This is a genomic window from Streptomyces sp. NPDC020958, from assembly GCF_055562175.1.
Genome location: NZ_JBVHFU010000007.1, coordinates 282556 through 339321, shown reverse-complemented (window position 1 = coordinate 339321; position 56766 = coordinate 282556). Strand labels below are relative to the sequence as shown.

The window sequence follows — 56766 nt, the reverse complement described above, 5'->3', positions numbered from 1 at the left end:
GTCGGCGCCCCGGTAGATCTCGCAGGTGTTGCGGACCCCGGCGGCGTCGAGCGCCTCCTGGAAGGTGCGGATCTGCTCCTCGGTCATCGAGTGGTCCTGGTCCGCGAAACCGAAGTACAGCTCGGCGGTGACCCGGTCGGCCAGCAGGTGCGGGCTGTCCGCGTCGTCGGTGACCATCCGGCCGCCGTGGAAGCCGCCCGCGGCCGCGACCCGGTCCGGGAACGCGGCGGCGGTCCGCATGGCGAGCCGGGCGCCCATGCAGTAACCCGTGATCGCCACCGGCCCGTCGGCCACCAGCGGGCTCTGCGCCAGCCAGTCCAGGTAGGCGGCCGAGTCCCGGTCGGTGAGCTCCGGCGTCAGCGACATCATGACCGGCATGATCCGCTGCCAGATCGTGGGGTCCGCGGAGGGGTCGATGAACTCGGGCAGGTCGAACACCGGGGTCCGGCCGTGACGGTAGAAGACGTTCGGGACCAGGACGGTGTAGCCCTCGCCGGCGAGCCGGTCCGCCATCGCCTTCAGGTGCGGGCGGATCCCGTAGGCGTCCTGGTAGAAGAGCACACCGGGGTGCGGGAGTCCGTCGGCCGGGTGGGCCAGGTAGGCGTCGGCGACCCCGTCCGCGGTGGTGATGTCCACGTCGGTTCCCTGTACGGCGGTCATGGCGCAAGTGCCTCTCTGTGGAGTCGGCGTCGGGGTGCGGGACACCCGGCGCGGCATGTCCTGATCATCGTGGCACGCGCGGCCGGGCGAACCGGCCCGGGGGAGCCGGAACCGGTCACTCGAAGCGCGAGGTGTCGCCCGCGCCGCGGCGTACGATCTCCGCCTCCCCGCCCGAGAAGTCGATGACCGTGGTCGGCTCGGTGCCGCACTCCCCGGAGTCGACCACCGCGTCCACCGAGTGGTCGAGCCGGTCCTTGATCTCCCAGCCCTGGGTCAGCGGCTCCTCCTCGTCCGGCAGCAGCAGGGTGCTGGACAGCAGCGGCTCGCCCAGCTCCGCCAGCAGGGCCTGGGTGACCACGTGGTCGGGGATGCGGACGCCGACGGTCTTCTTCTTCGGGTGCAGCAGCTTGCGCGGGACCTCACGGGTCGCCGGGAGGATGAAGGTGTAGCTGCCGGGGGTGGACGCCTTCACGGCCCGGAACACGTCGTTGTCCACCCGCACGAACTGGCCGAGCTGGGCGAAGTCGCGGCACATCAGTGTGAAGTGGTGCCGGTCGTCCAGACGCCTGATGGTGCGGATCCGGTCGATGCCGTCCCGGCTGCCGAGCTGGCAGCCCAGTGCGTAGCAGGAGTCGGTCGGGTATGCGATGAGCGAGCCCGACCGCACCGCGTCGGCGATCTGGGAGATGCTCCGCGGTTGCGGGTTGTCGGGGTGCACGTCGAAGTACTTCGCCATCCGCCGAGCTTATGCCGAGCGACGCGAACCGGCCGAATTTCCGGATCGGCGCGCATGGCCGCCGGAATCCGGGGCACCCGACCATTCAGCCGCCCGGGGCCCTCCCCCCCGGTCCCGGGTGAGGCGTCCTTCGCCGGCGGCCCTTTCCCCCGAGGGCCGCCGGCGAAGTCGTGTCCGGCGGCCGGTGGCCGGGACCGGCCCGGATCCATCGGGTAACGTCCAGGGACCGAGGCCGACGCGAGGGACGAGGAGCAGGGCGACATGGCAGGCCGAGCGGACCGGGGCCCCCACGACCCGACACCCGACGGCGACCGCTGGGCCGCGCAACTCCTCGACCACCTGCGCCCCGGCGCCCGGGACCCCCGCCGGGTCGTCACCTGGCTGGCCCACGCCGTCCAGGCGAGTGTCTGCCTCCGGGCCGCCGACGGCACCCTGCTGGCCGGCACCCGGATCCCCCTCGACGCCGGTCTGGTGGCCGACGTGACCACCGGCCGGATCTCGGCCGCCGCCGTCCAGGACGGCGACCGCCACCTGCGCCTGGTCGCCGTCCGCGCCCCGGACCCGCGCCCGGCGGCGGCCGGACTGCTCGCCGTGGCCCGCGCCACCCCCTTCGACCGGCGCGCCGCCGAGACGGTCACCCACACCGCCGGGGTCGTCGAACTGCTGCTGCGCGAACGCGAACTGACCACCGCGGGCCGCAGGCTGCGGCGGGCCGCCGCCGACCTGCGGCTGGCGATCCTGCAACTCCTGATGGTGGAGGACACCGTCTCCGCCCGCCGCGTCGCCGCCGGCCTGTGGCCCGGCCTCCTCGACACCGACAGCGCCCGCGTGTACATCGTAGAAGGGCACCCGGCGGAACGTGACGGCCTCGCCGACGACTGCGTCGACGTGACCCACGGCCAGGCCCTCGTCGTACGCTGCCCCGCCATGGACGGCCACGTCATCGTCCTCAGCCCCTCCCCGGCCACCGGGGAAGCGCTGCGCACGCTCGTCCACGGCCGCCCCGGCACCTTCCTCGGCGGCAGCGTCCGCCAGAGCCTCGCGCAGACGGCCACCGCCTACGGCCAGGCGGTCAGCGCCCTCGCCGTCGCCCACTTCCGCCCCGACCAGGCCGCCGTCTACGCCGAACGCACCCACCCCGCCCGGCTGATGGACCCCACCGCACTGCGCGCCTGGTCCTCCGCCGTGCTCCGGCCCCTCGACGACCTGCCCCACCACACCCGGGCGGAACTGCTCGCCACCACCCGCCTCGGCCTGGAGTTCACCGCCGTCAGCGCCGCCAAGGTCCTCGGCGTCAGCCGCAACACGGTCCGCGCCCGCATGGACCGCGTCGAGACGCTGCTCGGCGCCGACTTCTCCGACCTCACCGTACGGGCCGCCACCCATCTGGCCCTCAACACCGAGGCGGCCCGCACGGAAGAACCCGCCGGGGCGGCACGGCAGTCCGCCCCGGTCCGGCTCGGCGACCTGCTGGCGGGGCCCGCGCTGCGGGCCTGGGCCCAGGACCTGCTGGACCGGCTGGCCCGGGACGGCCGGGACCTGCGCGGCACCTTGCGCGCCTGGATCGCCGCCGGGGGGAACGCCGAACGCGCCGCCCAGGCCCTGGGCGTGCACGCCCAGACGGTCCGCGAACACGTCCGGGGCGCCGAACCCGTCCTGGAACGCCAGCTGCTGGCCTCCGGCACCGACCTCTACGAGGTCGTCCTCGCCCACTTGGCCCTCGGCGAGCTCACAGCACCCGTCCTGCTCCGGGCGAACCAGGGCCAACCGGACTCACCTGTGCACAGGTGAGTCCTCCGTCCGCCCGAACAGGCATCGGCGCGGTACCCAACGGCCGGATCCGCACGTAGGTTCACCTTGCGCGGGGGCCCGACCGGCACGGGGGTCCGGTCGCCGCCCCCGCCACCTGCGGCTTCACACCCCCAGCCGGACCGGGACCTCCTGCCAGCCGAAGGCGATGAACGACGGCACCTGCCGCAGTTCCTGCTCGCCCACCGCCAGCCGCAGCCCGGGAAAACGGTCGAACAGGGCGGGCAGCGCGGCCAGCGCCTCCGCCCTGGCCAGCGGCGCGCCGATGCAGCGGTGCACGCCGATCCCGAAGGACAGATGGTCGTCGGCGCCCCGCGCGGCGTCGAACACAGCGGCGTCCGGCCCGTAGTGCGCCGGGTCGAGACCCGCCGCCGCGTACGTCGTGATGATCGCGTCCCCGGCCTCGATGGTGACGTCGCCGACCTTCAGGTCGCTGACCGCGAACCGCAGCGGCAACGAGGCGATCGAGGGATGCACCCGCAGCGTCTCGTCGATCACCGCGTCCCAGCCGATCGTCCCGGAGCGTACCGCGGCCAGTTGCACGGGCCGTGTCAGCAGCGCCACGACCGCGTTCCCGATCAGGTTGACCGTGGTCTCGAACCCGGCGCCGATCACCAGCAGCAGGGTGTGGAGCAGCTCTTCGTCGCCGAGCCGGTCGCCGTCCTCGTCGCGGACCCGGATCAGCTCCGTGGTCATGTCGTCGCCCGGGTGCTCCACCTTGTACGCGATCAATCCCCCGAGGACCGTACCGATCCTCTCCTGCACGGAGGCGGCGTGCTCCGGGCTCGGGTCGGAGGTGTCCATGATGGCCGCGATCAGCTCGGCGGTGTCGTCCCGCATCTCGTCCGGGACGCCGAAGAGTTCGCAGATCATCCGCATGGGCAGCGGATGGGCCAGAGCGGCGCGCAGGTCCACCACCGAGCCGTCGGCACCGGCCTTTGCCATGGCGTCCAGCAGCTCTTCGGTGATCGCCGTGACCCGTGGCAGCATCGCCTCGGTGCGGCGGTGCGTGAAGCTCGGTGCCACCAGCTTGCGCAGCCGCGTGTGGTCCGGGCCGTAGGCGGACAGCATGTTGATCACACCGACCCAGCCCAGGATCCAGCCCCAGGAGGGGTGTTCGGAGATCTCGGGCCACAGGCGCCAGTGCTTGCGGGGGTCTTTGCTGACCCGAGGGTCGAGGACGAGCTCCTTGAGCACGTCGTAGCCGGTGGGAGCCCAGGCGGGTATGCCGCCGGGCAGTTCGACCGGCACGACGCGGCCGAGGGCACGTAACCGCGCGCTCTCCGCCGGGATGTCGGAGCCGAACGGGTCGAGGGCGATGCGGTCGGTGACGGTCACGGCGTCTCTCCAGGCTGGTCGGGGGAGCGGGGGCTGAACCGGACGGGCAGGGACGTCAGCGAGCGGTGGAACGGGCCGGGCCGCCAGCTGAGCCGTTCGCGGGGCAGGACGGGTTCGAGGTCGGGCAGCCACAGCATCAGCCGCTCGATCGCCTCGGTCGCGATGAGCAGCGCGTGGTGCCGGACCGGGCAGGCGTGTGGGCCCGCGCCCCACGACAGGTGCGAGGCGTCCCCGGCCCGCGGCCCGCCGGTGGTCTCCCGCTCGGCGAACAGCCCCACGGCACCGAAGGAGACCACCACCGGGACCGCCGGCCTGATCCAGGCCCCGTGGAAGGAGACCGCCCGACGGGCGTAGTAGATGCCGTAGTTGGCCAGCGGGGTCTCGTGGTGCAGCACCTCGACCACCGCGTCCATGACCGGGCGGGCGCCGCTGGTCAGCGTGGAGTAGTAGAGCGGGTTGCCGAGGATCCGGGAGAGCGCGTTGGAGACCAGGTTCGTGGTCGGCTCGTACCCGGCGCCCAGGGTCAGGAACACCTGCCAGGAGACCTCCTCCGGGGTCAGTCCGGCGGGATGGTCGAGGAGCATGCTCGGCAGGTCCTCGCCGCGCTCCGCGACCTTGGCGGCGACCAGCCGCAGCACGTACTCGGCGTAGTCCGCCTCGCCCTCGGCCGCCCGCGCACCGCCCTCCATCATCTTCAGGACGCCCTCGTTGAGCCGGTCGCCCTGGCTGTCCGGCAGTCCGAACAGGTTGTTGAACACCAGCGCCATCAGCGGGCGGGTGAAGTCGGCGACGAGGTCCGCCTCGCCGCGGGGCGCGAACCGGTCCACCAGCAGCCGTACCGCGCGGTGCACCAGCGACCGCAGGTCGTGCGGTTCGATCAGGTCGAACACGTCGATGAGGGTGGTCCGGTAGCGGATGTGCGCGTCGGCGTCCGAGAACAGCGCGTTGGGCCGCCAGCGCATCATGCCGAGCAGCGGGGATTCCTCGGGGACGGTCCCCTCCCAGGCCCGCGGGTCGTGCGAGAAGGTCTCGACGTCCCGCAGCACGTCCAGGGCGGCGCGCCGCTCCGTGACGACGTACGCCGGGGTACCCGGCGCGAGTTCCCCCCAGCCGACCGGGCCCTGGGCGCGCAGGGCGGCGTAGTAGCCGTGCGGGTTGCGTGCGAAGCCGTCCTCCCACAGGCACACCGGGGCGGACACGGTGAAGGACTGCTGCGCGGTCATCGGACCTCCGCCGGCCGGTCGTCGATCAGATGCTGTACGAGGGCGAGCAGCGCGTCGACCGAGGAGTGCGCGTCCCGGGCGTCGCAGGTCACCAGCGGGGTGCCGGGCTCCAGGTCCAGCGCGGCGCGCAGTTGCTCGCCCGTGTGGTGGTCCGGGGCGTCGGGGAACGTGTTGAAGGCGACCGCGTAGGGCAGCCCCGCCTCCTCGATCAGGCCCAGCACGCCGAACGAGGCGTCGATCCGGCGGCCGTCCACCAGGACAAGCGCGCCCAGCGCCCCGTAGGAGACGTCCTGCCACAGCGTCCGGAACCGGTCCTGCCCCGGAGTCCCGAACAGGTACAGCACGACCCCGCCGGGCAGGCTGATCCGTCCGAAGTCGATGGCGACGGTGGTGGTCTCCTTCTCCCGCACCCCGTCGAGGTCGTCGACGTACGCCGAGGCCTCGGTGAGGTGCTCCTCGGTGTGCAGCGGGCGGATCTCCGACACCGAGTCGATGAGGGTCGTCTTGCCCACCCCGAACGGCCCGGTGACCAGGATCTTCACCAGATCGCGGGCGGAGTCGGGGAGATGCGGGCCGCCCGTGCGGGGCAGCTCACCGGTGCTTGAGGTCGCGCAGGCCATCGGCCACTCTCTTCAGCAGGTCGGGGTCGAACCGTTCGGCGGGCGGGATCGGCGCGCGGGCCCGCACCAGGTCGCGGTCGACGAGGTCGGCGGCCAGCACCCGGACGGCGGAGAACGGCAGCCGCAGCAGCGCCGCCGCCTCCACCACCGTCAGCGCACCGCCGGACAGCAGTTCCAGCAGCGCCTGTTCGGCGGCGGGCAGCCCCGCGGGCAGGGGCGAACCGTCGCGGGTGAGCACCGTCAGCCGTTCCAGATGCGGACGGCTGGGCCGGGCCACCCCGCCGGTGGACAGATACGCGGGGACCAGGGGGCGGCCGCCGCGACGGCCGGTCATGCCGGCGCGCCGCCGTCGGAGCCTCTGGGCGCGGCCGCCATCGCCTTCTCACCCAGCCGGGCCACCTGCGAGTGCACGCGGTGCGCCAGCAGGTCCAGGCGCACCTCCGGGTCGCCGTAGGCGGCCACACAGGTGCCGTGGTCGGTCGGCACGATCAGCACGTAGCCGTGGTCCGACTCGATGACCACCTGGCGTACCTCGGCCCGGTCCCGGTCCGCGAACGCGGCGGCCGCGGCCCGGCAGGCGCCCTGCACGGTACTGGTGATCGCGGCGACCCGCTCGGCGCTCGCCCGGGACAGACCGTCGGTGTGACCGGTCGCGAGACCGTCCCGGGTGAGCAGGACGGCGGCCAGTACGTGCGGTACCTGCAGGACGGGGTCGAGCACCCATGCCGTGTCGCCCGTGTCGCGGCTGGTCATCTGTCCGCTCCTCCTTCGTCGTCGGTCGGGTGGGAATCGGGCGGGGTGGCCCGCTTGGGTCCGCGTGCCGCCGCGGTGCCGTACTGGAGGGCCGCGAGCGCGGCGGCGGCCTCCTCGGGGCGGTGCGCGGCCGGCTGCGACGCGGGTGCGCCGGGCGCGGCGGCAGGGGTACGACGGCGCCGCCGCGGCAGCCCGCCCAGGTCCCCCGGGTCCTGGTGGCCGGGGGCGGGAGCGGGAGCGGCGGCGCGACCGTGTTCGGGCCCGGCCCCGGGCGCTCCACGCCCAGCCGACTCGCCTACGGCCGTCTCGTGCCCGGCCGTCGTACGGGCGGCCGTCTCGTGCCCGGCCGTCGTACGGGCGGCCGTCTCGTGCCCGGCCGTCGTACGGGCGGCCGTCTCGTGCCCGGACGTCTCGTGACCGGTCGTCTCGTGTGCCGGTGCTTCGTGCCCGGGATTCTCGGGTCCGGGCGCCTCCGGCACGGACTTCCCGGGCACACGTGTTTCGCGTGCGCCGGTTTCGCGGGACGGACGGTCGCGGTGGGGCGGCCGTTCGCGGGTCGAGCGTGGCGCGCTGGCCGCCGGCGGGCGTTCGACGGGGTCGATCCGGCAGAGCAGATGACTGTCCACCCGCAGCACCGCGCGCACCCCGCCGTACGGGGAGGGGGAGGTGAGGTCGACGTGCAGGTCGAACTGGCGCGTGAGCTGGCCCACCGCGGCCAGGCCCATGCGCGGCGGGTCCCCGAGGTCGGTCAGCAGAACCGGGTCGCTGCCCGCCACCAGCCGCTGCACGCGGGCCCGTTCGTCCTGCGTCATGCCGAGGCCCGCGTCGTCGACGGTGACGCACACTCCGTGGTGGACGTGTTCCAGGTTGACCAGGACCTCGGTGTCCGGCGCCGAGTGGCGCAGCGCGTTGTCGAGGAGCTCGGCGACGATGATGGCGACCGGCTCCACCGCGTGCGACACCAGGGCGGTGCCGGGTTCCAGATGGTTGTGCACCCTGACCCGCTGGTACCCCGCGAGCCGGGCCTGGCCGCCGGTCACGGCGTCCACCACGTGGGACTCCTCGCGGGCCAGGCCCACCCAGCCCCCGCACACCACGGCGGCCACCTGTGCCCGCCGCAGCGACTGTTCGTTCTCATGGTCGAGCGCGAACAGCGTCTGCGCCAACTCGGGGTCGTCGTAGCGCTGTTGCAGGCCCCGCAGGGCGTCCTGCAGGCGGTACAGGGCGGCCTGGATCTCCCGGGTCGCACCACGCAGTCCGGCCTGGGCGGCGGCGTCGATCCGGACCCGCTGCGCGGTCAGCTCCTCGCGCAGCGCGGTGAGCACGTACTCCAGCGCGATCCCCGTGGGCGTCCCCGGCGTGTGCTGCCGGGCGGGTCCCGGCACCTTGAGGTGCGGATGGGCCAGCTGGGCCGCGGCGGCGGGCATCCGGCGGGCGGCGAGATGCTCGATCTCGGTGATGAGCGCGCCCTCGGCGCCTGCCAGCCGGGCGTGCGACTCCGCGACCTCGGCCCGCAGCGCGGCGTTCTGGCGGCGGGAGTGCCACAGACCGCCGCCGAGGACGAGCGCGCAAAGCGTTCCGGCGGCGAGACCACCGGCCACCAGTTCCGGTAATTGGATCATGGAGTCGGATTCCAGGGGGTAGGGCAGCAGTGGGGGCAGGGGGGAGCCCTGGGGCCCCTCCCATGGAGCGCTCGCAGCACAGTACACACCGTCATTGACCGGCCTCGCACGGTGAATCGACACATCACTTCGAATCCGGCCGCCGACTGTTCGCTTCTGTGTCAAGTGTCGGAAATGCCGTGCTCGGAGCAGGAGTTGGCCTTCGGAGTGGCTTAAGTCGTCACCGGGTGGCCGAGGCCGGCGCCGGCAGGTCGTAGACGTGGGCCGGGGAGATGACCCGGGTGATCGCCTGGCCGAACAGGGTGCTGGGCTCGATGTCGCCGTGGTAGCCGATGTCGGTGTTCAGCAGTACGGCCACCGTGGTGCGCGCCGACGGCAGGTACACCGTCAGCGCCTCGTAGCCCGGCAGTGAGCCGTTGTGCCCGATCCAGCCCTGTACGTCGAAGATGCCGAGGCCGTACCCGGCGCCCTTGATCCCGGTCGGGGGAGTGGTGAGCCGCTGCTTCTGGGTGGCTGGGCTGAGCATGGTGCTGCCGTCGGGGAAGACCCCGGTGGCCGCCGTACGGGCCCAGAGGTGCAGATCGGCCAGGTCCGAGATCATCGCGCCGGCCGCCCAGCCCCAGGACGGGTTCCAGTCGGCGGTCTCCGCCACCTGCCCGTTCGCTGTCTGGTCGGTGTAGCCCTGCGCGTGCGGGGTGGGGAACGCGTTCCCGGTCGGGAACACCGTCCGGTTCATGCCGGCGGGGGCGAGGACGCGCTGCCCGATGTACGCGCCGAGCCGCTGTCCGCTCTCCTTCTCGACGAGCAGGCCGAGCAGGATCAGGTTGGTGTTCGAGTAGGAGAACTTCGCCCCCGGCTGGAACAGCACCGGATGCCTGAAGGAGTAGGCGAGCAACTGCCGCGGGGTGAAGGCGCGTTGCGGATCCGAGGTGAGCGCCTTGAAGAAGTCGTCGTCCTCGGAGTAGTTGAACAGTCCGCTGCGCATCCCCGCCAGGTCCCGCACGGTGATCCGGTCGCCGTTCGGTACGCCGCCGAGGTACTTTCCGATGGGGTCGTCCAGCCCTACCCTGCCCTGGTCGACCAGTTGCAGCACCGCCGTGACCGTGAACATCTTGGTCTCGCTGCCGATCCTCATGTAGAGGCCGGGCGACATCCGCTGCCCGGTCGCCTTGTTCGCGACCCCGAAGGAGCGAACGTAGTCGGGCTGCCCGGGAGCCCAGACCCCGACGATCACGCCGGGCACGTGCGCCTCGCGCATGACCTGCTGGACGGCGGCGTCGAGCCGGCGGGCCACGGCCGGAGTCATGGCCCGCACGTCAGGGCGCGCGGAGGGTGACGGCGTGGGCGAGGGCGAACGCGCGGCGGACAGGGCAGCCGCGGCGGGGGGCGCGGTGGCGAGCGGCATCGTCAGTGTCCCCAGCACGACGGTGATCGCGGCGCAGGCGCGCAGCCCGGTGGGTGAGCAGGACATGGGCTGACTCCCAGCACATGGGTGACCGTGCGGTGGGATCGGACGTCGGAACCCTGGGTTCACAGGATACGAGCGTCTGCCCGAGGCCGCCCGCCGGCCGGCCCGTTACTCGTGGCTCGCAGGCCGCAGCACCGCGAGCGTGGCGTTGGCCTCGCGCAACGCCAGTTCGAGCGTGCCCGGCGAGTGCAGCGTGCCGGCCCCGTCGGGCGGCACCAGCCACTCCAGGCTGCGTCCGGCCCGGTACGGCGGCGGGGCGGCCACCCACGACCCCTTGGTCGCGTACCGCAGACCGGCGCCGATCCATCCACCGGACGGATCGGGCGGCAGGAAGAAGCCGACCCGGTGCGCCGCGCTGTCCACCAGGGTCGGCCCCGGCACCGGCAGCGACGGTTGCCACAGCAGGTCCAGTGCGAGCAGGCCGAGCTGGTCCGGCACGCTGAGCACGTCCCAGAAGCGGCCCGCCTCCAGCAGCGAGACGCCCTCCCCGTGGTCCCACTCCCACTTGCACGTCCGGGGGTCCGCCGCGGCCGCCGCGAGCCATTCCACGCCCTGCGTCCACATCGTGTTCGTCATCCACTGCTCCGGCACTCGGTACATCGGTCCGCCAACCCGGCATATGCATGCTGGTAGATATTTCTACGTGGCGGAAGGGGTGGCGAACCCTGGCGTTTTGGGGTGTTTGTTCGAACACCGAGCACCCGTGCCATGCCCGCGCGTCGCCGGGGATCCGGCGTCGACGGGCGCGGCGTCCCTCAGCCGATGAAGGGCGTCAGGACGAGCATGGTGGCGTCGTCACGGACCTCGCAGCCCCGGGTCAGATCGGCCCACACCGCCTCGGTGAGCTCGGTGTCCGTGCCGGTGAACCCGGCCAGCCGTGCCGGGAGCGGATAGAACCGCCCTGCCCGGTCGCGGGCCTCCCAGACCCCGTCCGAGGCGATGAACAGCCGGTCGCCGCGGCCCAGCTCGACCGTGATCTCCTTCGGCGGTTCCACCCCCGCCAGGCCCAGCCCCAGCGGAGCCGCCGACGAGACGGTGAGTTCCTGGGCCCGGCCGTCCCGCAGCAGCACCGGCGCCGGGTGACCGCAGGCGACGATCCGAACGGACCGGGGCTCGGCCGAGAACTCCAGCAGCAGGGCGGTGGCGAACAGCTCGGCGTTCGGCACGCCGTCCGAGTCCACCAGCAGCCGGCGGTTCATCCGCGCGGCGACCGCCTGCAGGTCGGGCTGGTCGAGCACCGCCTCCCGGAACGCGCCGAGCAGCCCCACCACGGTGGCGACGGCGGCCAGCCCGTGCCCCCGTACGTCCCCCATCACCGCCCGCACCCCGTACGGCCCGTCGCGCACGTCGAAGAAGTCCCCGCCGACCAGCGTGCCGTGCTGCGCGGCCCGGTACAGCCCCGCGCACCCCACCGCCCCGACCCGCTCCGGCAACGGCGGCAGCACGGCCCGCTGCACCGCCTCCCCCACCGCCCGCTCGGTGAGCAGCTGGGCGTCGCGGTGACTGCGCACATAGGACACGAACACGCTCAGTACCGCCACGAACGTGATCGTGAGCAGGTCGGTGTCGCCGGGCAGGTTGAGGTGGGTGGCGGGCACGTTGAGCAGCAGCACCACCAGGACGCTGAGCACGGCCGTCGCCAGCGGCCCGTAGGAGAGGACGGCCAGCGGCGGGATGGCTCCCAGCAGGAAACCGAAGTCGTGGCCGTCCGGGCTGATCAGCGTCGCCATGGTCACCGTCGCGAGCAGGGCGACGGGCAGCACCCGCACCCAGCGCGGCGGCGGCGCTCCCTGCAGCCAGCCACGACCGTCCCGGTAGCCGCGCGGCGACCAGCCGCGCACCGATGTCACATCCCCAAGTTACGCCCGTGCCCCTGCCCGGTCCCACCGGCGCCTGGCAGCACACGCGGACCGTCAGTCGACGTCCCTGCTCAGCACGGTCTCCGCCTCCGCGAGGATCTCGGTGACCCGCAGGGCGAACACGGCGTCGCACGGGTGCGCGCGTCCGGTGCGGGCGGCGCCGAGCAGGGCGTCCGCGGCCCTGGTCAGGGCGGGCACCGCGCCTTCCGCACTCCTCGGCAGCAGCGTCACCCCCGTCTCGCCCCGCAGCTCCACGTCCGCACCGGCCGCCGCCGGGGGCGCGGTGAGGCTCAGCGTCACCGTGCTGGAGGCCCCGGTGGCGTGGTCGAGGACGAGGTGGACGGTGTCCGCGGGGCCGTGCACGGCGGCCGCCACCCGCCGTACGTCGCCCAGCACCGGCAGCAGCACGGACAGGGCGTGCGGGCCCACGTCCCACAGCGCTCCCTTCTCCTTGCGCCACGGAGAGTCGGCGAACGGGCTCTCGCCGGTGAACAGTGAGCCCAGCCACTGCGCCCGAGCCGTGAACCAGCCGGTCGCGGCGGCCTGTTCGCCGATCCACCGCTCCGGCTCCTGCTGGAACCGGGTGGTGAAGAAGACCACCGAGGCGACCCGGGCCCGCTCGGCCGCCTCCACCACCGCCCGCGCCTCGGCGACCCCGATCGCGAGGGGCTTGTCCAGCAGCAGATGGCGGCCGGCCCGCGCGGCCCGCACCGCCAGCTCCGCCTGCACGGCCGGCGGCAGCGCCACCGCCACCGCGTCGACGTCGGCGAACAGCGCGTCCACGTCGTCGTACGCCCGGACGCCGTACTCCCGCGCCAGCTCCGCCGCGGCCTGCGGGCGGCGGCCCCACACCCCGGCGAAGTCCAGCGAGCCGTGTCCCGCCAGCGCGGGGGCGTAGGCCGCCCGCGCCCAGGGCCCGGTCCCCAGCAGTCCGATGCGCATCTTCCGTTCCTTTCTCCGTGCTCAGCTCCACACCTCGCCCGGCCCGTCAGGGGGCCGTGCTCCGCCCGCCGCCGGCATAGGTCCGGCACCGCCCGGCGCCGTCCGCCAGCCACCCGGCGATGCTCTCGGCGATGGGCTGCCCGGTGTCCATCTCGACGAACCCGAACTGGCCCGACTGGTTGCACTCCAGGAACCACCAGATGCCGTCGGCGTCCTCCGCGAAGTCGAAGGCACCGTAGGCCAGCCCGGCGTCCTTCATATACGTGTGAACGGCCTCGGCGACTCGCAGGGGCACCTCCGCTTCCTGCCAGGGCGAGACGGACGGGGCGAACCGGACGTCCACGTCGTCGGGGTGGGCGTCCGGGTGCACCGGCTTGCGGGCGGCCAGCAGCCGCTCGCCGACCACCGTCAGCCGGATGTCGGCCCGCTTGGCGACCCGCCGTTGGAGCAGCGTCGGCCCGAACGCCACGGCCGCGAAGTCGGTGTCCGGCGCCACCCTGCTGGTCGGCACCGCCCGCGGTGGCTCCTGCGGGTGCGCTCCCGACACCGGCTTCACCACGAGGTCCGGGAACCGCGCCGCGAACTCCCGGGCCGCCTGCGGGAACGTCGTGATCAGCGTGGCGGGCACGGCGAGTCCGCTGCGCTGGGCCAGTCGCAGCTGCCAGGGCTTGTGGCGGGCCTGGCGGGCCGCGTCCGGATGGTTCATCCAGCGCGCCCCGGTTCCGCGCAGCATGCCGTACAGCGCCTGCGCGGACTCCTCGGACAGCCAGGCCGACGGCTGGGCGGCCCGGGAAGCCGCCACCCCCGGCCTGCGCACCCAGATGGAGCGCAGGCCGTCCACACTCACCAGGCGCCCGTTCACGGAGAGGTGTCCGCGGCTGGCGCCCTGCACATACTCGCCCGACAGGGCCACCCCGCTGGTGAGGTCGGCGGGGTCGAGGCGGACGACGGGCACGGATGCCTCGTGCAGCCGGAGGACCACCATGTCCGCCGTCACGTCCTCGTCGCTGGTCAGGATGAGCACGGTCATCGTCGGGTGCCGCGCTCAGTCGTCGAAGTGCGTCTTGGAACCCGCCGTGGACGTCGTGGTCCCCAGGGCTCTGAGCGTTGCGTGATCGGTGGCTGCGATCCGGCCATCGTGGAGAACGTTCAACTGCAGTCCGGAGTCATACGCGTACGGAGTGGTGACGTCCAACTGCACAGCGGGGCGTGCGTAGTTGAGCGCGAACGGTTGCATGGTCTCTCCCTGTTTCGTTCTTCCATGCACTTATACGATTCGAACGCGTGGTTGGTTTCCTTACTCTGCGTAATCTCAGCCCCAATTAAGAGGTTGTTAAGGAAACAGCGCCTGATCGTCGCCACAAGTGGCCGATTTCACATACCGAATGGCCGTCTGGCGGGGTCAAATGCCCGCGATTCTCCGGGATGTCGCGAGAGCCTGTTCGGCGTAGCTCCGCCCGAAGAGGGCGGCATGCACCAACAGCGGGAACAACTGGTGCAGGCCGATGCGCTCCGTCCAGCCGTCGGCCGGCGGCGCGGTCTCCCGGTAGGCGTCCAGGATCCGGTCCAGATGCGGGCAGCCGAAGAGCCGGAGCATCGCCAGATCGGTCTCGCGGTGACCGCCGTGCGCGGCCGGATCGATCACCCGGACCGTGCCGTCGACGCCCCACAGCACGTTGCCGTTCCACAGGTCGCCGTGCAGCCGGGCGGGCGGCTCGGCCGGCCCGGCGAGTTCCGGCAGCCGCTCGCAGACCCGTTCGACCACCGCGGCCTCCCGGGGGCGCAGGGTCCCGCGGTCGACCGCCTCGCGGAGGTAGGGCAGCAGCCGGTGCTCGGCGTACCACTGCGGCCAGTCGGCGCCGGGTTCGTTGCGCATCGGGGCGAGGCCGATCCAGGCCTCGCGCGGGCCGTGCGGCGGCGCCGCCCCGAAGGCCGGGGCTCCGCAGGCGTGCAGGGCGGCCAGCGCGCGGCCGAATCGTGTGGCCGCCTCGGCGCTCGGGGGGCCGGTGCTGACCAGTTCGGTCACCAGCCACCGCTCGTCGTGCCCGAGCACCTCCGGCACCGGGACCGCCCGGGCCGCGGCCAGCCAGCGCAGCCCGGCCGCCTCGGCCCGTACCGCACCGGGTCGTTCGTCGTGTTTGACCATGGCGGCCGGGCCGTCCGCCAGTTCCACCTCTGTCAGGCTGCCGGACCGTGCCCGCCGGGCCGAGACCGCCCGCCCGGTGAGCCGGGCGGCCGCCGCGTCCGGACCTTCGTCGCCGTCGACCACGGCCACCAGGGTACGGGCCGCCCCCGGCCGGGAGGCTGAGGCGCCCCGGTCGGGGCGCTGTGGGTGTCAGGATCCCCAGGTGCCCTGGTCGACGGCGCAGTTCCAACCTGTGCCGTGCAGCGCGAACTTCACCTCGTAGGCGTGGGTGTCCAGCAGGTGGGACCGCACCCGTACCCCGAGGCTGGTCTTCTTCTTCAGGGTCGCCGTGGACACCGACACCGTCGTCGACGTCCGACGGGTGACCTTGCCGCCCGTGGGTTCGGCGGTGCCGAAGCGGATGTTCCTGACGACCGTCACGGTGAACGTCACCTTCGTGAAGTTCTTCGCGGCGCTCTTGTTCTTGACGGCGAAGGAGAGGCCGCCGTTGGTCACCCAGTTGCCCGAGTTCGCGTAGAAGCGGCTCGGATAGACGATGTCGACCGGGCAGCCGGTGCTCTGCGGTGCCTCGGTCCGCGCGGACGCCCCCGCGGCGAGGCCGAGTTGGGCGGCGGTGACGACGCCGACGGCGGTCAGGGCTCCCAAGGATGTGCGCATGCGGTTCATTACGGCGATAACCCCCCTGTGGTACTCATCGGAACTTAGCGAAGAGTCCCATGCTTCTCACCCCAAAGCAGTCGCTTATCCCTCGTCAGGGTGTAATACACCCGTTCTGGCCGTCCCCTTCGGACACCGGCCCCACGCCGACGGCTCACCCATGTCCGCCCGAACGGCGGTGTGCCCCGCCGCGGGATTGACCCAGCCGGGCGGTGTTGGGCGTGTCGGCGCCACGGATGGGCGGCCCGGATGGTGCGCGGCACGGAGCTGGCTGACGGTGGTTCATGTCGGAGCCGGGTCGTTTCAGCTGATGGAGTATCGGCGCCCGGCCACGGCGGAAGGACATAGAGATGCGTTCTGCCCGCATGATCCTCGCGACGACGGCCGCCACCGCGGCCCTGGCGTTCGCCGCTCCCACCGCGCAGGCCGCGGGTTCGGGGGACCGCGACGACGGGGGCCGTGACGACAGCTCCTACAGCAGCAGCGACAGCAAGTTCGACCCCGAGACCTACAAGGGCAAGGGCGACGACGAGCAGGGCGGCAAGGGAGACAAGGGAGACAAGGGAGACAAGGGAGACACGGGGGGCAAGGGGGACCGGGGGAAGAACGAGGGCTCCTCGTGGGGTGACGACGAGGAGAGCGACCGTCCGCACGGCGGCATGCACACCGGTGGCGGCGCCCTCGCCACGCCCGGTGTCACGGCCGGCGGGCTGGCCGTCCTCGGCGTAGCGGCCTCGGGTGCCTACGCGCTGCGGCGCAGGAGAGTCACCGGGCCCGTGTCCTGATGGGCATAGGAATACGGGGCCGCGGCCGCCGCCGGCGCTCGACACGCCGACGGCACCGCGGGTCCCGTCTCCCGCCCCTCCCGCTGCCGTGCCCCAGAAAGGTGACCTCGATGGCAGCCGGCCCTTCCTCTCCGAACGCCGACGCCCCTGACCCCGGCGCCCCTGACGCCGGCGACCCGGCCGACACCCGGCGCGGCGGGCTGCTGCCCGTGTGGGGTGTCGCCCTGGTGCTGCTGGCCGTGGCACTGATCGGCGGACACGACAAGGCCTCCGACGACGCCGGCGGCGGGGTCCCGGCCAGACGCACCGGCGCCGCCCCCTCGGCCGATCCGCAGCGGACCCGTGAGGCGCTGCCCCGGTCCGTACCCACCCGCCTGCTCATTCCGAAGATCTCCGTCGACGCCCCCTTCACCGCCCTCACCATCAGCCCCTCGGGTCAGCTCGAACCGCCGCCCGCCGACAACACCAACCTCGTCGGTTGGTACTCCAAGGGCGCCGCGCCCGGTGAGGCGGGCACCGCGATCATCGCGGGCCATGTCGACACCAAGGTGTCGGCGGCCGTCTTCGTCAGACTGGACGAACTGGAGCGCGGCGACCGCTTCACGGTGGACCGGGCCGACGGCACGACGGCTGAGTTCGTGGTCGACGACGCCGAGACCTTCCCGAAGGACGACTTCCCCAGTGACCGCGTCTACGCGGACACCAGCCGCCCCGAGGCCCGGCTGATCACCTGCGCCGGCGACTACGACCACGACGTCAAGGACTACACGGAGAACCTGGTCGTCTTCGCCCACCTCGTCTGACCTCGAACGCGTGACGAAGGCGCGGTTCAGCCGCCCGTCGACTCCCGCACCACCAGGCGGAAGGGGCTGACGAACTCCTCCCGGTCCGGGCCGGGTCCGGAACGGTCGATCCGCGCGGCCAGCAGGGCGACCGCGCGTTCGGCCATCAGGTCGTGGTCGGGGTCGACGGTCGACAGCGAGGGGACGAGGTACGCGCTCTCGTCGACGTTGTCGAAGCCGACCACCCTGACCTGCTCCGGCACCCGCACCCCGGTGTCGGCGAGAGCGCGCAGCACGCCCATGGCCACGGTGTCCGTCACACAGAACACCCCGTCGAAGTCGAGGCCGCCCGTCACCTTCTCGCGCATCCGGCGGGCCGCCTCCTGCATGGTGAGCGACTCCACCGTCACGACGAGGTCCGGGTCCGCCGGCAGCCCCGCGGCGGCCAGCGCCCGCCGGTACCCCGCGTGGCGCAGGATGGACACGCCGACCTCGCCGCCCAGCCGTCCGCACACCAGGGCGATCCGCCGGCACCCCCGTTCCAGCAGGTGCCGTGTCGCCGCTTCCGAGGCCGCCTCGTTCGGCATGGCGACGTGGTCGGCGGGACCGCCGAAGATCCGCTCGCCGAGGATCACCACCGGATGGTCGACCTCCAGCGCCTCGAGATCGGCCCGGTCCATCCCGACCGTACTGAGGATGAGCCCGTCGTAGAGCCGGTTGCGGGAGAGGGACACGGCCGCCAGTTCGCTCTCCCGGCGGGCCCCGGTCTGTTCGATGCTCACCCGCAGACCATGCCGGCCGGCCGCCGTGATGAGGGAGGCGGCCAGCCGGCCGTAGTACGGGCGGTTGATCTCGGGGACGGCCAGACCGATGGTCCCGGTGCGTCCCTTGCGCAGGTTGCGGGCAGCGACGTTGACCCGGTAGTCGAGCCGGGTCATCGCCTCCAGGACGCGCTCCCGGGTGGCCGGGCGGACGTTGGGGTGGCCGTTGATCACGTTGGAGACGGTCATCGCCGAGACTCCGGCCGCCTTCGCCACGTCCTGGATCGTCGCCACGCTCACTCCCGCCTGCCGTCCTCGGCAAGACGATAGAGGGCGGCTCCGTGGGCGGGCAGCTCGGCGACCAGGAACCGGCCGTCGTGCGGGGTGTCGGTACGGGTCCACAGCTCGCGGACCCGGTCACGGGGCCCGGCTCCGACCGATCCCAGCGGCACCTCGAAGCGGCGTGCCTCGTCGGCCAGCGAGAACACCGCCGCGTACCGGGTGTGCCCGTCGGTGTCCCGGGCGGTCCAGAGCACCAGATCCCCCTCCCGGAGCACCTCCCGGTTGCCGGTGCTGTGCCACAGGACGTCGAGCGCCTCGTCGTTGGTGAGCAGCTCGATCGTCTCGGGCGGGCTGGTGGGCAGGTCGCCGCCCATCATCAGCGGGGAGCGCGAGACCAGCCAGAGGGTGAGCAGGCTGACCTGCTCGGGGCGGGTGAGGCGGGACAGGCGGTCCGCGCCCCGCTCGGCGCGGATGCCGATGTGCCCGAGCGGCAGCATGTCCGCGTCCGCCCAGCCGCCCTCCCGCTGCCAGGGGGCCCAGCGCGCCATGCGCGCGAACTGCGCCTCGACGTCCTCCCAGCGGTCCCACAGGTCGTCGCACACCCGCCACATCGTGGCGTGCTCCCGCAGGTGGTCCAGCCGGGCCACGGACAGGTCCGTGCCGGGGGAGAGGCTCAGCTCGACGGGCCGTCCGCTGCGTTCGACGGCCCGTGCGTAAGCGGCGATCTCCCGTTCGTGGTACGGGAAGAGCATGTCGTCGGCCTTGACGAAGTCGACGCCCCACTCGGCGAACTGGGCGACCTGGGAGTCGTAGTAGGCCTGGGCGCCGGGGTGGTCGTGGTTCAGGCCGTGGTTGTCGGAGTTCCAGGGGCACACCGAGTCGGTGTCGGCCACGTCGGCTGCGGTGAACCCGGTTCCCAGCACCGGGAGTTTCGCCTCGACCGCCCGACGGGGGATGCCCCGCATGATGTGCAGTCCGAAGCGCAGCCCCATGGCGTGCACCCGTGCGGCCAGCGGCCCGAACCCGGCGCCGCCCACCGCGGAGGGGAACCTGTTCGGCGCGGGCAGCTGGCGGCCGTACTCGTCCAGCACGAGCGGCGCGTCCGGGTTGTAGCCGTGGGCGCGGGCGGTGGGCTCGTACCACTGGATGTCCACGACCACGGTGTCCCAGCCGTGCGGGAGCAGATGGTCACGCATGAACTCGGCGTTGGCGAGGACCTCTTCCTCGGTGACGGTGGTGCCGTAGCAGTCCCAGCTGTTCCAGCCCATGGGCGGCCGCAGCCGGCGGTCGGGCAGCGGACGTGCGGGTCGGGTCATGTGCGCGCTCCTGGTGTCAGTGCCGGCTCAGGCGGCCCTGGACGGTGACGAACGAGTGGGGCGGGAGAGTGAGCCGGAGACCGCCGGTGGTGCCGGAGAGGCCGTCGAACTCCCTGGGCGCCACGGTCGTCGCCGCCTCGGGTGTGTTGTGGGCCTGGAGCCTGTCCGCGGTGAGGATGCGGGCGGTCGGCTCGGCGAGGGTGCCGCCGCGCAGGTCGAGGAGGAGCTCGGCGGGCTCGTCGGCGTCGAGGTTGCTCACCGAGATCAGGACCCTGCCGTCCTTGACGCTGGCGGAGGCGGAGAGGGTGTCCAGTTCCGCGTCCCCGACCCGGCGCCGGGCACCCTCGGCGCGGACGTGCACCGGCAGGGATGTGGCGTTCTGGTGGGCCTTGTTCATCTCGAAGACGTGGTAGGTCGGGGTCCGGACCAGGCGGTCGCCTTCGGTGAGGAGCATGGCCTGCAGGACGTTGACGGTCTGGGCGATGTTGGCCATGTGCAGGCGGGCGGCGTGCTTGTGGAAGATGTCGAAGTGGGTGCTCGCCACCAGCGCGTCCCGCAGGGTGTTCTGCTGGAACAGGAACCCGGGGTCGGTGCCCGGCTCGACGTCCCACCAGGTGCCCCACTCGTCCAGGACCAGGCCGACCGTGCGGTGCGGGTCGTAGACGTCCATGACCGTGGAGTGGCCGGTGAGGATGCGGTCGATCCGGCGGGCCGACACCATGGTGCGGTAGTAGTCGTCGGTGTCGAAACCGGTCGCGCTGCCCTTGGCCTCCCAGGGGCCCGCGAGGGTGTAGTAGTGCACGGACAGGCCCTGGAAGAAGGTCTTCGGGGTGGCCTCGCAGCCGAAGCAGCTGATCTGCTGCATCAGGGTCTCGGTCCACTTGTAGTCGGCGTCGGAGGCGCCCGAGGCGATGCGGTAGAGCTTGTTGTCGCCGTGGTCGCGGCAGTACGTGGCGTACTGGCGGGCCAGGTCGGCGGAGTACTCGGCGCGCATGTTGCCGCCGCAGCCCCAGGTCTCGTTTCCGATGCCCCAGTACCTCACCCGCCAGGGCTCCTCGCGCCCGTTCTCCTTGCGCAGCCGCACCATCGGGCTGTCGCCGTCCCGGGTCAGGTACTCCACCCACTCGCTCATCTCGCGGACCGTGCCGGAGCCCACGTTGCCGCTGATGTACGGCTCGGCGCCGAGGAGTTCGCACAGGGCCATGAACTCGTGGGTGCCGAAGTGGTTGTTCTCCTCGACGTTGCCCCAGTGCGTGTTGACCATCCGGGGCCGCCGCTCGCGCGGGCCGATGCCGTCCTGCCAGTGGTACTCGTCGGCGAAACAGCCCCCGGGCCAGCGCAGGTTGGGGATGTCCAGGGCGCGCAGGGCCTCGACGACGTCGAGCCGGATGCCTCCTTCGTTGGGGACGGGGGAGTCCTCGCCGACCCAGAAACCGCCGTAGACGCAGTGGCCGAGGTGCTCGGCGAAGTGGCCGTAGAGATGGCGGCTGATCGTCGGGCCCTCGATGTCGAGGTTGATGATCGCGGTGGCTGTGGACACGGGCACTCCTGACCGACTGGAATGTTCGATATACAGAACGACGTCCGCTGGACCGGTTGTATCGATAAAAAACTGCCATCGGGCAGGGGACGCGTCAAGAGTGCGGACGGCCCGGCCCCTCTCGTGGAAGGGCCGGGCCGGAAAAGGGAGAGGCGTCAGACCGCCGTCGCCACCGGGTACGTCGGGTACTCGACACCGGACACGTACTGGACGACCCGGACCACCTGGCAGGAGTAGCCGAACTCGTTGTCGTACCAGAGGTAGAGGATCGCGTTGTCGCCCTCCACCTTCAGCGCGCCGGCGTCGACGATCGAGGCGTGGCGCGAGCCGATGAAGTCGCTGGAGACCGCGTCCGGGGCGGTGGTGAAGTCGATCTGGCGCTTGAGCGGCGAGGTGAGCGACACCTCGCGGAGGTGGTCGAGGACCTCCGCGCGGGTCGCCTCGCGGCCCAGCTGGAGGTTGAGGATGGCGATCGACACGTCCGGCACCGGCACCCGGATCGAGCTGCCGGTGATCCGCGCCTTGAGGTCGGGCAGCGCCTTGGCGACGGCGGAGGCGGCACCCGTCTCGGTGATGACCATGTTGAGCGGCGCGGACCGGCCGCGGCGCTCCGACTTGTGGTAGTTGTCCAGCAGGTTCTGGTCGTTGGTGAACGAGTGGACCGTCTCCACGTGTCCGCGCAGCACCCCGTACTCGTCGGCCATCGCCTTCAGCGGCGGCACGATCGCGTTGGTGGTGCAGGACGCGCAGGACAGGATCTGCTCGTCCGGCTTGATGGTGTCGTGGTTGACGCCGTGCACGATGTTCGGGACGTCGCCCTTGCCCGGCGCGGTCAGCACGACCTTCTCGATGCCCGGACGCAGGTGCTTCGACAGGCCCTCGCGGTCCCGCCACCTGCCGGTGTTGTCGATGAGGATGGCGTCCCGGATGCCGTACTCCGTGTAGTCCACGGCGGACGGGTCGTCGGCGTAGATCACCTTGATCTCGTTGCCGTTGGCGAGGATCGTGCTGCTCTCCTCGTCCACGGTGATCGTGCCCTGGAACTGCCCGTGGATCGAGTCGCGGCGCAGCAGCGAGGCGCGCTTGACGATGTCCTCGGCGCCGCCGCCGCGCACCACGACGGCCCGCAGCCTGAGGCCGTTGCCGGAGCCGGACTTCTCGATGAGGAGCCGGGCGACCAGGCGGCCGATGCGGCCGAAGCCGTACAGGACGACGTCGCGGGGTTCACGCCGGTCGATCTTGTCGGCGCCGGTGGCGCCGGCGACCTCCTGCGCGGTGAACGCCGCCACCGTCAGACCGCGGTCGTCGGCCTTGTACATGGCCGCGAGCATGCCGAGGTCGATCTGGGAGGGCCCGAGGTCGAGCGTGGTGAGCGCCTGGAGGAAGGGCATCGTCTCGGTGACCGAGAGCTCGGCGCCGTCGATCTGGCGGGCGAAGCGGTGGGTCTTGAGGATGCTGACCACCGACTTGTTCACCAGGGAGCGGCTGTGGAGCAGGACCGTCACGTCCCGCTCCCGGTGCAGCTTCCCGATGAGCGGGATCATCGACTCCGCGATCTCCTCACGGTTCTTCCAGTTGGTGAACGAGTCCTCGTTGACAGTCACAGACCTGAATCTCTCGATCGAGCTGGGTGGCGCTCATATGGTAAACAGACCGACAGATGATCGATCAAGGGGGTGCGCATGTGATGCGGGTCGCGTGGGTCTGAACGGGTGCGGAAGAGCGTAAGAAACCCCCGTGTCGCGTTGCGAGGTCGCGCTCCGCTGCCGATGGTCGGACCGTGAGCACGTCATCCGTATCGCGGTCGGGCCCTGTCGCCCTGACGCGCCCCGCCCGTCTGCCGTCCCTCGGCCGCACCCCGTCCGGCCTGCGGGCCGCCCTGACGTTCTTCGTGGCCGTCCGGCTCGCCGGGGCCGGCGTCGTCGTCCTGGCGAACCACGCCACGGGGCGCCCGCTCCTGCGCAACCTCGCGCACGCCTGGGACGCCCGCTGGTACCAGCACATCGCCGCGCACGGCTACGGCGACCTGATCGACATCACGCGCCACGGAGCCGTGCAGACCGACTGGGCGTTCTTCCCGCTGTACCCCGGGCTCATCCGCACCCTGACGACGGTCCTGCCGCTCTCGCCCGGCAAGGCCGCGCTGCTGCTCGCCGGCCTCGCCGCCGTGGTGGCCGCGTGGGGCGTCTACCGCGTCGGCGACCTCGTGTACGGCCGGGGCGTCGCCACGGCGCTCGTCGTCCTGTGGGCCGTACTCCCCCAGTCGGTCGAACTGACCATTGCCTATACCGAGTCCCTCTTCTCGGCGCTCGCGGCCTGGTCCCTGTACAGCGTCCTCAGGGGCCGCTGGCTGTGGGCCGGCGGTCTCGCCGCACTCGCCGGTCTCTCCCGGCCCAGCGGCTTCGCGGTCGCCGCCGCGGTCGTCGTCGCGGGCGCCCACGAGGCGGTACGGCACCGGGGCCGGGTCTCGCCCCGGCTCTGGGTGGGATGCCTGGCGGCCCCGGTCGGCTGGCTCGGCTACGTCCTGTGGGTGGGACACCGGACCGGCGACCTGCTGGGGGGCTACTTCGGGGTGCAGCAGGCCTGGAACTCGCGCTTCGACTTCGGCCGGGGGTCCCTGCTGTTCGTGAAGGGCCTGCTGGTGCACGGCGGCGGCTTCGTCTACGCCGCCGCCCTGGTGATCGTCGTGGCCGGCGTCCTGCTGTTCTGCCTGCTCTGCCTGGACCGTGCCCCGCTGGTCCTGGTGGTCTTCGCCGGGGTGCTGGTCCTGCTGGTGGTCGGCGGCTCGGGCTCCTTCGCCTCCAAGCCCCGCTTCCTGCTCCCCGCGTTCCCCCTGCTGATCCCGCTGGCCCGCGCGCTGGTCAGAAGCTGGCGGCTGCGACCCGCCCAGGCCGTCCTCGTCGTGGCCGCGCTCGCCACGGTCTCCCTGCTGTTCGGCGCCTACGTCATGACGGTGGCCCGCGCACCCCTGTGACCGCCCCTGCCCCGCCGGCGCGGCCCTGGCACGGAGCGGTCACGGGATCATCGGGGCAAGCTCTAGCGGGGATTGAAGACCACGCTGGCGAAGTGGACGCTGCCGGGTGCCGAGTGGCCGGGGGCGATGCGGCGTGCGGTGCCCTTGCACTTCGCCTTGCTGTAGACGACGAGCGCCTTCTTCGTGGAGTTCTGCGGGCCGCGCGCCTCCTGCGCCATGTCGAGGCACTTGCGGTCCGGCGGGTTCTGGACGGCGTACGCCTTGCCCTTCGGTCCGACCCAGACGAAGGTGCCCTGGGCGGCGGCCGCCGGACCCATGGTGAGGACGGTGAGGGCGAGCCCGCCGAGAGCGACGGCGAGCGGACGACAGAGGCGCATCGTGATGTCCTTCGTGAACGGTGACAACGGTGAAGAAGGGGCGGCGCAAAGACCGGAGCCCGGGGCCATCACACACCGTCACCCCACCCGGAAGTCCCGCCGACACGGAAACTTCCCACGTGCGGGCGACGCGGGTCGGCGTGTTGTGGCGCCCGGTCCCGGCGGGAGGCTCAACCTCTGTGACGCGTAAGGCCGTCGGCGATTCGGCACCGCGAACGACGGGACATAGGGGTAGATTCCCGACCACTGTTGCGAAGGGGTGTCACCGTCGGACGGGGCAGGACATGAGCGCGCACGACCGCTGTGCGGTGACGACCGGTATCGCCCGGCTGTACGCGGAGCCCGCGCCGGTCGCGGCGGGCCGCGTCGGGCTGGTCACCAACCACACCGGCGTCCTGCCCGACCTGCGTCCCGCCGCGCCCGCGCTGCTCGACGCCGGGGTGCCGCTGGTCGCTCTGTTCGGTCCGGAACACGGACTGTACGGGACCGGTCAGGCCGGTGAGAGCGACGCCGTCCGGCGGGACCCCGACACCGGGCTCCCGGTGTACGACACGTACGGCCGCGCCGGCGAGCGGCTCGACAAGCTGCTGATCGACAGCGGTGTGGACACCCTCCTTTTCGACCTCCAGGACATCGGGGCCAGGTACTACACCTACGTGTGGACCATGTTCGACCTGATGGCGTCGGCGGCCCGTACGGGCGTGCGGTTCGTCGTCGCCGACCGGCCGAATCCGCTCGGCGGACTCGTCAGTGAGGGCCCGCTGCTGGAACCGGACTGGTCCAGCTTCGTCGGACGCGCCGCCGTCCCCGTCCGGCACGGTCTCACCTGCGGCGAACTCGCCAGACATCTCAACACCTCGGCCGTGCCGCTCGTCGCGGACGGGCCGGTCGACCTGACGGTGATCGAGGCCCTGGGCTGGCAGCGTGCCATGACCGCGGAGGACACCGGTCTGCCCTGGGTGGCGCCGTCGCCGAACATCCCGACGCCCGCCACCGCCTTCGTGTATCCCGGCACCTGCCTGTTCGAGGGGACGAACCTCTCGGAGGGCCGCGGCACCACACAGCCCTTCGAGATCGTCGGCGCCCCGTACCTCGACCGGCGGTTCGCGCCCGCGATCACCGAACTCTCCCTGCCCGGCGTGCACTTCCGGGAACTGCGGTTCGTACCGGCCTGCCACCGGTATGCCGGAAGGCCACTGCGCGGAGTGCAGCTGCACATCACCGACCGGGCGACGTTCACACCCGTACGCACCGCCGTCGCGATGCTCGCCACGCTCCGGCGGCTGTACCCGGACGACTTCGCCTGGGAGCCGGGGGAGTGCGGAGCGGCGCGGAGCGGTGCCGAGGACACCGGTGCGGAGGACACCGGTGCCGAGGAGCCCGGTGCGGAGGAGACCGGCCACCGTCCCTTCATCGATCTGCTGTGGGGGTCCGACCGGTTGCGGCGCGCCGTCGACGCGGGTGACGACCCGCTCCCGCTGTGCGCACCACCGGTCCCGCCCGGCCGATGGGCCGGCGACGACGTACTGCTGTACCGCTGAGCCCGGCCCGTCGTCCCCCTGAGATCACGCAGCTCCCCGCCCCCTCGGAAGGACCACCCGTCGATGACCCACCCCACGACGACATCCCGAGTCGGGATCCGCGGCTTCCGGTCGGGCGACGGCCCCCGCCTGGTGGAGGCGTGGGCCCGGAGCGCGCCCGCCGACCCGATCACCGCGGACCGCTTCCGCACCCTGGTGCTGCTCGACCCCAACTTCGACCCGGCCGGACTGCGGATCGCCGCCGACGGCGACCGTGTCCTGGGCGCCGCCTACGCGGTGCGCCGGCTGACCCCGATGGCCGGCACCGACCTGGAGCCCGAACAGGGCTGGATCCCGTTCTTCTTCGTCGCCCCGGACGCCCGTCGCCGCGGCCTCGGCCGCCACCTGCTGACCGAGGCCCTCGACTGGCTCGCCGGCCAGGGCCGGACCCGGGTGGACTTCTCCTCGTACACCCCGAACTACGTCTTCCCCGGCCTGGACGCCGAGGCCTACCCGGAGGCGGCCGGGCTCCTCGACTCCCTGGGCTTCCGCACGCTGTACGAGGCGGCCGCGATGCACCGTGCCCTGGTCGGCTACCGCGTTCCGGCCGACGTCCTGCGCCGAGTGGGCGAACTGACCGCCCGAGGCCACCGGTTCGGCACCCCGGCCGACGACGACCTGGTGGATCTCCTCGCCCTCGCCGGCAGCCACTTCGGGCCGGACTGGGCCTGCACCGTCAGGGCGTGTCTGACCGCGGGCACCCCGCTCGACCGGATCGTCACCGCACGCGACCCGGCGGGCCGCATGGTCGGCTGGGCGATGCACGGCGCGTTCGACTCGGTGGACGAGCGGTTCGGGCCCATCGGGGTGCTGGAGGAGATGCGCGGCACCGGAATCGGCGAAGTCCTCCTGCACCTGGTCCTGGAACGGATGCGGGCGCGCCGGGCGCACTCCGCGTGGTTCCTGTGGACCGGCGCGCAGTCCCCGGCCGGACACCTGTACCGCAAGACCGGCTTCACCACGACCCGGGTGTTCCGGGTGATGCGCCGGGAAGCCGCCCGGTGACCCGGGCACTGAGCCGCCGCCACTTCGCGCTCACCCTGCCCTCGGCGCTGCTCGCCGCCGGCTGCGCCGCACCGTCCCGGGGCACCGGACGACCCGGCGACCCGATCGTCCTCACCCTGCTCTCCCACTACGCGAGCGGGGCGCTCAAGGAGGCCCTGCGGGGCCCGGTCGACGAGTGGAACGCCACCCACGACCGGGTCAAGGTGGTGACCGAGGCGGTGGAGTTCACGGACCTGCTGACCACCGTCATGGTCCGGCAGGCCGCCGGGCAGGGCGCCGACCTCCTGCACCCGTACTGCCTGTGGAACGGCCAGCTCGTCCGGGCCGGGGTGCTGCGGCCCGCGCCGCCCGGGCACGCCGAGGAGATCCGCCGCGGTTACGGATCCGCCGCGGTCGGCTCCGCGTCGGTGGCCGGCACGGTCTACGGCTATCCCACCGAGATGCAGACCTACGCCCTGTACTACAACAGGCGGCTGCTGCGCGGGGCCGGCGTCGCGGGGCCGCCGCGCACCTGGCGGGAGCTGGAGGACGCGGCCTGCCGCACCGCCCGGCGGGACCGGTACGGCAACACGCTGGTCCAGGGTTTCGGGCTGTCGACCTTCGACGACTCCACCACCGTCGGCCAGACCCTCGCGCTGCTCAACGCCGCCGGCGGGCGGTTCGTCTCGGCGGACGGCAGACGCACCGAGCTCGACTCGGCGGCCGGGCGGGCCGTGTTCGACCTGGAGCACCGCCTCGTCGCCAGGGGCGCGAGCGACCCCGGTGTCAACGTCTACCAGGCGTTCGCGTCCGGGCAGGTGGCCATGGTGATCAGCGCCGGCTGGTGGACGGCGAACCTGAAGTCGCTGATGGGCACGGCCTACCGCGATGTCGGAGTCGTACCCGTGCCCCTCCCGGCGACCGGTGGCAGCCGCGCCACCCTCGCCACCGGGTTCATGCTGGGCGTGAACACGGCCGCCCGGCACCCGCGCGAGGCCTGGGAGTTCCTGCGCTGGCTCAACACCGAAAAGGTGCGCGGTGCCACCCGGATGAGTGCCCTTCAGGTGTCGGTCGGCTCGCTGACCGGCCGCGCCGACGACATGCGGACCCTGCTCGGAGCGGCCACCGATCCCAACCTGCGGCCCTTCCGGGACGCGCTCGCCTACGCGGTGCCGGAGCCGAACGTACCGGGCGCGCAGCAGGCCAAGTCGCTGCTGCGCAAGAACATCGAGGCGCTGTGGACCGGCCGGCAGTCGGTCGAGGAGGCCCTGCGCACCACCCGCCGCCAGGTCGACCAGGAGGTGTCCCGGTCATGGTGAACGCCACCCTGGCACCGCGCCCGGCCGAACCCGCCGCACCCGGCGCCCCCGCCACCCGCACCCGTGGCCGCGACCGCAGGCAGCGCCGCCAGACCGCCGTCGCCTACCTCTTCCTGACCCCGGCGCTGCTGTTCTTCGCCGTCTTCCTGGTCCTCCCGCTCGGCTTCGCGCTGCTGCTGTCGACGTCCCGGTGGGCCGGGTTCGACCTCGGTGACATCGAACCGGTGGGGCCGGACAACTTCGCCGCTCTGTTCGCGGCCGGCTCGACGTTCCTGACGCCGGTGCTCACCAACACGCTGCTGTTCGCCCTCGGCACCGTGGTGCTCTCGCTCGCCGGCTCCGTGCTCGTCGCCACCTGCATCGACAAGCTGCGGTTCCAAGGGCTGTGGCGCACCCTGTACTTCCTGCCGATCGTCACGACCGTCGTCGCCGTCGGCAACGTCTGGAAGTACATGTACGAGCCCGGTGGCCTCGTCAACGGCGTCCTCAACGCGCTCGGACTCGGCTCGGTGGCGTTCCTCCAGGACCCGGACACCGCGCTGCCCTCGGTCGTCGTCGTACAGTCCTGGGCCTCCGTCGGCTCGGCGGTGCTCGTCCTGACGGCGGGGCTGAAGTCCGTCCCCGAGACCTACTACGAGGCCGCCGCCCTCGACGGCGCGGGCCCCGGCACCGTCTTCTGGAAGATCACGCTGCCGCTGCTGCGGCCGTCCCTGATGTTCGTGTGCGTCACCCAGTTCCTCACCGGCCTCCAGTCGTTCGCGCTGATCACCGTGATGACCAGGGGCGGACCGGGCGACGCGACCGACGTGGCCGCGCTCGAGATGTACCGGCAGGCCTTCTCCTACGGCGACTGGGGCACCGCGAGCGCCGCCGCCTTCGTGCTGTTCGCGGTGGTCCTCGCCGTCACGCTGGTGCAGTTGTGGCTCTTCCGGCGCACGGGGGAGGAGGCGTGAACCGCCGGCCCTTCCCCTGGCTGTCGTATCTGCTGGTGGTCACCGGCGCCGTCCTCACGGTGGTGCCGTTCGCCGACATGGTGATGACCTCCTTCAAGGGGCCGGACGAGGCCGGCACGCTGCCGTACCGGTTTCTGCCCAGGGCGTTCGACCTGTCCAACTACCGGGCGGCGGTCCACCAGCTGGACCTGCCGGTGCTCTTCCGCAACAGCGTCGTCGCCACCACCGTCATCACCGGTTCGGTGCTGCTCACGTCCTCACTGGCGGGCTACGCGCTCGCCAAACTCCGCTTCCCCGGCCGGGACCTGGTCTTCCGCCTGGTGCTGTCGACGATGATGTTCCCGCCGTTCCTGTTCTTCATCCCGCACTTCCTGATCCTGGTGCACTGGCCGCTGGCCGGCGGCAACGACCTGCTCGGGCGCGGCGGCGCGGGGCTGACCGTGAGCATCGTCGCGCTCGCCGTGCCGTTCCTCGTCAGCAGCTTCGGGATCTTCCTCACGCGCCAGTTCATGGTCTCGATCCCGGACGAGGTGCTGGAGGCCGCGCGCATCGACGGCGCCGGCGAGTTCACCGTGTGGTGGCGGATCGTCCTTCCGCAGACCAGACCGGTCCTGCTCACCCTCGGCCTGCTGACCTTCGTCGACGCCTGGAACGAGTACATCTGGGCGTTGCTCGTGTCGACCGCGAACCCGGACGTGATGACCCTGCCCGTCGGCATCCAGCTCCTGCAGGACCACGTCGACCCGACCCGCACGATGCCCATCGTCATGGCCGGCCTGGTCCTGAGCACCGTGCCGGTGCTGGTCCTCTTCCTCCTGTTGCAGAAGTACTACGTCCGGGGAGTCATGCTCAGCGGCCTCAAGTGAACGCCTGCCTCGTGGACTCCCCGGGCCGCACGGGAGCGGCGACCGTCACAGGCCCCGCCAGACGTTGTCGAAGGCCGCGTCCTCGATCTCCCGGCGCTGCCGTACGGCGGCGAGTTCCGTCACGGCGTCGTTCACGGCGGCCACCACCGTGACGGTCGCCTCGGGGGCCGCGCCGACGAGGTCCTCGACCGCCTCGTCCTGGATCCCGACGGCGGCCGCCAGGGCGGCGAGCACGGGCTCGCCCGACGTCCAGCGTTCGTGGGCTGCGGCGCGCTCCGGCGAGTCGGACGGCTGCGTCCGTCCGGTCGGCAGCGGCAGCCAGCGTCGCCGCTGTTCGGCGACCACCGTGCCGTCCGCCTCCAGTTCGTCGAGGTAGGCGGCGCCCAGGCCACGCCCGCGGCGCCACAGCCAGTCCTCCACCGACTCGTACGGCGCCTCCCGCCGCAGCGCCGCGGCCGCCTCGTCCAGAAGCCGGTCTCCCGTGCCGCCCTGCGGAGCGGGGACGACGAGATCGCCGTCGAGCGTGACCGCCCCGGCTGTGAGGAGATCGACCAGTTCGGCTCCCGCGAGTGCCAGGGAGAGGTCACCCTGTTCGACGGGCCGGGCGGCGGCGTCGTACACGGTGACGAGGAACAGGTCCCGGGGTGTGGTCATGTCGGACTCCCCAACTGAGGCGGCAGAGACAACGCAGGCACCAGAAGTACCAGAGACACCTGCGACAACCGTGGTGCGGATGAATACGATGCCCGGTTCGGGCGCCCCGCAGTCTCCCGCCCTTGGGCCGTACCGGTCACACCCGCCGTCGGCCGCCCCGCGCGGTAGGCTGCTCGGCGATCAGAGGGGTTCGCAAGGGCGACGCGACCGGAGGCGGAGAGCATGACAGCGCGGGCCGGGTCCTCGTCGTCGTCCGCCGCCGTCGGCGCGGGCGGCCGGGACAGCCGGCTGGGCCCGCTGATCATCACCCTCTTCGCGCTGTACGCGCGCGGTGAGCAGGACTGGCTCTCCGTCGCCTCCGTCATACGCCTCATGGCCGACCTCGGGGTGGAGGGGCAGGCCGTGCGTTCCGCGGTCTCCCGGCTGAAGCGGCGCGGGGTGCTGCACGGCGAGCGGCGCGGGGGCGTCGCCGGGTACGCCGTGTCCGAGGGCACGCTGGAGGTGCTGGCGGAGGGCGATGTCCGGATCTTCGAACGGAGCCGGGCCGCGGCCGACGACGGCTGGCTGGTCGTCGTGTTCTCCGTGCCCGAGTCCGAGCGCGACAGGCGCCATGCCCTGCGCACCGCTCTGACCCGGCTGGGATTCGGCACCGCGGCCCCCGGTGTCTGGGTGGCCCCGGGAATCCTCGCCGAGGAGACCCGCCGCACCCTGCGACGGCTCGAACTGACGCCGTACGTGGACGTCTTCACCGGCGACCACTTCGCCTTCGGCGACCTGTCGGCGAAGGTCCGCGCATGGTGGGACCTCGACGAGCTCGCCGCGCTCTACACGGACTTCCTGGCGCGCTACCTCCCGGTGAGCGAGCGCGCCGCGACGAATGCCGTCCCTCCCCGGGAGGCGTTCGGGATCTATCTGCCCATGCTCACCGAGTGGCGCAGGCTTCCGTACCGCGACCCCGGCCTGCCGCTGTCCCTGCTGCCGCCGGGCTGGGAGGGGGAGACCGCCGGCGCGCTCTTCGCGGACCTCGACAGGACGCTCCGGGAGCCCGCGCGCGAACACGCCCTGGCGGTCATCCACAGCCGGGCCTGACCAGCCGTTCCTCCGGGATCACGGCGACGCCCAGGATCTCGATCAGCGCCTCGGGCTGCCAGAGCGCGGTGCAGCCGATACCCGCCATCGCGGGATACACCGGGCCCGCGAGCTCCCGCCACACCCGGCCGATCTCCTTGCCGTGCGCCTGGTAGTCCGGGATGTCCGTCAGATAGATCGTCACGCTCACCAGGTCCCGCGGTTCGCCGCCCGCCGCGCGCAGCGTGGTGAGCAGGTTGCCGAAAGCCTGGCGGAACTGCTCCACGATGCCGCCCGGAACGATCTTCATATCGGCGTCGAGGGCGGTCTGGCCGCCCAGGTGGAGCGTGTTCCCGGCGAGTGTCCCGTGCGAGTAGCCGCTCGGCGCGGGCAGTTCGGGCGGGTTCACGGCGACGGGCGTCATGGGGCCTCCGGTTCGGTGGTGTCCGGCGCCGGCCGCACGGCCAGCCGTATTGACAATAAATGACGACCGTGAAAGATACGAGATAGGCCGCGGTCCTGTTCCTGACCCCAGCAGGCCCGCGGAGGTCCCGACCGAGCCACGGAAACGGAGCCGATCCCATGGAGCCCGACCCGCGGCGTCAGCCGCAGAGCAGCGAGCACGGCGAGCACGGCGGCACGTACCGGCTGGAAGGCGACAACGCGCTGTACCGTCCGGCCGACGGGATCGTCGCGCCCGTCGTGACCCGCGCCGGCCTGGAGGACGTCAACACCGCCGACTCGGGCGGCGCCGTCCGCGTGTCGGGCGTCAGCGCCCAGCACACCCCGGCGCGCCGGCTCTGGTACGGCAAGGTCAGCAACGAACCCGGCTACCGCTCGGTCAGCCACCACCACGGCGAGGCCGAGACCGGCGGCTACGTCCTGTCGGGCCGGGCCCGTATCTACTTCGGCGAGAGGTTCGAGGACTACGTCGACATGGCGGAGGGCGACTGGGTCTTCGTCCCGCCCTTCATGCCGCACGTCGAGTGCAACCTCTCCCGGACCAGGCCGCTGGTCTGGATGACCACCCGGACCCCGGAGAACATCGTGGTGAACCTGCCCGACGTCGCCGACGCCGACCTGCGCGACTGGCTGAACCGGTGAGCGCCACGCCGGCCGCCTCCGCCGCCTCGGCCGCCCCGACCTCCGCGATCGTCACGGCGGCCCTCACCCTGAAGCCGGCCCGGCCGGACCACTTCGACCTCGCCTTCACCGCCACCACCCAGCCCTGCCCCTGGCCCAAGGCCTACGGCGGCGACCTCGTCGCCCAGGCCGCCGCCGCGGCGATGCGCTCGGTGACCGACGGCAAGTCCCTGCACTCCATGCACAGTTACTTCCTGCGCCCGGCCGACATCGGCGCCGAGGTCCGCTACGAGGTGGAGGTACTGCGCGACGGCCGCGGCTACAGCACCCGCCAGGTGCGCGGCTACCAGCACGGCAAGGTGCTCTACGTCTGCCTCGCCAACTTCGCCGCGGGGGAGCCCGGGGCGTCGTTCCACACGGAGTTCGACGAGCAGGTCCCCGGCCCCGAGGGCCTGCCCAGCTCGGCCGCGTACCTCGCCGACCGCACCGGCGGCACCATGACCGCCGAGTCCAGGGCCTACTGGTGCGGCGGCCGCGGCTTCGACATGCGCCATGTCCCCGGCCCCGTCTACCTCACCGTCGACGGCGACCGGCTGCCGCACCAGGCCGTCTGGCTGCGGCCGTTCGACGCGCTGCGCCCCGTCGAGGGACTCACCGACGCCCAGCGCGACCTCGCCGCCCTCGCCTACGTCTGCGACTACACCGTCCTCGAACCCGTGCTGCGGGTCCTCGGCCTCGCCTGGGCCGACCCCGGCCTGGTCACCGCCAGTCTCGACCACGCCATGTGGTTCCACCGTCCCGCGCCGGTGGCCGACTGGCTCCTGTACGTCCAGGAAGCGGTGGCCGCCGACGCGGGCCGCGGCCTGGGCACGGGCCGCTTCTTCACACGCGACCACCGCCACCTGGCCACCGTGGTCCAGGAAGGCATGATCCGCCCCGCCTGAGCCGCCCGCCGGGCGCCGTCGGCGGGCCACCGGAAGGATCCTCGCGTTGTCACTTCCGCTCTCACCCACGTCGCACCTGGACACCTTCGCCCGCGACCACCTCCCGCCCGCCGACCTGTGGCCGGTGATCGAGTTCACCACCCCCGAACTGGCCTGCCCGGCGCGGCTCAACGCGGCGGCCGAACTGATCGACGTGCCCGTCGCGGCGTACGGGCCCGACCGTCCGGCGCTGCGGACCGCGGCCGGCGAGGTGTGGTCGTACGGCGACCTGCGCACCCGCGCCAACCAGGTCGCCCGGGTCCTCACCGAAGACCTGGGCCTGGTGCCGGGTGGCCGTGTGCTGCTGCGCTCGCCCAACACGCCGTGGACGGTGGCCTGCTGGCTCGGTGTCCTGAAGGCGGGCGGGGTGGTGGTGACGACGATGGCCGCCCTGCGGGCCCGGGAGATCGTCCCGATCGCCGAACGCACCAGGCCGTCCGTCGCCCTGGTGGACCACCGCTTCACCGACGAGGTCCGCACCGCCCTGCCCGGCCTGCGCCTGGTCGCGTACGGCGGCCCGGGCGCCGACGACCTGGTGGCCCGGTGCGCCGCCAAGCCGGGCGAGTTCACGAACGTCGACACCGCCGCCGACGACGTCGCACTCCTCGGCCCCACGTCCGGGAGCACCGGTGTCCCGAAGATCACGATGCATTTCCACCGGGACCTCCTGTCGATAGACAACACCTTCGGGCGGCACGTCCTGCGGCTGCGCCCGGACGATCTGGTCGCCTGCACCGCGCCGTTCGCGTTCACGTTCGGCCTCGGCATGCTGATCGTCTTCCCGCTGCGGGCCGGCGCCTGTGCCCTGCTGACGGAGACGGTCGCACCCGCCGGGCTGGCCGACCTCGTCGAGCAGCACGACGTCACCGTGCTGGCGACCGCGCCCACCGCCTACAGGGCGATCGTGCGCGAAGGCAAGGCGCACCGGCTCGCCGGGCTGCGGGCCGCGGTGTCGGCGGGCGAGCACATACCCCTTGCGACCTGGCAGGAGCTGAGGGACGCCGTCGGGCTGCGGGTGATCGACGGCATTGGCGCCACCGAGTTGCTGCACATCTTCATCTCCGCGGCCGGCGACGACATCCGCCCGGGCGCGACAGGCCGGCCGGTGCCCGGGTACCGCGCGACGGTCCTCGGCCTGGACGGCGCGGAGCTGGGTCCCGGTGAGCCGGGGCGGCTGGCGGTGATCGGCCCGGTGGGCTGCCGCTATCTCGACGACGGACGCCAGCAGGACTACGTGGTCGGCGGCTGGAACGTCACCGGGGACATCTTCCACCGGGACGAGGACGGCTACTTCTACTACCACGCGCGCAGCGACAACATGATCGTCTCCTCCGGGTACAACATCGGCGGCCCGGAGGTGGAAGCGGCCATCGACACCCACCCCGACGTGGTGGAGTCGGCGGTCGTGGGCCGCCCCGACACCGAACGCGGCTCGGTGGTCTGCGCGTTCGTCGTGCTGCGCGAGGGCGTGGCCGGGGACGCGGCGAAGGCCAGGGAGATCCAGGACCACGTCAAGCAGGTCCTGGCGCCCTACAAGTACCCGCGTGAGGTGCGGTTCCACGACGCCCTGCCGCGCAACACCAGCGGCAAGCTCCAGCGCTTCGCCCTGCGCAAGATCATCGAGGCCGAGCAGCGAGGGGAACTCCCGTGAGGATCGCGATCGTCGGCGGCGGCCCGGGAGGTCTCTACCTCGCGGCCCTGATGAAACAGCTGGATCCCGACCATGAGATCACTGTGTGGGAACGCAACGCCCGTGACGACACGTTCGGGTTCGGAGTCGTGTTCTCCGACGAGACCCTCGGCGGCATCGAAAACGCCGACACCGTCTTCAGCGAGGCGATGTCCCGGCGGTTCGCCCGCTGGACGGACATCGACATCCACTACCGGGGCGAGAGCCACACCGTGGGCGGCCAGGGATTCGCCGCCATGAGCCGCAGGGAGCTCCTGCACCTGCTCCAGGAGCGCTGCCTCCGGCTCGGCGCCGAGCTGTGCTTCTCGACCGCCGCCCCGGAGGTGGCCGCGCTGCGGGCCGGTTACGACCTGGTGGTGGGCGCGGACGGGGTCAACTCCGGTGTGCGCGCGACGTACGCGGACGACTTCGGGCCGTCGCTGGACCGGCGGCACAGCAAGTACATGTGGCTGGGCACCGACCGGGTCTTCGAGGCCTTCCAGTTCTTCGTGAAGGACACCGAATGGGGGGTGATGCAGGTCCACGGCTACCCGTACTCCGACACCGGCTCGACCTTCATCGTGGAGATGCACGAGGACGTGTGGCGCCGGGCCGGCTTCGGCGCGACCGAACACACCCCCCTCGGACCCGGGGAGTCGGACGAGCCCGCTGTCGAGCGGATCCGCGAGCTGTTCGCCCCGGAACTGGCCGGGCACGAGGTGTTCGCGAACAACTCGAAGTGGCTGAGCTTCACCACCGTCCGCAACCGGCACTGGCACCACGGCAACCTCGTCCTCGTCGGCGACGCGGCGCACACCGCGCACTTCTCCATCGGCTCCGGCACCAAACTGGCCATGGAGGACGCCCTCGCCCTCGCCGCCTGCCTCCACGAACACGCGGACGTCGAGGGCGCGTTGCGCGCGTACGAGGCCGAGCGGCGGCCGGTGGTGGAGTCCACCCAGCGGGCCGCGCAGGCATCCCTGGAGTGGTTCGAGAACATCGGCATGTACACACGCCAGGAGCCCGTCCAGTTCTGCTTCAACCTGCTGACCCGCTCCCGCCGCATCACCTACGACAACCTGCGCACCCGAGACCCGGAGTTCGCCGACCGCGTCGACACCGCCTTCGCCGAGGCGCAAGGCCGTGCGGAGACCGTCCCCGCGATGTTCCAGCCGTTCCGCATCGGACAGCTGGAGCTGAAGAACCGGGTGGTCGTCTCCCCTATGGACATGTACTCCGCCACCGACGGCGTCCCCGGCGACTTCCACCTCGTCCATCTGGGCTCCCGGGCCATGGGCGGGGCGGGCCTGGTCATGACCGAGATGGTGTGCGTGTCACCCGAGGGCCGGATCACTCCCGGCTGCACGGGCCTGTGGAACGACACCCAGCGCGACTCCTGGCAGCGCATCGTGTCCTACGTCCACACCCGCACCACCGCCCGTATCGGCCTCCAGCTCGGCCATTCCGGCCGCAAGGGCTCCACTCGCCTCATGTGGGAAGGTATGGACGAACCCCTCCCCGAGGGCAACTGGGAGACCGTCGGCCCCTCCGCCCTGCCCTACGGCCCCGGCTCACCCACTCCCCGCGCGCTCACCCGCACCGACCTCGACGCGATCACCGCCGAGTTCGTGGCAGCCGCCCGCCGCGGCGCCGAGGCGGGCTTCGACCTCCTCGAACTGCACTGCGCCCACGGCTACCTCCTCTCCTCGTTCCTCTCCCCGCTCGCCAACCACCGCACCGACGCGTACGGCGGCCCTCTGGAGAACCGGCTCCGCTACCCCCTGGAGGTCTTCGACGCCGTCCGCGCCGTCTGGCCCGCAGAACGGCCCGTCGGCGTGCGGATCTCCGCCACCGACTGGGCCCCGCACGGCACCACCGAACACGACGCGGTCACCATCGCCCGCGCCTTCATCGCCCACGGCGCCGCGGCCATCGACGTCTCCACGGGCCAGGTCACCCAGGACGAACAGCCCGCCTACGGCCGCTCCTACCAGACCCCCTACGCCGACCGCATCCGCCACCAGGCGGCCGCCGGGACCGGCGCCGCCGTCATCGCCGTCGGCGCCATCGCCTCCCCCGACGACGTCAACTCCCTCCTGCTCGCCGGCCGCGCAGACCTCTGCGCCCTGGGCCGCACCCACCTCTACGACCCCCACTGGACCCTGCACGCGGCCGCCGAGCAGGAGTACACGGGCGCCGCGGCCGACTGGCCCGCCCCGTACCGCGCCGGACGCCGCAGACCCCCCACCGCCCGCACCGACGCCGTACGCCCCCGCCTGTCCCTGCTGCGGGCGGACCAGCCCGGAGACGGCGTCCACCTGCGGTGGAAGCCGGTGCCGCAGGGACTGCCGATGGTGCGCTGACGGGGGCTCTGAAGGGCCCCGGAGCGTGATGCCACCCATAGGAGGCAGATCACATCCTATGCGCCGTCGTACCGACGGATGCCGCTGAACAGGCCATAAGCGCTACATATCGGTCATTTTGGCCGATGTTTACGAAAGTGGGTAGTACGTCACATCTTTGCGTCCGGCCGCAGGCGCCGCTAATCATGGCTGTCGTCGCCGGGAGACAGGCGATGGGCCGAGCGGATCACCGCGGGGCCCGTCCCCTCCCGCCGGCAGCACGGGCTCCGCCCACGCCGCCGCCCACAGCGGCCGGCGCCGACGTCGTCCCCCACCGGAGAGTTCCTTCACATGACCCTGACCAACCGCACCCGCATCGCCCGCCTCCGCACCCTCGGCCTGACCGGCCTCGCCACCACCGGTGCCGCGGCCGCCGCGCTCACCCTGATGCCGGCGAACGCCCAGGCCGCCGAGGCGACGCAGGTGCACACCGCCACCGCGGTCAAGGCCGCCGGTGACACCAGCCGCACCGCCTCCCAGCAGGGCGGCAAGGCCAACAACCTCGACGGCTGGATCAAGCAGTCGCTGCAGATCATGAAGGCCAAGGGCATCCCGGGCAGCTACGAGGGCCTCAAGCGCAACATCATGCGCGAGTCCGGCGGCAACCCCACCGCGCAGAACAACTGGGACGTCAACGCCAAGCAGGGCACCCCGTCCAAGGGCCTGCTCCAGGTCATCGACCCCACCTTCAAGGCCTACCACGTCGCCGGCACCGCGCAGAGCGTCACCGACCCGGTGGCCAACATCACCGCGGCCGCCAACTACGCCGCGCACCGCTACGGCTCCATCGACAACGTCAACTCCGCGTACTGACCTGACGGTCGCGCGCGAGCCGGCCCGGCGGACGCCCTACGGCTCGCGGTGCTCGTGGGCCGCCTGTTCCAGCGCGGCGGCCTCCGCCTCGGCGATCCGGGTCTCCTCCTCGACGTCGATCGAGCGGGTGAGCACCCAGTACAGCACCGCCGACACCGGCAACCCGATGAACAGCGAGATGTCGGCGCCGTCCAGCGCCTTGGCGGCGGGACCGACGTAGAGCGTGCCCACGGAGAAGAACGGGATCATCACGGCGAATCCGACCAGGTAGGAGATGATCCCCTGCCAGCCCCAGCGGCCGTAGATGCCGTCGGGTTTGAAGATCTCGGCGATCGCGTAGTGGCCCCGGCGCACCACGTAGTAGTCCATGAGGTTCACCGCGGTCCACGGGATGAACAGATAGAGCACCAGCAGCAGGAAGTTGTTGAAGTTCGTCAGGAAGTTCGCCGTCGCCGCCAGCGCTCCGATCAGGGAGAGCACCGCCGTCACGATCAGGGTGGCCAGCCGCACCCCCAGCGTCGGACGGACCCGTCTGAAGGAGTCCAGGGCGCTGATGAGGGTGAGCGAGCCCCCGTACATGTTCAACGCGGTGACCGAGATCAGGCCCAGCGCGGCGAACAGCAGCACGACCGCGCCGAAGCCGTCGAAGATCTTGTCACCGGCGGCGTTGATGGAGCGGATCGTGTCGAAGCTGTCGCCGGCCCAGGCCGCCAGCAGCGTGCCGAGCACCATCAGCCAGATACCGCCGAGCGCCGACCCGAAGTAGGTCCAGTAGAACGTCTTGCGGACGGTCACGTCCGGCGGCAGGTAGCGCGAGTAGTCCGAGACGTAGATGGCCCAGCTGATCTGGTAACCGGCGACCACGCCGAACTGCGCCAGGAACGGAGTGGCCCGGAAGGCGCCGAGGTCGAAGGAGCCCGCCGGGTAGTGCAGGGTGACCAGCACACCGACGGTGAAGATCCCGAAGATCACCAGAAAGGTGTACGTCAGGAACTGCTCGGCCTTGTGGATGACGTCGTAGCCCACCAGCGCCACGACCAGGCCGATCGCGGTGACCACGACCACCCACAGCTTCACCCCGCCGTGGAGCGTGGCGTGCAGGGACTCACCGGCCAGGATGGTGTTGAACACGTTGAAGCCCGCGTACTGCACGTACGCGAACAGCCACACCAGCAGCGCACCGACATAGCCGAACTGCGGTCGCGACTGGATCATCTGCGGCAGGCCGAGCTGCGGGCCCTGCGCCGAGTGGAACGCCATGAAGAACGTGCCGATCAGGGTGCCCGCGACGATCGCCAGCAACGACCAGATCAGGTTGCCGCCCTCCGTGATGCTGATCAGCCCCACGGCCAGGGTGGCGATCTGCGCGTTGGACATGAACCACAGCGGGCCCAGATGCCACAGCTTGCCGTGCCGCTCGTCCAGCGGCACGTAGTCGATGGACCGCACCTCCAGGCCGCTGACCCGCGGTTCCGCCGATGTGCTCATGGCACCTCCCAGGGCTGGTCCGCCGCTCTGTTCACATTCTTCCCCCGGACAGCTCCGGATGAGGCCTGGGGGAGCCCGGTTCCGTTCCTGTCGTCCTGCTCACAAAGAGGCCGCGCCGTGGCGGCGGTCACGTCGCGGTGCCGGGTCTTCCGTCTACGTTCGCCGTCCTGTGTCCCTCCGATCCGAACTGCCGAGGCGCTCCGCGATGCTCAACCGAACCCTGTCCGTCCTGGCCACCGTGGTCACCCTGCTCACCGGAGCCGCACCGGCGGCCCTGGCGGCGAGCACCGGGACCGGCTCCGGAACCGCCGACTTCCGCACCACGGTGCGGGCACAGGGCGCGTCGCGGGTCACCGCCGCGGTCCTCGACCTGGACGGCACGGACCGGGACCCCGCCGTCTACGGTGACGACGCGGCGTACGACACGGCCAGCATCGTCAAGGTCGACATCCTCGCCGCGCTGCTGCTGCACGCCCGGGACGACCACCGCGACCTCACCGCACGGGAGAGCGCCCAGGCGGAGACGATGATCCGCAACAGCGACAACGCCGCCGCCGACGCGCTGTGGCGGACCATCGGCCGGGCCCCCGGTCTGGAGTCGGCCAACAAGCGGCTCGGCCTGACCTCGACCAAGGGCGGCCCGGACGGCAGGTGGGGACTGACCCGGACCACGGCAGGGGACCAGATACGACTGCTGCGCGCGATCTTCGGCCCCGGCTCGACGCCCCTCGACGAGCCGTCCCGAAGCCGTATCCGCACCCTGATGACCCAGATCGCCGACGAGCAGTCCTGGGGCGTCTCCGCCGCCGCCGACTCCGGGTGGGCGTTGAAGAACGGCTGGCTCATGCGCACCACCACCGGCCTGTGGGACATCAACAGCGTCGGCCACGTCACCGCCGGCGGACACCACTACCTCGTCGCCGTCCTCTCCGACGGCAACACGTCGATGCCGGACGGCGTCCAACTGGTGGAACGCGCGGCCAGCACGGCCGTCACGACGGCCGCGGCGCACTGACGCGTCCGCTTGTGCCGACGGCGAGGCGTGGCGCTCCGTGCGGCCGGATCGGTGGCGGAGGTGCGGCGGCGTGCACTGACCCCCTTGGCGCAGTGAACTCCGCTCGGTGTCCGGATTGCCCCTAACGTGCTGTGCAGGCGGAGGTCGGCAGCGGGAGGCGCGGTGGCGGGTGCGGGCGGGCGGGGCCGGGTGGGCCGGGCGCGCGGCACGGCGCCGGGCAGCCGGGCCGCGCGCGCCGTGTGGATCCCGAAGCGGGCGCGCGACCCGCGCGCCACCGCCTCCGTCAGCGCGGTCGTCGAGCCCGCCCTGCGGATCGCCGCCGCGTACGCCTGGCGGCTCATCGTGGTCGGCGTCGTCGTCTACGGCGTCTTCAGCGTCCTCGGCCGTTTCAAGCTGGTCGCCACCGCCCTGTTCCTGGCCCTGGTCGTCACCTCGGTGCTGCGCCCGCTCGCCGACCTGCTGGGCAGGTGGCTGCCCAGACCGCTGGCCGTGGCCGTGAGCCTGGTCGGCAGCATCCTCGTGCTCTGCGGACTGCTGGCCCTGGTCGGCAACGCGGTCGCCGAGGAGTCGACGACCCTCGCCGACGAGTTCCGCGGCGGCATCCACCGTATCGAGGTCTGGCTCCAGCGCCCGCCCTTCCGGCTCGGCCCGGGCGCCCTGTCGCATCTCCAGCAGGAGATCGTCAACTATGTCCAGGCGCACCGCGCCAACCTGGTCAACAGCGCGGTCAGCGGCTTGGGCACACTGGTCGAACTGGTCACCGGCGTCGCGCTCGCGCTCTTCGCCTCGGTCTTCTTCATCCACTCGGGCGAACGGCTGTGGGCCTGGGCCAGCAGCGAACTGCTGCCCGTCGGCGCCCGCACCGCCTGGGACCGGGCGGGCCGGGCGGCCTGGCGGACGTTCGCCGGATACACCCGCGGCATCATCATCGTGGCCGCCACCAACGCCGTACTCGTCGGCATCGCCCTGCTCGTGCTGCGGGTGCCGCTCGCCCTGCCGCTCACGCTGCTGGAGTTCTTCGCCGCGTTCGTCCCGCTGGTGGGCTCACCGGTCGCGCTGGGCGTGGCCACCGTGGTCGCCCTCGCCGGGCGCGGCCCCCTCACGGCCGCCGCCGTCCTGGTGCTCATCGTCGTCATCGGCCAACTGGAGGGGCATCTGCTGCACCCCCTGGTGATGAGCTGGGCGGTACGCCTGCACCCCCTCGTCGTGGCCGTGTCCGTCATCGCGGGCAGCATCGTCGCGGGGGTGATCGGGGCGGTGGTGGCCGTGCCGTTCATCTCGGTGATCTGGGCGGTGACGCGGGCCTTGCGCCCCGAACCGCCCCCCTGAGCACCGTCCCGCGCGTCAGCCCTTCTCGGCGCGTCCCCGGCCCCGCCTCGGGGCACGCCGGGGGAGGCCGGGCGGACGGCCGGCCGACCCGGGCTCGCCGCCCGCAGCGGGGGCGTCGGCGGCGCCGGCCGCCGCAGCCGCCCCGGACCGTCCGCTCGGTGCCGCGGCGGGGCTCGGCACCACGATGCCGTCGTCCCACGCCTCGTGCGCCGCGAACGGGTCGGCGGGTGCCTGCGCGAGCAGTGCGTCCAGCGCGGACGAGGCGCGTGCCTTGACGGTCGCCAGGGCCAGCGTGTCGGCGTCGGACTCGGGACCGCTGTGCCAGGTGACGGTGGCGGGGAGCATGACGAGGGAGGTCGTGCCGGACTCGCCGGCGGCCGGGCGCAACTGCACCCGGATGCCGTGCCGGTCGGCCAGCCTGCCCACCACGAACAGGCCCATGTGCTGGTAGACGTCCGCGTCGGCGGTCGGCGGGTTGGCCAGCTTGTGGTTGATCCCCGCGAAGTCCTCGGGCATCAGGCCGATGCCCTTGTCGTGGATCTCGACCATGATGCGGGCGTCCGGCAGCCGGGTCGCCGTGACCCGGACCGTCGAGCGCGGCGACGAGAAGGCGGTGGCGTTCTCCAGCAGCTCCGCGAGCAGATGCACGAGGTCGGTGACGGCACGCCCCTGGACCTCGGCCTCCGGGACGCCCGCCAGCTCGATCCGCTCGTACTGCTCCACCTCGGAGGCCGCCGCCCGGATCACGTCGACCAGGGGCAGCGGGTGGTCCCACTGCTGGGTGGGCCGCTCACCGCCGAGCACCAGGAGGTTCTCGCCGTTGCGGCGGACCCGGGTGGCCAGGTGGTCGAGGCGGAACAGGTTGGCCAGCTGCTCGGGGTCGGCCTCGCGCTCCTCCAGGTCGGTGATCATGGCGAGCTGACGCTCGATCAGCGACTGGTTGCGGCGCGACAGGTTGGTGAAGATCGTGTTGATGTTGCCGCGCAGCAGGGCCTGTTCGGCGGCGAGCCGGACCGCCTCCCGGTGCACGTGGTCGAAGGCCCGCGCGACCTCGCCGATCTCGTCGGTGGTGGTGATCGGGATCGGTGTCACCTTGGTGTCCACCTGACCGGGCACGGCCTGGGACAGCTGGTTGATCACCGCCGGGAGGCGCTGTTCGGCGATCTCGATCGCCGAGGCGCTGAGCCGCCGCATCCCACGGCTCATGGAGCGGGCCACCCAGGCAGCGAGCAGGAACGCCGCGAGGACGGCGCTGAGCGCGAGCGCGCCGTTCGTGATGGCGCCCCGGCGGGCCTTGTCGGCGATGCCGCGGGCGTCGGCGAGCGCCGTGTCGGTGAGGTGGACCTCGATCCCCCGGTAGGCGTCGAAGACCAGCGCGTGCGCGGCGAAGAACGACTCGGGTGTGATGCCCTCGGCGGCCAGCTCCTGCGTCGACTTCCCGCCGGCGATCTCGCTGATCATCGTGGCCCGGTCCGGCGGTGCCACGAACGTCCGGCCCACGGCCTTCGCCTCCTGGGCCGCCTTGGCCGTCTGCGCCGCCCCCTTCCTCTGCGCGTCGGCCAGCGCGGCCCGCAGCCGGGTCATGTCCCCGGTGGTGCCGGCGCCCGCGTACTCCTGCAGGCCGACCTGCTCCAGGTAGGCGTAGGAGCTGAACGAGCTCAGCTGGTTCTGGAGTTCGCCCGCCCCGAGCGCCGCGCGGTCCTCCACCAGCAGATGCGTGCCGATGGAACGCACCAGGGACTCGGCGGCCTGGGTCAGGGACACGGCGTAGAGGGTGCGTCCGAAGCTCGCCTGGTTGTCGCTGCCGAAGCCGAGTTCGTTGGAGATCTCCATCAGCGGGTGCTGGACGGCGTGATAGCTCTCCTCCGTCTGCACGCCGGTCAGTCTCGCCGTGAACGCGGCGGCACGTACCGTCGGCAGCTGCTTCTCGCCCTCCCGCACCAGCGCGATCCGCCGGTCCAGGCCCGCCGTCCGGGGTGCCCGCGCCACCGCCCGGTCGAAGGCCTGCGCGTCGGCGTCGGTGACCTTGCGCGCAGCCAGCACGGCGGGTGCGTTCCGCTTGCCCTCCAGGAGCGGGATCACCGACACGTCCCGCTCGTTGATCGCGTCGCTGGCGTAGGCGTTCGCCGCCTGCACCAACTCCGCCACGCGTACCGCGTCGTCGGCGTCGCGCAGAGTGTCCACCGAGTTCTTCACCCGGATGCCGCCGAGCCCGAGGGCGACCAGCACGGGGATGAGCAGAATGGCCTGGAGGCGTCTTGCGACGCGCCAATTGCCGGTCAGAGGTCTGAGCTTGGACAAGAGCGTCCCACTTCACAACAGGGAGGGTGCGCGGGACCGTTCGGGGCCCGACGTTCTGTGGCCAAGTTCTAACACCCAGCGATCTACTTCGAGCAGTGTTTGGGTGAAGCGGTTTCTCCGAAGTGGTACAAATCTCAATTAAAACCATCGGTGGTCAGCGCATGTACCACGCGGCGGGGGCGACTTCACAGCTGCCGCGTGCGGTCGATTATGCCGCCAGCGCTTGCCGACCCCCCAACGGCGCGCTGTCGCAGGGTTCGTGACGGACCGAGGCTTGACCTGCTCTCCCGAATCAGGCAGATTTCAGACACTTGACGCCATCCGCGGGTTTCCTGAGAAAGAGGCGTGCTATGGGCGCCTGTCTGTGTCCTCCTGCCGTAGTGCACGGCGAACACGCCGTGCGGACCGACGAGATCCTGGCGGAGGTGCGCGACCGGCACCCGCAGGCGCCGTGGCTTTCGCGGATCGACGGCATCGCCGCGAGCACCGGCATCGCCACCCGGGGATGGATGCTGCCACTGGCGGCGGCCGCCGCACCCGGCGCCGGGACGGGCCTGCGAACTCCGGGCCCCGGCCCGGCGCGTGAGGCACTGGCCCACAGCGGGTTCACCGACGCGGAGGTGGACCGGGCGATCGCCGCGCTGGAGGCGGTACCGGCGCCGCAGACCATCCAGGAGCGCACCGCGCCGGCCTGGGCCGCCGTGCAGACGTACGGGGAACGCGCGGCACGCGAGGCCCTTCGGAGCGCCGGACTGGACACCGCCGACGTCGACTGCGTGATCACCAGCCACTCCACCACCCCGGCCCTGCCGGGGCTGGACCTGTCCCTGCTCAACCGCCTCCCGCTGCGCGACGACGTGCTGTTGCTGCCGGCCACCCAGTGGGCCTGCATCGCCGGCACCCGGTCGCTGGCGCTGGCGGCCGACCTGGTCGCCGCGGACCCCGACCGGGTGGTGCTGGTCGTGATATCGGAGGCGCTGAGCACCACCTACCAGCCCGCCGACGACACGCTCGAATCGCTGATCGTACGACTGCTGTTCGCGGACACCGCCGTCGCCGTCGTGGTCACCGGGCGCCCCCGGGCCGAGTCGGTCCTGCGACTGGACGCGGTCTGGCACCACACCCTGTTCGACACCACCGACCTCCACCGGCTGGACACCCGCGTCGACGGCACGCACTTCGTGATGGACCGCCGCGGGCCCCGTGCCGTGCAGCGGACGGTCGCCGGGATGTGGAGGTGGCTGCGCGAGCGCCACCAGGACGACGCCCAGCCCTGGCATCCCGATCTGCTGCTCGCGCACCCCGGCGGAACGCGGGTGCTGGAGTACATGGAGGAGACGATGCCCGACGGGTGGCCGTCCGGACTGCTGGCCCACAGCCGGGACAGCTACACCACGGGCAACCGCGGCGGCGCCGCCGTGCTCGACATCCTGCGGCGTGCGTACGAAGCGGGCCAGAAGGCGGGCAGCCGTACGGTGTTGTACGCCGCCGCGCCCGGCCTGACCGCGACCGCTGTCGAGGGGGAGTGGCTGTAACCGCCGACCGCCGACCGCCGACCGCCGACCGCCGACCGCCGACCGCCGACCGGCCCCGTCCTTGTCCCGGCGGCCCCGCCGCGGTCGGAAAGCCGTCACCCGCGAGTAGGCCGGGGCGTCACGCCTCCAGTTCCGCCCAGACGGCTTTGCCGGTGTCGGTCCACCGCACCCCCCAGCGGGTGGTGAGCTTGTGGACGACGTGCAGTCCCCGCCCGTCGTCGTCGAGGGGTTCACCGCGGCGCAGCCGGGGCCGGCCGTTGCCGGTGTCCGCGACCTCGCACGACAACCGGCCCCTTGACTTCACCAGCCGCACGGAGACCGGCCCGCTGCCGAACCGGACGGCGTTGGCGACCAGTTCGCTGAGCACGAGCAGGGCGTCGTCCCGGGCGTGGCCGGTGGTGTGCCACTGCCGCAGGAGAGGGGAGACCAGGGCGCGGGCGTGCGCGGCCGCGTCCTCGCGGGCCGGCAGGTGCCAGGTGGCGGCGTCCCGGCCGCGGCGGCCGGCCATCCGGGCCAGGAGCAGGGTCACGTCGTCGCGCAGGTGCCCCCGCGGCGCCAGACCGGCCACCACGCGGCGCGCCGCCTGTTGCAGGTCGTCCCAGGGGTGCACCTCGCGCACCAGGTCGGTGAGCCGGCCGATGCCGTCGTCGATGGAGGCGGCCGGATCCTCCACCAGGCCGTCGGTGTAGAGCACGAGGAGCGACCCGGGCGGCACGGCGAACTCGTGCACTTCGAACGGCTCCCGCACCACGAACTCCGCACCCAGCGCCGGGTGCGGCTGGCCCGCGACGGTCTCGGCGGACCCGTCGGGACGGACGAGGACAGGGGGCAGGTGGCCGGCGTTGGAGATCGCCACCCGGTGGTCCACCGGATCGTAGACGGCGACGCAGCACGTCGAGCCGAGCGCGCTGTACCCGGCGGCCAGGCCCGCGTCCGTGTCGTCCAGCAACGTGACCGTCTCGTCCAGACGCTCCAGCACCTCCCCGGGACCCAGCCCCGCCGACAGCAGGGCACGGGCCTCCATGCTCAGCTGCCCCATGGCCGCCGCGGCCCCCAGACCATGCCCCACGACGTCACCGACCACCAGCGCGGTACGGTCGCCGGGCAGCGGGAAGCTGTTCACCCAGTCGCCGCCGACGCCCGCACTGTCGGGGGTGGTGGGCTCGTAGACACTGGCCACCTCGATGGTGTCGCTGCCGGCCCGCGGCAGCAGCCGGCGCTGCAGCGCCAGCACCTGGGCGTGCTCCCGCTGGTGCTGGCGGGCGAGGTCGACGTGCCGGGCGGTCTTGGCCACGAGTTCTTGCAGGTCGAGCAGTTCCCCGTCGCCGAAGGGCCGGTCCGGGCGCCGCCAGATCTCCGTCACCCCGAGCACGATGGGACCCGGCGTGCCCTCCGGTCCTTCCACGACCAGCGGGATGCAGGCGACGCTGACCGGGCGGTCGCCGGGCACCAGGGCGCGCACCAGCCGCACGTCCTCAAGGGCCTGCTCGATCGTCGTACGGTCGGAGATGACGACGGCCCGCGGGACGTCGTCGCGCATGACCGCACCGGCCAGCAGGCGGCTGGCTTCGCGGGGCAGGTTGTCGCCGGGGGTCAGATAACCGTCGGGCCAGGCCCGGTCCGGCGCCAGGGCCGCCCGCCGCAGCCGGATGCGCTCGTGCGTCTGCTCGGTGACCGCCTCGCCGGTCCACACCGCGTAGTCGAGGTCGACGGCGGCCACGTCCCCCCAGGCCAGCAGGGACTGGGCGAGGGACTGAGCGGTCTCCCCGATGTCGAGGGACGTCCCGATCGCGGCGGCGGAAGCGTACAGGTGCAGCCGCTTGGCCATCGCGATCAGGGAGACGGTCAGACCCTCGTGCGGCGGCGCGGCGGGCAGGATGCTCATCGAGACGACCAGCTCGGTGCCGTCGTCCCGCCGCAGCCGCTGGACCCGCGCGACATGCGCCTCCCGGGTCTCCAGGACCCTCCGCAGCCGCTGCGTGACCGTCGGTACGTCCCCGGTCGGCAGCAGCTCCGCGAAAGGGGCTCCGGTCCTGGCACTCACCCCCGCGAAGGGAGCGGCGTCCAGGTTGCACCCGGTGATCCTCAGATCCGCGTCGAGGCTGACCACGCCGAGGATCTGCTCCCGGCCCTCGCCCTCCCCGCCGGTTCCCGAGGACCGGGTCACAGACGGTCCGGCCCTCGGGACGTAGTCCGCCAGGGCGCCGCTGACCAGGTCGAACGGCGAACCGGCGGGAGACGAGGAATTGGGGTCCATGCAGCTCACGCAGCTCGCTGACTCCGGCGCAGGCCGGACGGTGTTCCCGAGTCCACGCGGCCGGGCCCCGAGACCCCGGACCGCACATCTCATGGGTAGCACAGATACCCTGCCCACCGTAGAGGTAAAAATCAGCAAAAGAACGCCCATGGCGGCCTTGGTGCGGGACCGGCCGCCGGCCGACGAAGCACCCGTGGGGTCCGCCGGCCGGCCCGGTGCGGTCAGCGCTTGGTGTAGATGAAGCCGACCTTGTCGAGTTCGTCGCCGGAGCGGCCGTGGAAGCCGGCGATCTGCCAGCCCGACGGGGCGGTGCGGGTCACGCAGTCCGAGGTCGTCGTACCACCGGCGAGGGTGCGGCCCAGGTTGGTGGTGAACTTCGCGGAGAAGATGCGGGTGGTGTTGTTGTACTTGCCCTCGCACAGGTTCGCCGTCGTGACGTACTCGTTGCTGCCCAGCGTCAGCGAGGACGCCGTGCCGCCGGTGCCGCCGTGGGTCAGCGTCGTACCGTCGGCGAGGGTGATGGCGACCTGGTCGACGCGGGAGCCGGAGCGCAGTGAGACGGTCGTGGCGCGGGCGCCGGCGGCCACCTTGTCGATGTCCTGGTAGTAGTCGCCGTGCGGACCGCCGAACTGGTCGCTCAGCTGGAAGTCGGAGTTCTGCGACCAGGAGAAGCCGACCGCGATCGGGTCGTGGTCGGAGAGCATCAGGCCGTCGCTGGTGAGGAACTTGGCGTGCTCGTTGTTGTACGAGGTGGCCTTCAGGTTCACCAGCTTGCTGCCCCGGTACAGGACCTTGTCCACGACCTCGCAGGTGTTGGGCACGGTCGCCCCGGACTGGTCGCAGACCAGTGCGTCGCTGCCCTTGGCCGGTGCGCTGCCGCCGCGGATCAGCTGCACCCAGGCGTCGGTGAGCCCGTTGGCCGAGGCGAACTCCGCGATGGTGTCGGCGGAGCGGGTGTAGCGGGTGTTGGTGTCACCCATCACCACGACCGCGTTGCCGGCCGAGTGCGTGCTGATGAAGGAGGTCAGCTGGTTGAGGTTGGCGGCCCGGGAGGCCTCGTCGCCGTCGTTCGTGCCCGCGTTGGTGTGCAGGTTGTAGAAGTCGACGTAGACCCCCTCGGCGAGCCGCTCGCGCATGAAGGTGAAGCCCTTCGGCGTGAGGCAGTCGCCCGAGTCGACCTGGCAGGAGTTCCAGCCGACGCGCTCGAAGTCGTCGCCGTCCCAGGCGTAGTTCGAGACGGTGTTGAGTCCGCTGCCGATGCCCGCGCCGCCGCTGGTCGCCGTGCGGTACGGGTGGGTGTCGGTGGCGTAGAGGTACGCGTGGTAGTTGAAGTCCTCCTCGACGTTGACGATGTCGTACGGCGCGATCCGCCGGCCGATCTCGGTGGTGCTGGTGTCGCGCGGCGTGGGTGCGCTCGACAGGCCTTGGGGAAGCCCGGCGACGTTGTACGTGAGCACGCTGAACGTGCCCGAGCCGGCCGCCGAGGCCGGGGTGGCCGTCGCCGTGAGCCCGCCGAGGGCGGCGACCGCGGCCGCCAGGCAGGCAACGAGTCTGCGCATGGGGGTGTCTCCTACGGGGAGGGGGACGCTGAGGGTTGTGGGCATGCCAAAAGGCAAGGCAAAACGTAGCGGCAAACGCTTTCTCCGCACCCCGTCGGTGACCCATGAATCGGCGAACTCCAGGTGACGCCGAGAAGATCGACTTCGGTATGGCGGGAGAGGTCGCTGTTACTCACTTTCGGGTGACGTGCCCTCTGATGGCAGGGTGCGTTGTGATGTCCGGGGGGCGCCGGTGGCCTTTGCCGGCGGGGTTTTCAGAACTTTTGAGGCGTCAATTCCATACATTCACCCTTTAAATGCACCTTGCACCTTAGAGTCATGACAAAGTGTTGGATCCGTCATGGGTCAGGTGTGTGTCCCACATCACCGTCGGCAGAGTTGCAGGGTGTGAGTGCGCGGCCGCCCGGTCGCCAGCTCGCACACTCTGCAAGGGAGACTCAGTGTCCGCCTCCGTTACCGTGACCGCCCGCCGTCTCGGCTCCGCCACCGCCGTCGCGGCCGCCCTGGTGGGAGCGCTGGCCCTGCCGGCCGCGGCTGCCGCCCCGCACCGCGGCCAGGTCGTCATCAGCGCCGTTCAGCACGACGTCCGGGGCCGTGAGGTCCATTCGAACCGCGCCCTGAACCGGGAGTGGGTGGACGTCACCAACACCAGCCGCCGGGACGTCAACCTCAGCGGCTGGACGCTGGCCGACGCGTCGGGCCGCACCTACACCTTCCACCACTACCGGCTGGTCGGCCGTGCCACGGTCCGAGTCCACACCGGAGTGGGCCGCGACACCGACAAGGACCTGTACCAGGACCGGCGTGACTCCGTGTGGAACCGCAACGCCGACACCGTCACCCTGCGGGACGACCACCGGGACCTCGTCGACTCCGTCACCTGGGGCCACCGCCACCGCGACGCGGGCGGTGGTGAGCACCGCGGGGACGAGCGCGGCGGGAACCACCGCGGGGACGGGCGGGGCGGGGACCACCGCGGCGACGACGGCCGGCACACGCGCCGCTGACCTCACACGCCGGCGGCGGCCCGCGCATCCCTGCCGGGGTGTGCGGGCCGCCGTGCCCTGGTCACCCCTGGACGACGGGTCCGCTCACGGTGGACGCGAAGACGGTCTCGCCGTCCTGCCGGCCGACGACCGTCACGGTCGCCGTGCCGTCGCCGCGGGACGTCACACTCGTCACGTCGATCCAGCAGGGGCTGTCGAGTTCGACGTAGCGGTGGAACTCCGTGGACGTGCTCGCCGGTATCAGGGTGCGCGGCGCCAGCCGGGCGCAGGCCGCCTGCCGGGCCCCTTCCAGCAGCACCATGCCGGGCAGGTGGTCGCCGCCGTGGTCGAACAGGATCGGGTGCCCGAGATCCGGGGTGAGCAGCCAGCGGTCCGGTTCGCCGGTGGGCGTGAGCACCACGTCGGCGGGGGAGGTGCGGCCCACCACGGACGGCGCCATCCGGTCGGCGGCGGCCAACGTGTCCTCCGAAGTCCCGCCTCCATCCGGCCGGTTGGCGCGCAGCCGGGCGTAGACGGACGGACTGACGATGGAGTAGAGCCCGTCCCCGTGGGCCACCGGTCTGCCGTCCCTGTGCAGCGCGAACCGGATGCCCATCCGGCGCCCGGACGCCCTGCCGCGCGGCGCGGCGTCCGGGCAGGTCACCTCCAGGTCGAAGTCCGTGGGCCGGGAGGAGATGCGCAGTTGCTCCAGGTCGGTGTGGCAGCTGAGTGACCACAGTACGAAGTGATGGCCCAGCGGTACCCCGTGCTCCGCGTGCGTCACGAACATGCCGGCCTGTCGAAACGTCTCTGCGGCCTGCAGCGGGTCGTGACTCGAACCATCGGCGCTGTTGAAGAACGTGTGGGCGCGCGGCCACTGTCCGGTGAGCGAGAACCGCACTCCCTCGTCCTGGGCGGTACAACCGCTGAGGAACACCTCGGCCAGGGACGCCCGGTGGACGTACTCCTTCGGGACCGTGGTGGTCAGTCGGGGCAGTGCGGGCAGACCGACTCCGATCTCGCTGGCGGACAGGCTCATTGACGACCCCCCGTCGGAAAGCTCTTCGTTGGCTGGAAGCTCCGTTCGACGCCTATAAGATACGGACCTACCGGTTTTCTCGGGTCGGCCACCAGGTAAAGGATTCACCAAGCGTGGTTCGACTCGATCCATGCACGACTCCGCTCAGTAGTGGTTTGGCCAATATTTTCACGCTCAATCATGCAGAAGGCACGGCGAATAACGGACCAACTGGCGGATGTCGTCGGCTGATTCCCGGCGGGTGGCGGGTCCGCCCGGCCCGGTCGAAACCTGACCGGCGGTCTCTTTCGGCCATGCCGCGAGGGGCGCCGGGCCCCGCCGGCGGCCCCTCCGCCCCCTCCGGTCTCGACAGCACCTGCATGATGGTCGAACGGCCAGCGAGAAGGAGACCCGATGGAACCACTGCGCACCCTGCGCCTCGCCGCCGTCAACATCGACGGCGTCCTGCTCAACGACAGCTTCAGCCCCGTCCTGCACCGGCTCGTCCTCAAGTACGGCGGTGCGTACACCCGGGAGCTGGAGCAGCGGCTCTTCTCGCAGTCCCGGCTCGCGGCCGCCCGGGTCCTGCTGGCGGAGACCGGCGCCCGCGTGAGCGAGCAGGAGGCCATCGCCGACTACTTCGCCGAGCGCGACGAGTACCTGCGCGCCCACCCCGTCCACACCCTCGACGGCGCCGAGGAACTCCTGCACCGGCTGCGCGCCCTGGGGCTGGACGTCGTCTGCTACGGCGGCCTCGACGAGGACCACTTCCGCCGCCATCTCGGTGCCTGGGAGCACTTGTTCACCGCCCCGCGCTACATCTGCACCGACGACATCCGCCCCGGCATCCGGGAGATCGTCCGGGACCACTTCGGCCTGGACTTCCACCAGGTCCTCTTCATCGACGACGTGGCCCGCTTCGCCGCCCATGCGAAGGAACTGGACGTCCCGTTCGTCGGCCACCCCAGCACCTTCGCACACGGCTTCCAGCGGGAGCTGATGCGCGAACTCGGCGTCCGGCACCTGGTCGGCGGCCTCGCCGAGATCGACGAACGGCGCCTGCGGACCCTCGACCGCGAGGCCGGCCTCGGCACCGTCTGGCAGGACGCCGCCTCGCTCGCCGAGGCGGCCGGGTGACCGCGGCGCAGGGCGCGGACCTCGCCGGCCGGGTCGCCCTCATCACCGGCGCCAGCAGCGGCATCGGCGCCGCCGCGGCCCGGGTGTTCGCCCGGCAGGGCGCCACCGTCGTCGTCACCGCCCGCCGCGAGGACAGGCTGCGCGCCCTCGCCGAGACGCTGCGCGCCGAGGGTGCCGAGGCGAGCCACCGCACCCTCGACGTGCGCGACGGCGAAGACGTCCGGCGCGCCGTCGAGTTCGTCGTCGAGCGGTACGGCCGTCTCGACGCGGCCTTCAACAACGCCGGCGTGGCGCTGCCGAAGACCCCGATGCACCTCATCGACGACGCCGACTACGACCGCGTCACCGAGACCAACGTGCGGGGCGTGTGGAACTGCCTGCGCCACGAGATCGCCGCCATGCTGGAGAGCGGCGGCGGCTCGATCGTCAACACCAGCAGCGTGGGCGGCCTGGTCGCCTCCTCGACGGCCGCCCCCTACATCGCCTCCAAACACGCCGTCATCGGACTGACCAAGGCGGCCGCCGTCGAGTACGCCCCGCACCACATCCGGGTCAACGCCATCGCCCCGGGCCTGACCCGCTCCGAGATGATCGACGACTGGTTCGCCAAGTCCCCCGAGAACGAGGCCCGCGCCTACCGCTCCGCCCCCCAGGCACGCGCTGCCGACCCGGAGGAGGTCGCGGAGGCCGCGGCCTGGCTGTGCGGTGACCGGGCGAGCTTCGTCACGGGTGCCACACTTACCGTGGACGGCGGGCGCACCGCCTGGTGAACTGCTGTCGGCGGTCCCGCTTCGACGTGTCCGCGCCGGCGCGGGACCGGCCGGTAATCGGCCTTCTCCGGCCGAAATACCGACCCCCGTTTGGGGTAAGGTACGTCACGGCCGGTTTTCTTTTGACCGAGGAGGGGTCCATGGCGCGTCAGGAGCGTGCGATCCGGACCCGACGTGCGGTTGTCGAGGCCGCTGCCGCGGTTTTCGCCGAGCGCGGGTACACGGCGGCGACGATCGCCGAGATCCTCGACCGGGCCGGAGTCACCAAGGGCGCCCTCTACTTCCACTTCGACTCCAAGGAAGCCCTCGCACGGGGTGTGATCAACGCCCAGATCAGCGACGACTACTGGGTACCGCGCGAGTTGAAGCTCCAGGAGTGGGTGGACATCGGCATGACGCTGGCCCACCGGATCCCCAAGGAGGTCATCCTGCTCGCCGGCATACGGCTCTCGGCGGACCTCCAGGGACGTTCGCTGTTCGGCAGTGCCTGGCCCGCCTGGACCGAGCTGGTGACCGAGAAGCTCGTGGAGGCCAAGGAACGCGGGGAGGTGCTGCCGCACGTCACGCCCCAGGAGACCGCGGAGTGCTTCCTCGGCGCCTGGATCGGCACCCAGTTCATGTCGGAGGTGGTCTCCGACTGGACGGATCTCAACGACCGGATCTCCGTCCTCTACAACCATGTGCTCCCGGCCATCGCCACGCCCGCGGCCCTGATCAGGCTGGACACCGCGCCCGACCGGGGCGCCCGCGTCGTCGAGGAAGTCGAGCGGCGTCGCCAGGAAGCGCAGGAGCGCAAACCCCTGGTGGACACCGAGGCCTGACCCGCCTCGAAGCAGGCCGCCCGCGTGGTTCGTGACCCGAGGAAATGATTCCTCTGGAGGCTTCGGGGAGATCGTGGGGAGGACGTCCGGCCTCCCGGCGACGGCAAACCTACCGATCACGCTGTTTTGCTAAGGTCTTCGGATCGCCCGGATCAACAGGGGGACGCGATGGTCAAGCAGCTCCGGGCGGCCAGAACCCGCCAGGCCCTCGTTCTCGCCGCTGCCGAGATCTTCTCCGACGACGGTTACGCACTGACCTCGCTGCCCGCGATCTGCCGACGAGCTGGAGTGAGCGCCGGAGCGCTGCACTTCCACTTCCCCAGCAAGGACGCCCTCGCGATCGAGGTGGAGAGCGAGGCGCGGCGCTCCGTCGAGCAACTGGTCGCCGAGCGGCGCCAGTCCGCCGCCTCCGCGCTGCAACTGCTGGTGACGGTCACCCGGGACCTCCTGGTCGCGGTCGCCGTCGATGTCGTCGTCCGCGCGGGCTTCAGACTGGGCGTCGACCCGTCCTGGAAGAGTGGCGGCCCCGGCTTCGACTGCTGGTGGCGCGCCTGGGTCTGCGAACAGCTGCTGCGGGCGCAGCGCGAAGGCGAACTGACCGAGGGCGTCTCACCGGAGCGGGCCGCCGCGGTGATAGTGGCCGCCACCCTCGGCTTTCCACTGAGCGGGGCCGCCGACCGCGACCGCGGGCCGTCCCAGCACGTCGAGCAGTTCTGGTCCCTGGTGCTGCCGCAACTCCGAAGCGAGGGCGCACCGGCCGTACGGGACCGGGTGTGACAAACCGCCCGTGCCGTTTTGACTCCGGTTCCCGGACGGCTGACACACAGGAGCGGAGCGGCGACGGCACGGGCGACGTGACGGAGTCCGAGCGGCTCTCCAGGTGACCGGGACCCGAGCGCCCGGCGTCGCCGACGGGCCCTCAGCCGGTCCTGAGGTGCCGGGCGATCCGGACGGCGGCGAACTCGGTCCCCGCCACGAACCGCATCATCGGACCGAACACGGGGGCAGCGAGCGAGCCCGTGAAGTACAGGCCGGGCACCGACGACTCGAACGTCCCCCGCAGGGCGGGCGCCCGCGATCCCGGCACGCACGCCACCGCGTGCCGGACCGACGCGGACAGATAGGGCAGGGCGTCCAGGTCCAGCCGGTACCCCGTGGCCGCCAGCACGTGGTCCACGGTGAGGGCGTCGCGCCGCCCCCCGGGACCGACGACGTCCAGGTGCACCTCCGGCCCGCGGACCACGGCAGCGGTGACCCGCCGCGAGGTGTGCACCGGTACGACACCCATCACCCGGTCCCGCAGCCACCACCCGCCCGAGGGCCCGAGCGCACGCCGGAACAGCAGCAGCCGGGCGGACGCGGGCAGGAACCGCACCCCGCCCGGTGACGCGCACACCGCGGCCAGCACCCAGCCCGTGCCCAGCGGGGAGGCCGGCTTGGCCAGTCGCTGGGGCCAGGACCGGGCCGGCTCCGGGACCATGCCCCACAGCACCGTCCGCTCACGCACCAGGACCTGTGCCGTGGCA

At 72.0% G+C, this 56766-nt stretch carries 52 protein-coding genes (2 of these 52 cut by a window edge); 23 read left to right on the top strand and 29 right to left on the bottom strand.

Features of this window, described 5'->3' with window-relative positions; genetic code table 11:
• Together ACZ3KP_RS23020 and ACZ3KP_RS23015 are read right to left on the bottom strand one after the other, a co-directional pair.
• Positions 1–660, bottom strand: partial view of a dienelactone hydrolase family protein gene (locus ACZ3KP_RS23020; RefSeq protein ID WP_467501524.1) — the 5' portion only. Its footprint begins 96 nt before the window's first position; the window shows 660 of its 756 coding nt (coding positions 1–660); its start codon is at positions 658–660; its stop codon lies beyond the left edge, outside the window.
• Positions 661–775: 115 nt separating this feature from the next.
• A complete protein-coding gene (locus ACZ3KP_RS23015; RefSeq protein ID WP_467501523.1) occupies positions 776–1396 on the bottom strand; it encodes an L-threonylcarbamoyladenylate synthase in 621 nt (206 codons plus the stop codon).
• Between the two features lie 261 nt (positions 1397–1657).
• Here ACZ3KP_RS23015 and ACZ3KP_RS23010 point away from each other — a divergent pair, with 261 nt between their 5' ends.
• On the top strand, positions 1658–3187 hold the full coding sequence (locus tag ACZ3KP_RS23010) for a helix-turn-helix domain-containing protein (protein WP_467501522.1): 1530 nt from the start codon (positions 1658–1660) through the stop codon (positions 3185–3187).
• Between the two features lie 123 nt (positions 3188–3310).
• Here the strand turns inward: ACZ3KP_RS23010 and ACZ3KP_RS23005 are convergent, their stop codons facing one another.
• The 14 genes from ACZ3KP_RS23005 to ACZ3KP_RS22940 form a co-directional block, all read right to left on the bottom strand.
• Positions 3311–4543 (bottom strand): cytochrome P450 family protein, encoded by a 1233-nt coding sequence (locus ACZ3KP_RS23005; protein ID WP_467501521.1) that lies wholly within the window; start codon positions 4541–4543, stop codon positions 3311–3313.
• On the bottom strand, positions 4540–5766 hold the full coding sequence (locus ACZ3KP_RS23000) for a cytochrome P450 family protein (protein ID WP_467501520.1): 1227 nt from the start codon (positions 5764–5766) through the stop codon (positions 4540–4542). The genes ACZ3KP_RS23005 and ACZ3KP_RS23000 overlap by 4 nt, the downstream gene beginning before the upstream one ends.
• Entirely contained in the window at positions 5763–6386 is a 624-nt protein-coding gene (locus tag ACZ3KP_RS22995; RefSeq protein WP_467501519.1) for a GTP-binding protein, read from the bottom strand. Before ACZ3KP_RS22995 ends, ACZ3KP_RS23000 begins: the two co-directional genes overlap by 4 nt.
• Entirely contained in the window at positions 6358–6720 is a 363-nt protein-coding gene (locus ACZ3KP_RS22990) for a DUF742 domain-containing protein (protein WP_358981613.1), read from the bottom strand. Before ACZ3KP_RS22990 ends, ACZ3KP_RS22995 begins: the two co-directional genes overlap by 29 nt.
• Positions 6717–7139 carry a roadblock/LC7 domain-containing protein gene (locus tag ACZ3KP_RS22985; RefSeq protein WP_358981612.1) on the bottom strand — a complete coding sequence of 141 codons (423 nt, stop codon included), beginning with the start codon at positions 7137–7139 and terminating at the stop codon, positions 6717–6719. The genes ACZ3KP_RS22990 and ACZ3KP_RS22985 overlap by 4 nt, the downstream gene beginning before the upstream one ends.
• Positions 7136–8761 carry an ATP-binding protein gene (locus ACZ3KP_RS22980; protein ID WP_467501518.1) on the bottom strand — a complete coding sequence of 542 codons (1626 nt, stop codon included), beginning with the start codon at positions 8759–8761 and terminating at the stop codon, positions 7136–7138. Before ACZ3KP_RS22980 ends, ACZ3KP_RS22985 begins: the two co-directional genes overlap by 4 nt.
• A gap of 220 nt (positions 8762–8981) precedes the next feature.
• Positions 8982–10232, bottom strand: a complete 1251-nt coding sequence (locus tag ACZ3KP_RS22975) for a serine hydrolase domain-containing protein (protein ID WP_467501517.1) — start codon at positions 10230–10232, stop codon at positions 8982–8984.
• A 105-nt stretch (positions 10233–10337) separates the two neighbouring features.
• Complete coding sequence (locus ACZ3KP_RS22970) at positions 10338–10805, bottom strand: hypothetical protein (RefSeq protein WP_467501516.1); 468 nt, start codon at positions 10803–10805, stop codon at positions 10338–10340.
• Positions 10806–10984: 179 nt separating this feature from the next.
• On the bottom strand, positions 10985–12079 hold the full coding sequence (locus tag ACZ3KP_RS22965; RefSeq protein ID WP_358981608.1) for a PP2C family protein-serine/threonine phosphatase: 1095 nt from the start codon (positions 12077–12079) through the stop codon (positions 10985–10987).
• Between the two features lie 63 nt (positions 12080–12142).
• Positions 12143–13030 carry a Gfo/Idh/MocA family protein gene (locus ACZ3KP_RS22960; protein WP_467501515.1) on the bottom strand — a complete coding sequence of 296 codons (888 nt, stop codon included), beginning with the start codon at positions 13028–13030 and terminating at the stop codon, positions 12143–12145.
• Positions 13031–13076: 46 nt separating this feature from the next.
• Entirely contained in the window at positions 13077–14060 is a 984-nt protein-coding gene (tgmB, locus tag ACZ3KP_RS22955) for an ATP-grasp ribosomal peptide maturase (RefSeq protein ID WP_358981606.1), read from the bottom strand.
• Positions 14061–14075: 15 nt separating this feature from the next.
• Positions 14076–14267, bottom strand: a complete 192-nt coding sequence (tgmA, locus tag ACZ3KP_RS22950) for a putative ATP-grasp-modified RiPP (protein ID WP_089102565.1) — start codon at positions 14265–14267, stop codon at positions 14076–14078.
• A gap of 165 nt (positions 14268–14432) precedes the next feature.
• Entirely contained in the window at positions 14433–15305 is an 873-nt protein-coding gene (locus ACZ3KP_RS22945; protein ID WP_467501514.1) for a fructosamine kinase family protein, read from the bottom strand.
• A gap of 60 nt (positions 15306–15365) precedes the next feature.
• Positions 15366–15833 (bottom strand): hypothetical protein, encoded by a 468-nt coding sequence (locus tag ACZ3KP_RS22940; protein ID WP_467501513.1) that lies wholly within the window; start codon positions 15831–15833, stop codon positions 15366–15368.
• A 350-nt stretch (positions 15834–16183) separates the two neighbouring features.
• Here ACZ3KP_RS22940 and ACZ3KP_RS22935 point away from each other — a divergent pair, with 350 nt between their 5' ends.
• Positions 16184–16618, top strand: a complete 435-nt coding sequence (locus tag ACZ3KP_RS22935) for a hypothetical protein (protein WP_358981603.1) — start codon at positions 16184–16186, stop codon at positions 16616–16618.
• A 110-nt stretch (positions 16619–16728) separates the two neighbouring features.
• Positions 16729–17421, top strand: coding sequence for a class F sortase (locus ACZ3KP_RS22930; RefSeq protein WP_467501512.1), 693 nt, complete (start codon positions 16729–16731; stop codon positions 17419–17421).
• Positions 17422–17447: 26 nt separating this feature from the next.
• Here ACZ3KP_RS22930 and ACZ3KP_RS22925 read toward each other — a convergent pair whose 3' ends face one another.
• From ACZ3KP_RS22925 to ACZ3KP_RS22910, 4 genes are all read right to left on the bottom strand, one after another.
• Positions 17448–18455 (bottom strand): LacI family DNA-binding transcriptional regulator, encoded by a 1008-nt coding sequence (locus ACZ3KP_RS22925; protein ID WP_467501511.1) that lies wholly within the window; start codon positions 18453–18455, stop codon positions 17448–17450.
• 2 nt (positions 18456–18457) lie between these two features.
• Positions 18458–19759 (bottom strand): glycoside hydrolase family 27 protein, encoded by a 1302-nt coding sequence (locus ACZ3KP_RS22920; RefSeq protein WP_467501510.1) that lies wholly within the window; start codon positions 19757–19759, stop codon positions 18458–18460.
• 16 nt (positions 19760–19775) lie between these two features.
• Positions 19776–21299, bottom strand: a complete 1524-nt coding sequence (locus tag ACZ3KP_RS22915) for an alpha-N-arabinofuranosidase (RefSeq protein WP_467501509.1) — start codon at positions 21297–21299, stop codon at positions 19776–19778.
• Between the two features lie 155 nt (positions 21300–21454).
• Positions 21455–22903, bottom strand: coding sequence for a glyceraldehyde-3-phosphate dehydrogenase (locus ACZ3KP_RS22910; RefSeq protein WP_467501508.1), 1449 nt, complete (start codon positions 22901–22903; stop codon positions 21455–21457).
• A 176-nt stretch (positions 22904–23079) separates the two neighbouring features.
• Here ACZ3KP_RS22910 and ACZ3KP_RS22905 point away from each other — a divergent pair, with 176 nt between their 5' ends.
• Positions 23080–24273 carry a hypothetical protein gene (locus ACZ3KP_RS22905; RefSeq protein ID WP_467501507.1) on the top strand — a complete coding sequence of 398 codons (1194 nt, stop codon included), beginning with the start codon at positions 23080–23082 and terminating at the stop codon, positions 24271–24273.
• Positions 24274–24335: 62 nt separating this feature from the next.
• Here ACZ3KP_RS22905 and ACZ3KP_RS22900 read toward each other — a convergent pair whose 3' ends face one another.
• Entirely contained in the window at positions 24336–24650 is a 315-nt protein-coding gene (locus ACZ3KP_RS22900; RefSeq protein ID WP_358981596.1) for a hypothetical protein, read from the bottom strand.
• Positions 24651–24934: 284 nt separating this feature from the next.
• On the opposite strand from ACZ3KP_RS22900, the gene ACZ3KP_RS22895 reads away from it, so the two are divergent.
• The 5 genes from ACZ3KP_RS22895 to ACZ3KP_RS22875 all read left to right on the top strand — a co-directional run bounded on the left by ACZ3KP_RS22895 (position 24935) and on the right by ACZ3KP_RS22875 (position 30352).
• The gene (locus tag ACZ3KP_RS22895; RefSeq protein ID WP_467501506.1) at positions 24935–26191 is read left to right on the top strand and encodes an exo-beta-N-acetylmuramidase NamZ family protein; all 1257 of its coding nucleotides are present in this window, start codon (positions 24935–24937) and stop codon (positions 26189–26191) included.
• A gap of 63 nt (positions 26192–26254) precedes the next feature.
• Complete coding sequence (locus ACZ3KP_RS22890) at positions 26255–27235, top strand: GNAT family N-acetyltransferase (protein ID WP_467501505.1); 981 nt, start codon at positions 26255–26257, stop codon at positions 27233–27235.
• Entirely contained in the window at positions 27232–28533 is a 1302-nt protein-coding gene (locus ACZ3KP_RS22885) for an ABC transporter substrate-binding protein (RefSeq protein WP_467501504.1), read from the top strand. The genes ACZ3KP_RS22890 and ACZ3KP_RS22885 overlap by 4 nt, the downstream gene beginning before the upstream one ends.
• Positions 28527–29486 (top strand): carbohydrate ABC transporter permease, encoded by a 960-nt coding sequence (locus ACZ3KP_RS22880; RefSeq protein ID WP_467501503.1) that lies wholly within the window; start codon positions 28527–28529, stop codon positions 29484–29486. The genes ACZ3KP_RS22885 and ACZ3KP_RS22880 overlap by 7 nt, the downstream gene beginning before the upstream one ends.
• Positions 29483–30352, top strand: coding sequence for a carbohydrate ABC transporter permease (locus tag ACZ3KP_RS22875; RefSeq protein ID WP_467501502.1), 870 nt, complete (start codon positions 29483–29485; stop codon positions 30350–30352). Before ACZ3KP_RS22880 ends, ACZ3KP_RS22875 begins: the two co-directional genes overlap by 4 nt.
• A gap of 45 nt (positions 30353–30397) precedes the next feature.
• Here ACZ3KP_RS22875 and ACZ3KP_RS22870 read toward each other — a convergent pair whose 3' ends face one another.
• Positions 30398–31006 carry a GOLPH3/VPS74 family protein gene (locus ACZ3KP_RS22870; RefSeq protein ID WP_467501501.1) on the bottom strand — a complete coding sequence of 203 codons (609 nt, stop codon included), beginning with the start codon at positions 31004–31006 and terminating at the stop codon, positions 30398–30400.
• 222 nt (positions 31007–31228) lie between these two features.
• On the opposite strand from ACZ3KP_RS22870, the gene ACZ3KP_RS22865 reads away from it, so the two are divergent.
• Entirely contained in the window at positions 31229–32095 is an 867-nt protein-coding gene (locus tag ACZ3KP_RS22865) for a PaaX family transcriptional regulator (RefSeq protein ID WP_467501500.1), read from the top strand.
• On the opposite strand, the gene ACZ3KP_RS22860 is transcribed toward ACZ3KP_RS22865, so the two are convergent.
• Entirely contained in the window at positions 32076–32498 is a 423-nt protein-coding gene (locus ACZ3KP_RS22860) for a RidA family protein (protein ID WP_132892749.1), read from the bottom strand. The genes ACZ3KP_RS22865 and ACZ3KP_RS22860 overlap by 20 nt on opposite strands.
• A gap of 158 nt (positions 32499–32656) precedes the next feature.
• On the opposite strand from ACZ3KP_RS22860, the gene ACZ3KP_RS22855 reads away from it, so the two are divergent.
• The 5 genes from ACZ3KP_RS22855 (at position 32657) to ACZ3KP_RS22835 (ending at position 39024) form a co-directional block, all read left to right on the top strand.
• Positions 32657–33178, top strand: coding sequence for a cupin domain-containing protein (locus tag ACZ3KP_RS22855; RefSeq protein WP_358981588.1), 522 nt, complete (start codon positions 32657–32659; stop codon positions 33176–33178).
• Positions 33175–34101: an acyl-CoA thioesterase gene (locus tag ACZ3KP_RS22850; protein ID WP_467501499.1), complete on the top strand. Its 927-nt coding sequence runs from the start codon at positions 33175–33177 to the stop codon at positions 34099–34101. Before ACZ3KP_RS22855 ends, ACZ3KP_RS22850 begins: the two co-directional genes overlap by 4 nt.
• Before the next feature lie 46 nt (positions 34102–34147).
• Positions 34148–35791, top strand: coding sequence for an AMP-binding protein (locus ACZ3KP_RS22845; protein WP_467501498.1), 1644 nt, complete (start codon positions 34148–34150; stop codon positions 35789–35791).
• Entirely contained in the window at positions 35788–38172 is a 2385-nt protein-coding gene (locus ACZ3KP_RS22840; RefSeq protein ID WP_467501497.1) for a bifunctional salicylyl-CoA 5-hydroxylase/oxidoreductase, read from the top strand. The genes ACZ3KP_RS22845 and ACZ3KP_RS22840 overlap by 4 nt, the downstream gene beginning before the upstream one ends.
• A gap of 330 nt (positions 38173–38502) precedes the next feature.
• Positions 38503–39024 carry a transglycosylase SLT domain-containing protein gene (locus ACZ3KP_RS22835; protein WP_467501496.1) on the top strand — a complete coding sequence of 174 codons (522 nt, stop codon included), beginning with the start codon at positions 38503–38505 and terminating at the stop codon, positions 39022–39024.
• 36 nt (positions 39025–39060) lie between these two features.
• On the opposite strand, the gene ACZ3KP_RS22830 is transcribed toward ACZ3KP_RS22835, so the two are convergent.
• Positions 39061–40512 carry a purine-cytosine permease family protein gene (locus ACZ3KP_RS22830; RefSeq protein ID WP_467501495.1) on the bottom strand — a complete coding sequence of 484 codons (1452 nt, stop codon included), beginning with the start codon at positions 40510–40512 and terminating at the stop codon, positions 39061–39063.
• Between the two features lie 205 nt (positions 40513–40717).
• Between ACZ3KP_RS22830 and ACZ3KP_RS22825 the strand changes: the two genes are divergently transcribed.
• Both ACZ3KP_RS22825 and ACZ3KP_RS22820 read left to right on the top strand, forming a co-directional pair.
• Positions 40718–41527, top strand: coding sequence for a serine hydrolase (locus ACZ3KP_RS22825; RefSeq protein WP_467501494.1), 810 nt, complete (start codon positions 40718–40720; stop codon positions 41525–41527).
• 162 nt (positions 41528–41689) lie between these two features.
• Positions 41690–42856: an AI-2E family transporter gene (locus tag ACZ3KP_RS22820; protein ID WP_467501493.1), complete on the top strand. Its 1167-nt coding sequence runs from the start codon at positions 41690–41692 to the stop codon at positions 42854–42856.
• A 15-nt stretch (positions 42857–42871) separates the two neighbouring features.
• Here the strand turns inward: ACZ3KP_RS22820 and ACZ3KP_RS22815 are convergent, their stop codons facing one another.
• Entirely contained in the window at positions 42872–45157 is a 2286-nt protein-coding gene (locus ACZ3KP_RS22815; RefSeq protein ID WP_467501492.1) for a sensor histidine kinase, read from the bottom strand.
• A gap of 350 nt (positions 45158–45507) precedes the next feature.
• Between ACZ3KP_RS22815 and ACZ3KP_RS22810 the strand changes: the two genes are divergently transcribed.
• A complete protein-coding gene (locus ACZ3KP_RS22810; RefSeq protein WP_467501491.1) occupies positions 45508–46692 on the top strand; it encodes a beta-ketoacyl-[acyl-carrier-protein] synthase family protein in 1185 nt (394 codons plus the stop codon).
• 118 nt (positions 46693–46810) lie between these two features.
• Here the strand turns inward: ACZ3KP_RS22810 and ACZ3KP_RS22805 are convergent, their stop codons facing one another.
• Both ACZ3KP_RS22805 and ACZ3KP_RS22800 read right to left on the bottom strand, forming a co-directional pair.
• Complete coding sequence (locus tag ACZ3KP_RS22805) at positions 46811–48949, bottom strand: ATP-binding SpoIIE family protein phosphatase (RefSeq protein WP_467501490.1); 2139 nt, start codon at positions 48947–48949, stop codon at positions 46811–46813.
• Positions 48950–49170: 221 nt separating this feature from the next.
• Complete coding sequence (locus ACZ3KP_RS22800) at positions 49171–50508, bottom strand: jacalin-like lectin (RefSeq protein WP_467501489.1); 1338 nt, start codon at positions 50506–50508, stop codon at positions 49171–49173.
• Positions 50509–50948: 440 nt separating this feature from the next.
• Between ACZ3KP_RS22800 and ACZ3KP_RS22795 the strand changes: the two genes are divergently transcribed.
• Positions 50949–51515: a lamin tail domain-containing protein gene (locus tag ACZ3KP_RS22795; protein WP_467501488.1), complete on the top strand. Its 567-nt coding sequence runs from the start codon at positions 50949–50951 to the stop codon at positions 51513–51515.
• 61 nt (positions 51516–51576) lie between these two features.
• On the opposite strand, the gene ACZ3KP_RS22790 is transcribed toward ACZ3KP_RS22795, so the two are convergent.
• On the bottom strand, positions 51577–52533 hold the full coding sequence (locus ACZ3KP_RS22790; RefSeq protein WP_467501487.1) for a ScbA/BarX family gamma-butyrolactone biosynthesis protein: 957 nt from the start codon (positions 52531–52533) through the stop codon (positions 51577–51579).
• A 393-nt stretch (positions 52534–52926) separates the two neighbouring features.
• Between ACZ3KP_RS22790 and ACZ3KP_RS22785 the strand changes: the two genes are divergently transcribed.
• The 4 genes from ACZ3KP_RS22785 to ACZ3KP_RS22770 all read left to right on the top strand — a co-directional run bounded on the left by ACZ3KP_RS22785 (position 52927) and on the right by ACZ3KP_RS22770 (position 56017).
• On the top strand, positions 52927–53649 hold the full coding sequence (locus ACZ3KP_RS22785; RefSeq protein WP_467501486.1) for an HAD family phosphatase: 723 nt from the start codon (positions 52927–52929) through the stop codon (positions 53647–53649).
• Entirely contained in the window at positions 53646–54419 is a 774-nt protein-coding gene (locus ACZ3KP_RS22780; RefSeq protein ID WP_467501485.1) for an SDR family NAD(P)-dependent oxidoreductase, read from the top strand. The genes ACZ3KP_RS22785 and ACZ3KP_RS22780 overlap by 4 nt, the downstream gene beginning before the upstream one ends.
• Before the next feature lie 140 nt (positions 54420–54559).
• Positions 54560–55240: a ScbR family autoregulator-binding transcription factor gene (locus ACZ3KP_RS22775; protein WP_132892720.1), complete on the top strand. Its 681-nt coding sequence runs from the start codon at positions 54560–54562 to the stop codon at positions 55238–55240.
• Between the two features lie 168 nt (positions 55241–55408).
• Entirely contained in the window at positions 55409–56017 is a 609-nt protein-coding gene (locus ACZ3KP_RS22770) for a ScbR family autoregulator-binding transcription factor (RefSeq protein ID WP_467501484.1), read from the top strand.
• Positions 56018–56159: 142 nt separating this feature from the next.
• Here the strand turns inward: ACZ3KP_RS22770 and ACZ3KP_RS22765 are convergent, their stop codons facing one another.
• Positions 56160–56766, bottom strand: the end of a protein-coding gene (locus tag ACZ3KP_RS22765; RefSeq protein ID WP_467501483.1) for an FAD-dependent oxidoreductase. 665 nt of this gene lie beyond the right edge of the window; 607 of the gene's 1272 nt are visible here — the last part of the coding sequence; the start codon falls outside the window, past its right edge; it ends in the stop codon at positions 56160–56162.

Bases quoted from the DNA above. Each gene is read 5' to 3' on its own strand.
- ACZ3KP_RS22935 (WP_358981603.1), top strand. From the start codon at position 16,184: ATGCGTTCTGCCCGCATGATCCTCGCGACGACGGCCGCCACCGCGGCC.
- ACZ3KP_RS22960 (WP_467501515.1), bottom strand. From the start codon at position 13,030: ATGCGCATCGGACTGCTGGGGACCGGGCCCTGGGCGCGGGCGGCCTAC.
- ACZ3KP_RS22805 (WP_467501490.1), bottom strand. From the start codon at position 48,949: ATGGACCCCAATTCCTCGTCTCCCGCCGGTTCGCCGTTCGACCTGGTC.
- ACZ3KP_RS22940 (WP_467501513.1), bottom strand. From the start codon at position 15,833: ATGCGCACATCCTTGGGAGCCCTGACCGCCGTCGGCGTCGTCACCGCC.
- ACZ3KP_RS22855 (WP_358981588.1), top strand. From the start codon at position 32,657: ATGGAGCCCGACCCGCGGCGTCAGCCGCAGAGCAGCGAGCACGGCGAG.
- ACZ3KP_RS23000 (WP_467501520.1), bottom strand. From the start codon at position 5,766: ATGACCGCGCAGCAGTCCTTCACCGTGTCCGCCCCGGTGTGCCTGTGG.
- ACZ3KP_RS22785 (WP_467501486.1), top strand. From the start codon at position 52,927: ATGGAACCACTGCGCACCCTGCGCCTCGCCGCCGTCAACATCGACGGC.
- ACZ3KP_RS22860 (WP_132892749.1), bottom strand. From the start codon at position 32,498: ATGACGCCCGTCGCCGTGAACCCGCCCGAACTGCCCGCGCCGAGCGGC.
- ACZ3KP_RS22865 (WP_467501500.1), top strand. From the start codon at position 31,229: ATGACAGCGCGGGCCGGGTCCTCGTCGTCGTCCGCCGCCGTCGGCGCG.
- ACZ3KP_RS22975 (WP_467501517.1), bottom strand. From the start codon at position 10,232: ATGTCCTGCTCACCCACCGGGCTGCGCGCCTGCGCCGCGATCACCGTC.
- ACZ3KP_RS22890 (WP_467501505.1), top strand. From the start codon at position 26,255: ATGACCCACCCCACGACGACATCCCGAGTCGGGATCCGCGGCTTCCGG.
- ACZ3KP_RS22775 (WP_132892720.1), top strand. From the start codon at position 54,560: ATGGCGCGTCAGGAGCGTGCGATCCGGACCCGACGTGCGGTTGTCGAG.
- ACZ3KP_RS22970 (WP_467501516.1), bottom strand. From the start codon at position 10,805: ATGACGAACACGATGTGGACGCAGGGCGTGGAATGGCTCGCGGCGGCC.
- ACZ3KP_RS22880 (WP_467501503.1), top strand. From the start codon at position 28,527: ATGGTGAACGCCACCCTGGCACCGCGCCCGGCCGAACCCGCCGCACCC.
- ACZ3KP_RS22980 (WP_467501518.1), bottom strand. From the start codon at position 8,761: ATGATCCAATTACCGGAACTGGTGGCCGGTGGTCTCGCCGCCGGAACG.
- tgmA (WP_089102565.1), bottom strand. From the start codon at position 14,267: ATGCAACCGTTCGCGCTCAACTACGCACGCCCCGCTGTGCAGTTGGAC.
- tgmB (WP_358981606.1), bottom strand. From the start codon at position 14,060: ATGACCGTGCTCATCCTGACCAGCGACGAGGACGTGACGGCGGACATG.
- ACZ3KP_RS22990 (WP_358981613.1), bottom strand. From the start codon at position 6,720: ATGACCGGCCGTCGCGGCGGCCGCCCCCTGGTCCCCGCGTATCTGTCC.
- ACZ3KP_RS22930 (WP_467501512.1), top strand. From the start codon at position 16,729: ATGGCAGCCGGCCCTTCCTCTCCGAACGCCGACGCCCCTGACCCCGGC.
- ACZ3KP_RS22995 (WP_467501519.1), bottom strand. From the start codon at position 6,386: ATGGCCTGCGCGACCTCAAGCACCGGTGAGCTGCCCCGCACGGGCGGC.
- ACZ3KP_RS22920 (WP_467501510.1), bottom strand. From the start codon at position 19,759: ATGACCCGACCCGCACGTCCGCTGCCCGACCGCCGGCTGCGGCCGCCC.
- ACZ3KP_RS22770 (WP_467501484.1), top strand. From the start codon at position 55,409: ATGGTCAAGCAGCTCCGGGCGGCCAGAACCCGCCAGGCCCTCGTTCTC.
- ACZ3KP_RS22895 (WP_467501506.1), top strand. From the start codon at position 24,935: ATGAGCGCGCACGACCGCTGTGCGGTGACGACCGGTATCGCCCGGCTG.
- ACZ3KP_RS22825 (WP_467501494.1), top strand. From the start codon at position 40,718: ATGCTCAACCGAACCCTGTCCGTCCTGGCCACCGTGGTCACCCTGCTC.
- ACZ3KP_RS22835 (WP_467501496.1), top strand. From the start codon at position 38,503: ATGACCCTGACCAACCGCACCCGCATCGCCCGCCTCCGCACCCTCGGC.
- ACZ3KP_RS22985 (WP_358981612.1), bottom strand. From the start codon at position 7,139: ATGACCAGCCGCGACACGGGCGACACGGCATGGGTGCTCGACCCCGTC.
- ACZ3KP_RS23015 (WP_467501523.1), bottom strand. From the start codon at position 1,396: ATGGCGAAGTACTTCGACGTGCACCCCGACAACCCGCAACCGCGGAGC.
- ACZ3KP_RS22810 (WP_467501491.1), top strand. From the start codon at position 45,508: ATGGGCGCCTGTCTGTGTCCTCCTGCCGTAGTGCACGGCGAACACGCC.
- ACZ3KP_RS22900 (WP_358981596.1), bottom strand. From the start codon at position 24,650: ATGCGCCTCTGTCGTCCGCTCGCCGTCGCTCTCGGCGGGCTCGCCCTC.
- ACZ3KP_RS22870 (WP_467501501.1), bottom strand. From the start codon at position 31,006: ATGACCACACCCCGGGACCTGTTCCTCGTCACCGTGTACGACGCCGCC.
- ACZ3KP_RS22800 (WP_467501489.1), bottom strand. From the start codon at position 50,508: ATGCGCAGACTCGTTGCCTGCCTGGCGGCCGCGGTCGCCGCCCTCGGC.
- ACZ3KP_RS22830 (WP_467501495.1), bottom strand. From the start codon at position 40,512: ATGAGCACATCGGCGGAACCGCGGGTCAGCGGCCTGGAGGTGCGGTCC.
- ACZ3KP_RS23010 (WP_467501522.1), top strand. From the start codon at position 1,658: ATGGCAGGCCGAGCGGACCGGGGCCCCCACGACCCGACACCCGACGGC.
- ACZ3KP_RS22790 (WP_467501487.1), bottom strand. From the start codon at position 52,533: ATGAGCCTGTCCGCCAGCGAGATCGGAGTCGGTCTGCCCGCACTGCCC.